53 protein-coding genes and 2 pseudogenes (1 of these 55 cut by a window edge) are annotated in these 55603 nt (G+C 73.2%); 25 read left to right on the top strand and 30 right to left on the bottom strand.

Annotated features, from left to right (window positions below; genetic code table 11):
- The 4 genes from AB0399_RS17970 to AB0399_RS17985 form a co-directional block, all read left to right on the top strand.
- The coding region (locus tag AB0399_RS17970) for a hypothetical protein (RefSeq protein WP_366411951.1) at nucleotides 1-1587 on the top strand (1587 nt) is incomplete at its 5' end.
- A complete protein-coding gene (locus AB0399_RS17975) occupies nucleotides 1584-2606 on the top strand; it encodes a LacI family DNA-binding transcriptional regulator (protein ID WP_366411952.1) in 1023 nt (340 codons plus the stop codon). The genes AB0399_RS17970 and AB0399_RS17975, both read left to right, overlap by 4 nt.
- Nucleotides 2607-2612: 6 nt before the next feature.
- Nucleotides 2613-3539, top strand: a complete 927-nt coding sequence (locus tag AB0399_RS17980) for an ROK family protein (protein ID WP_366411953.1) — start codon at nucleotides 2613-2615, stop codon at nucleotides 3537-3539.
- Between the two features lie 47 nt (nucleotides 3540-3586).
- Entirely contained in the window at nucleotides 3587-4099 is a 513-nt protein-coding gene (locus tag AB0399_RS17985; RefSeq protein WP_366411954.1) for an AAA family ATPase, read from the top strand.
- Nucleotides 4100-4147: 48 nt separating this feature from the next.
- On the opposite strand, the pseudogene AB0399_RS17990 reads toward AB0399_RS17985, so the two are convergent.
- The 3 genes and pseudogenes from AB0399_RS17990 to AB0399_RS18000 all read right to left on the bottom strand — a co-directional run.
- A pseudogene (locus AB0399_RS17990) lies at nucleotides 4148-4393 on the bottom strand (2'-5' RNA ligase family protein); the annotation flags it as partial.
- Nucleotides 4394-4612: 219 nt separating this feature from the next.
- Nucleotides 4613-5236, bottom strand: a complete 624-nt coding sequence (locus AB0399_RS17995; protein ID WP_366412011.1) for a YdcF family protein — start codon at nucleotides 5234-5236, stop codon at nucleotides 4613-4615.
- A 53-nt stretch (nucleotides 5237-5289) separates the two neighbouring features.
- Nucleotides 5290-6081: a GntR family transcriptional regulator gene (locus tag AB0399_RS18000; protein WP_329361367.1), complete on the bottom strand. Its 792-nt coding sequence runs from the start codon at nucleotides 6079-6081 to the stop codon at nucleotides 5290-5292.
- A gap of 289 nt (nucleotides 6082-6370) precedes the next feature.
- Here AB0399_RS18000 and tgmA point away from each other — a divergent pair, with 289 nt between their 5' ends.
- The 7 genes from tgmA to AB0399_RS18035 all read left to right on the top strand — a co-directional run bounded on the left by tgmA (nucleotide 6371) and on the right by AB0399_RS18035 (nucleotide 11449).
- Nucleotides 6371-6625, top strand: a complete 255-nt coding sequence (gene tgmA, locus AB0399_RS18005; RefSeq protein ID WP_328473419.1) for a putative ATP-grasp-modified RiPP — start codon at nucleotides 6371-6373, stop codon at nucleotides 6623-6625.
- Nucleotides 6626-6629: 4 nt separating this feature from the next.
- Nucleotides 6630-7598: an ATP-grasp ribosomal peptide maturase gene (gene tgmB, locus AB0399_RS18010; RefSeq protein ID WP_366411955.1), complete on the top strand. Its 969-nt coding sequence runs from the start codon at nucleotides 6630-6632 to the stop codon at nucleotides 7596-7598.
- On the top strand, nucleotides 7595-8758 hold the full coding sequence (gene tgmC, locus AB0399_RS18015; protein ID WP_329361363.1) for an ATP-grasp peptide maturase system methyltransferase: 1164 nt from the start codon (nucleotides 7595-7597) through the stop codon (nucleotides 8756-8758). The genes tgmB and tgmC overlap by 4 nt, the downstream gene beginning before the upstream one ends.
- Nucleotides 8759-8827: 69 nt before the next feature.
- Entirely contained in the window at nucleotides 8828-9145 is a 318-nt protein-coding gene (locus tag AB0399_RS18020; protein WP_366411956.1) for a DUF6087 family protein, read from the top strand.
- A 78-nt stretch (nucleotides 9146-9223) separates the two neighbouring features.
- Entirely contained in the window at nucleotides 9224-9571 is a 348-nt protein-coding gene (locus AB0399_RS18025; protein ID WP_366411957.1) for a hypothetical protein, read from the top strand.
- Nucleotides 9572-9588: 17 nt separating this feature from the next.
- Nucleotides 9589-10056 carry a MarR family transcriptional regulator gene (locus AB0399_RS18030; RefSeq protein WP_366411958.1) on the top strand — a complete coding sequence of 156 codons (468 nt, stop codon included), beginning with the start codon at nucleotides 9589-9591 and terminating at the stop codon, nucleotides 10054-10056.
- Nucleotides 10022-11449, top strand: coding sequence for an MFS transporter (locus tag AB0399_RS18035; RefSeq protein ID WP_366411959.1), 1428 nt, complete (start codon nucleotides 10022-10024; stop codon nucleotides 11447-11449). Before AB0399_RS18030 ends, AB0399_RS18035 begins: the two co-directional genes overlap by 35 nt.
- A gap of 129 nt (nucleotides 11450-11578) precedes the next feature.
- On the opposite strand, the gene AB0399_RS18040 is transcribed toward AB0399_RS18035, so the two are convergent.
- Nucleotides 11579-12487, bottom strand: coding sequence for an inositol monophosphatase family protein (locus AB0399_RS18040; protein ID WP_366411960.1), 909 nt, complete (start codon nucleotides 12485-12487; stop codon nucleotides 11579-11581).
- Nucleotides 12488-12776: 289 nt separating this feature from the next.
- On the opposite strand from AB0399_RS18040, the gene AB0399_RS18045 reads away from it, so the two are divergent.
- Nucleotides 12777-13322, top strand: coding sequence for a GNAT family N-acetyltransferase (locus tag AB0399_RS18045; RefSeq protein ID WP_366411961.1), 546 nt, complete (start codon nucleotides 12777-12779; stop codon nucleotides 13320-13322).
- Nucleotides 13323-13401: 79 nt separating this feature from the next.
- Here the strand turns inward: AB0399_RS18045 and AB0399_RS18050 are convergent, their stop codons facing one another.
- Nucleotides 13402-13752, bottom strand: a complete 351-nt coding sequence (locus AB0399_RS18050; RefSeq protein WP_328473434.1) for a DoxX family protein — start codon at nucleotides 13750-13752, stop codon at nucleotides 13402-13404.
- 245 nt (nucleotides 13753-13997) lie between these two features.
- Between AB0399_RS18050 and AB0399_RS18055 the strand changes: the two genes are divergently transcribed.
- The 3 genes from AB0399_RS18055 to AB0399_RS18065 all read left to right on the top strand — a co-directional run bounded on the left by AB0399_RS18055 (nucleotide 13998) and on the right by AB0399_RS18065 (nucleotide 19132).
- Nucleotides 13998-14981, top strand: a complete 984-nt coding sequence (locus AB0399_RS18055; protein WP_366411962.1) for a LysR family transcriptional regulator — start codon at nucleotides 13998-14000, stop codon at nucleotides 14979-14981.
- Between the two features lie 186 nt (nucleotides 14982-15167).
- Nucleotides 15168-16571 (top strand): glucose-6-phosphate dehydrogenase, encoded by a 1404-nt coding sequence (locus AB0399_RS18060; RefSeq protein WP_366411963.1) that lies wholly within the window; start codon nucleotides 15168-15170, stop codon nucleotides 16569-16571.
- Nucleotides 16572-16669: 98 nt separating this feature from the next.
- Entirely contained in the window at nucleotides 16670-19132 is a 2463-nt protein-coding gene (locus tag AB0399_RS18065) for a PQQ-binding-like beta-propeller repeat protein (RefSeq protein ID WP_366411964.1), read from the top strand.
- Between the two features lie 78 nt (nucleotides 19133-19210).
- Here the strand turns inward: AB0399_RS18065 and AB0399_RS18070 are convergent, their stop codons facing one another.
- The 20 genes and pseudogenes from AB0399_RS18070 to AB0399_RS18165 form a co-directional block, all read right to left on the bottom strand.
- Nucleotides 19211-20920 (bottom strand): glycoside hydrolase family 9 protein, encoded by a 1710-nt coding sequence (locus AB0399_RS18070; RefSeq protein ID WP_366411965.1) that lies wholly within the window; start codon nucleotides 20918-20920, stop codon nucleotides 19211-19213.
- A 78-nt stretch (nucleotides 20921-20998) separates the two neighbouring features.
- Nucleotides 20999-21544 carry a hypothetical protein gene (locus tag AB0399_RS18075; protein WP_366411966.1) on the bottom strand — a complete coding sequence of 182 codons (546 nt, stop codon included), beginning with the start codon at nucleotides 21542-21544 and terminating at the stop codon, nucleotides 20999-21001.
- 464 nt (nucleotides 21545-22008) lie between these two features.
- Nucleotides 22009-23469, bottom strand: a complete 1461-nt coding sequence (locus AB0399_RS18080; protein ID WP_366411967.1) for an aldehyde dehydrogenase family protein — start codon at nucleotides 23467-23469, stop codon at nucleotides 22009-22011.
- 233 nt (nucleotides 23470-23702) lie between these two features.
- The gene (locus AB0399_RS18085; RefSeq protein WP_366411968.1) at nucleotides 23703-24596 is read right to left on the bottom strand and encodes a BadF/BadG/BcrA/BcrD ATPase family protein; all 894 of its coding nucleotides are present in this window, start codon (nucleotides 24594-24596) and stop codon (nucleotides 23703-23705) included.
- Nucleotides 24593-25612 (bottom strand): hypothetical protein, encoded by a 1020-nt coding sequence (locus AB0399_RS18090; protein ID WP_366411969.1) that lies wholly within the window; start codon nucleotides 25610-25612, stop codon nucleotides 24593-24595. Before AB0399_RS18090 ends, AB0399_RS18085 begins: the two co-directional genes overlap by 4 nt.
- Nucleotides 25609-26727, bottom strand: a complete 1119-nt coding sequence (locus tag AB0399_RS18095) for a Gfo/Idh/MocA family oxidoreductase (RefSeq protein WP_328473452.1) — start codon at nucleotides 26725-26727, stop codon at nucleotides 25609-25611. Before AB0399_RS18095 ends, AB0399_RS18090 begins: the two co-directional genes overlap by 4 nt.
- Complete coding sequence (locus AB0399_RS18100) at nucleotides 26724-27476, bottom strand: TIM barrel protein (RefSeq protein ID WP_329361339.1); 753 nt, start codon at nucleotides 27474-27476, stop codon at nucleotides 26724-26726. The genes AB0399_RS18095 and AB0399_RS18100 overlap by 4 nt, the downstream gene beginning before the upstream one ends.
- Nucleotides 27473-29587, bottom strand: a complete 2115-nt coding sequence (locus AB0399_RS18105) for a primary-amine oxidase (RefSeq protein WP_366411970.1) — start codon at nucleotides 29585-29587, stop codon at nucleotides 27473-27475. Before AB0399_RS18105 ends, AB0399_RS18100 begins: the two co-directional genes overlap by 4 nt.
- A 41-nt stretch (nucleotides 29588-29628) precedes the next feature.
- Complete coding sequence (locus tag AB0399_RS18110) at nucleotides 29629-30489, bottom strand: GntR family transcriptional regulator (protein ID WP_366411971.1); 861 nt, start codon at nucleotides 30487-30489, stop codon at nucleotides 29629-29631.
- Nucleotides 30486-31541 carry a Gfo/Idh/MocA family oxidoreductase gene (locus AB0399_RS18115; RefSeq protein WP_366411972.1) on the bottom strand — a complete coding sequence of 352 codons (1056 nt, stop codon included), beginning with the start codon at nucleotides 31539-31541 and terminating at the stop codon, nucleotides 30486-30488. The genes AB0399_RS18110 and AB0399_RS18115 overlap by 4 nt, the downstream gene beginning before the upstream one ends.
- Before the next feature lie 150 nt (nucleotides 31542-31691).
- Nucleotides 31692-32663, bottom strand: a complete 972-nt coding sequence (locus tag AB0399_RS18120) for an NAD-dependent epimerase/dehydratase family protein (RefSeq protein ID WP_366411973.1) — start codon at nucleotides 32661-32663, stop codon at nucleotides 31692-31694.
- Entirely contained in the window at nucleotides 32660-33451 is a 792-nt protein-coding gene (locus AB0399_RS18125; RefSeq protein ID WP_366411974.1) for a sugar phosphate isomerase/epimerase, read from the bottom strand. The genes AB0399_RS18120 and AB0399_RS18125 overlap by 4 nt, the downstream gene beginning before the upstream one ends.
- Nucleotides 33452-33494: 43 nt before the next feature.
- The gene (locus tag AB0399_RS18130) at nucleotides 33495-34169 is read right to left on the bottom strand and encodes a ThuA domain-containing protein (RefSeq protein ID WP_366411975.1); all 675 of its coding nucleotides are present in this window, start codon (nucleotides 34167-34169) and stop codon (nucleotides 33495-33497) included.
- 186 nt (nucleotides 34170-34355) lie between these two features.
- On the bottom strand, nucleotides 34356-36032 hold the full coding sequence (locus tag AB0399_RS18135) for an ABC transporter substrate-binding protein (protein ID WP_366411976.1): 1677 nt from the start codon (nucleotides 36030-36032) through the stop codon (nucleotides 34356-34358).
- A 73-nt stretch (nucleotides 36033-36105) separates the two neighbouring features.
- Nucleotides 36106-37356, bottom strand: coding sequence for an ABC transporter ATP-binding protein (locus tag AB0399_RS18140; RefSeq protein ID WP_366411977.1), 1251 nt, complete (start codon nucleotides 37354-37356; stop codon nucleotides 36106-36108).
- The gene (locus AB0399_RS18145; protein WP_329373595.1) at nucleotides 37353-38495 is read right to left on the bottom strand and encodes an ABC transporter ATP-binding protein; all 1143 of its coding nucleotides are present in this window, start codon (nucleotides 38493-38495) and stop codon (nucleotides 37353-37355) included. Before AB0399_RS18145 ends, AB0399_RS18140 begins: the two co-directional genes overlap by 4 nt.
- A gap of 84 nt (nucleotides 38496-38579) precedes the next feature.
- Nucleotides 38580-39500 (bottom strand): annotated as a pseudogene (locus AB0399_RS18150) (ABC transporter permease); the annotation flags it as partial.
- Nucleotides 39501-39502: 2 nt separating this feature from the next.
- Nucleotides 39503-40477, bottom strand: coding sequence for an ABC transporter permease (locus AB0399_RS18155; RefSeq protein WP_329361323.1), 975 nt, complete (start codon nucleotides 40475-40477; stop codon nucleotides 39503-39505).
- A 3-nt stretch (nucleotides 40478-40480) separates the two neighbouring features.
- The gene (locus AB0399_RS18160; protein ID WP_366411978.1) at nucleotides 40481-41242 is read right to left on the bottom strand and encodes a ThuA domain-containing protein; all 762 of its coding nucleotides are present in this window, start codon (nucleotides 41240-41242) and stop codon (nucleotides 40481-40483) included.
- A gap of 13 nt (nucleotides 41243-41255) precedes the next feature.
- Nucleotides 41256-42359: a Gfo/Idh/MocA family oxidoreductase gene (locus AB0399_RS18165; RefSeq protein ID WP_366411979.1), complete on the bottom strand. Its 1104-nt coding sequence runs from the start codon at nucleotides 42357-42359 to the stop codon at nucleotides 41256-41258.
- A 257-nt stretch (nucleotides 42360-42616) separates the two neighbouring features.
- Here AB0399_RS18165 and AB0399_RS18170 point away from each other — a divergent pair, with 257 nt between their 5' ends.
- Nucleotides 42617-43561: a zinc-binding dehydrogenase gene (locus AB0399_RS18170; protein ID WP_366411980.1), complete on the top strand. Its 945-nt coding sequence runs from the start codon at nucleotides 42617-42619 to the stop codon at nucleotides 43559-43561.
- 117 nt (nucleotides 43562-43678) lie between these two features.
- On the opposite strand, the gene AB0399_RS18175 is transcribed toward AB0399_RS18170, so the two are convergent.
- Nucleotides 43679-44434 carry a GntR family transcriptional regulator gene (locus AB0399_RS18175; protein WP_328473481.1) on the bottom strand — a complete coding sequence of 252 codons (756 nt, stop codon included), beginning with the start codon at nucleotides 44432-44434 and terminating at the stop codon, nucleotides 43679-43681.
- A gap of 158 nt (nucleotides 44435-44592) precedes the next feature.
- Entirely contained in the window at nucleotides 44593-45351 is a 759-nt protein-coding gene (locus tag AB0399_RS18180) for an alpha/beta fold hydrolase (protein ID WP_366411981.1), read from the bottom strand.
- A 174-nt stretch (nucleotides 45352-45525) separates the two neighbouring features.
- Between AB0399_RS18180 and AB0399_RS18185 the strand changes: the two genes are divergently transcribed.
- From AB0399_RS18185 to AB0399_RS18210, 6 genes are all read left to right on the top strand, one after another.
- A complete protein-coding gene (locus AB0399_RS18185) occupies nucleotides 45526-45741 on the top strand; it encodes a hypothetical protein (RefSeq protein ID WP_366411982.1) in 216 nt (71 codons plus the stop codon).
- Nucleotides 45742-45823: 82 nt separating this feature from the next.
- Nucleotides 45824-46075 (top strand): hypothetical protein, encoded by a 252-nt coding sequence (locus AB0399_RS18190; RefSeq protein ID WP_329361313.1) that lies wholly within the window; start codon nucleotides 45824-45826, stop codon nucleotides 46073-46075.
- Between the two features lie 199 nt (nucleotides 46076-46274).
- Nucleotides 46275-46730 (top strand): cold shock domain-containing protein, encoded by a 456-nt coding sequence (locus AB0399_RS18195; RefSeq protein ID WP_366411983.1) that lies wholly within the window; start codon nucleotides 46275-46277, stop codon nucleotides 46728-46730.
- A gap of 243 nt (nucleotides 46731-46973) precedes the next feature.
- Nucleotides 46974-47726: a GNAT family N-acetyltransferase gene (locus AB0399_RS18200; protein WP_366411984.1), complete on the top strand. Its 753-nt coding sequence runs from the start codon at nucleotides 46974-46976 to the stop codon at nucleotides 47724-47726.
- A 205-nt stretch (nucleotides 47727-47931) separates the two neighbouring features.
- On the top strand, nucleotides 47932-50142 hold the full coding sequence (locus AB0399_RS18205; protein ID WP_366411985.1) for a helix-turn-helix transcriptional regulator: 2211 nt from the start codon (nucleotides 47932-47934) through the stop codon (nucleotides 50140-50142).
- Nucleotides 50143-50145: 3 nt separating this feature from the next.
- Complete coding sequence (locus AB0399_RS18210) at nucleotides 50146-50703, top strand: helix-turn-helix transcriptional regulator (RefSeq protein WP_366411986.1); 558 nt, start codon at nucleotides 50146-50148, stop codon at nucleotides 50701-50703.
- A gap of 127 nt (nucleotides 50704-50830) precedes the next feature.
- On the opposite strand, the gene AB0399_RS18215 is transcribed toward AB0399_RS18210, so the two are convergent.
- Nucleotides 50831-51730: a LysR family transcriptional regulator gene (locus AB0399_RS18215; protein WP_366411987.1), complete on the bottom strand. Its 900-nt coding sequence runs from the start codon at nucleotides 51728-51730 to the stop codon at nucleotides 50831-50833.
- A 229-nt stretch (nucleotides 51731-51959) separates the two neighbouring features.
- On the opposite strand from AB0399_RS18215, the gene AB0399_RS18220 reads away from it, so the two are divergent.
- Both AB0399_RS18220 and AB0399_RS18225 read left to right on the top strand, forming a co-directional pair.
- On the top strand, nucleotides 51960-52853 hold the full coding sequence (locus AB0399_RS18220; RefSeq protein WP_366411988.1) for a 2-dehydropantoate 2-reductase: 894 nt from the start codon (nucleotides 51960-51962) through the stop codon (nucleotides 52851-52853).
- A complete protein-coding gene (locus AB0399_RS18225) occupies nucleotides 52853-53428 on the top strand; it encodes a DUF6817 domain-containing protein (protein WP_366411989.1) in 576 nt (191 codons plus the stop codon). Before AB0399_RS18220 ends, AB0399_RS18225 begins: the two co-directional genes overlap by 1 nt.
- 314 nt (nucleotides 53429-53742) lie before the next feature.
- Here the strand turns inward: AB0399_RS18225 and AB0399_RS18230 are convergent, their stop codons facing one another.
- Nucleotides 53743-54360 (bottom strand): TetR/AcrR family transcriptional regulator, encoded by a 618-nt coding sequence (locus tag AB0399_RS18230; RefSeq protein WP_366411990.1) that lies wholly within the window; start codon nucleotides 54358-54360, stop codon nucleotides 53743-53745.
- Between the two features lie 99 nt (nucleotides 54361-54459).
- Between AB0399_RS18230 and AB0399_RS18235 the strand changes: the two genes are divergently transcribed.
- Nucleotides 54460-55374, top strand: coding sequence for an NmrA/HSCARG family protein (locus AB0399_RS18235; protein ID WP_366411991.1), 915 nt, complete (start codon nucleotides 54460-54462; stop codon nucleotides 55372-55374).
- A 125-nt stretch (nucleotides 55375-55499) separates the two neighbouring features.
- Here the strand turns inward: AB0399_RS18235 and AB0399_RS18240 are convergent, their stop codons facing one another.
- On the bottom strand, nucleotides 55500-55603 hold the 3' end of the coding sequence (locus tag AB0399_RS18240) for a hypothetical protein (RefSeq protein ID WP_366411992.1). Its footprint extends 157 nt past the window's final position; the window shows 104 of its 261 coding nt (coding positions 158-261); its start codon lies off the right edge, out of view; it ends in the stop codon at nucleotides 55500-55502.

Genomic DNA, 55603 nt, shown 5'->3' on the forward strand with positions numbered 1-55603 from the left:
GCGGTCTTGAGCGCGGTGACCGTCTCGGTGCCGTGCCCGACCTCGCCGACCCGCGCGCAGAACTCGTCGGCCTGCCGCACGGGCGGCGGGAGCGGCGGCGCGCTCCGCGTCCTGGTCGGTCCCGGCGCCGCGTCGGCGCCCGGCGTGGACGCGGTGTGGTGGGCCGACGTCCCCAAGCGGTACGCCGAAGCGGCCGTCGGGCGCGGCGCCGGCCGCAACCTCGGCGCACCGGCCGGCCAACTCCCGAGCCTGCGGCGGCTGTTCTACATCGACTGGCCGCTCCAGGACCGGCACCGCGACGCGACGGCCGACCGGATCGACCGCTGGTTCGACGTTACCGATACCTCAACGCCGGCCTCGATCAGCGGGCACGCGCTGCGGGCCTCCTGCCGCCGTCTCGCCCGGCAGCCCTTCCGCACCCTGCCGACCTTCAACTCCACGCCGTGGGGCGGGCATTGGGGTCAGGAGGAGCTGGGCCACAACCGCGGCGCCGCCAACACCGCACTCGGCTACGAACTCATCGCGCCGGAGAGTGGTGTGCTGCTCGGCGACGACGGTTCCGGCGCGGGCGACAGCTCCGGCCCCGGCACTGACTCCGGCACGAGTTCCGGCCCCGGCGCCGGCACCGGCACCAGCTCCGGCCCCGGCACCGGCACCGGCCCCGGCACTGACTCCGGCACCAGCTCCGGCACCGGCCGCAGCGTGGAGGTGCCCTTCCAACTCGTCGTCGCCCTCGCCCCCGTGGACATGCTCGGCGCCGACGTGCACGAGACCTTCGGCACCTCCTTCCCGATCCGCTTCGACTACCTGGACACCGTCGGCGGCGGCAACCTCTCGGTGCACTGCCACCCGCGCACCGACGAGATGCGGACCGTCTTCGGCTGGCCCTACACCCAGCACGAGAGCTACTACCTGATGCGGACCAGCGCGCACAGCAAGGTCTTCCTCGGGCTGCGCCAGGACGCCGACGTCGACGCCTTCCACGCCCGCGCGCACGCCGCCGACGCGCACGGCGAGGAGTTCGACATCGAGAGCTACGTCCAGACCTTCCCCGCCGAGGACGGCCAGCTCTACCTCGTGCCGGCCGGCACCCCGCACGGCAGCGGCGAGGGCAACGTCGTCCTCGAAGTCAGCGCCACGCCGTACCTGTACTCCCTGCGCTTCTACGACTGGCTGCGCAGGGACGCCGCCGACCGGCAGCGCGCCGTCCACGTCGAGCACGCCTTCCGCAACCTGGACCCGCGCCGTTCCGGCGAGGCCGTGCCCCGCGACCTGGTCCAGCGGCCCCGCACCCTGCACCGGGGTGACGGCTGGCGCGAGGAACTCCTCGGCGCGCTGCCCGACATGTTCTTCGAGGTGCGCCGGCTCGTGATCGACCCGGAAGGCACCGCGGAGCAGGACACCGCCGGGCGCTTCCACGTGCTGACCGTCGTCGACGGGCAGGGCGTGCTCGTGACGACCGCCGCGGGGGACCGGCACTTCGTACACTATGCGGAGACTCTCGCGGTTCCGGCCTCCGTCACCGCATACCGTGTGCAGAACCAGGGGCCGGACCTGGCTCGCCTGGTCAAGGCGCAGGTGGCATGAGTACCGAACCCGATCCCGTGACGTCCCTGACCATGCGGGACGTCGCCGAACGGCTCGGCGTCAGCACGATGACGGTCTCCCGCGCCCTGCGCGGGCAGCGCGGCATCGGCGAGGCCACCCGCCAGCGGGTGCTCGCCGAGGTGGCCGCGCTCGGCTACCGCCCGAACAAGCTCGCCAGGGGGCTGCGCTCCGGCGGCCCGAACGAGCTGATCGGCCTGGTGGTCACCAACCTCGCCAACCCCTTCTACTCCCAACTCGCCGTCGGCGTCGAGGAGGTGTGCGTCCGCTACGGGGCGCGCGTCATGCTCGGCAGCACCAGCGAGGACCCTGACGTCGAACGCGACGTCGTCACCGACCTGCTGGACCGGGGGGTGGACGGCCTGGTGGTCGTGCCCGCCAGCCACGACCACAGCCACCTCGGCGGCGAGCGGCTCCGCGACACCCCCGTGGTGCTCGCGGCCAGCCCGCCGATGGACGTCGACGTGGACTGCGTGCTCGTCGACGACTTCGGCGGCACTCGCGCCGCGTGCCGCCGGCTGATCGAGCGCGGCCACCGGCGGATCGGCTTCCTCGGCCTGCCCCCCTCGCTGTGGACCGGCTCGGAGCGTTTCCGCGGCTACGCCCTTGCGCTGGAGGAGGCCGGCATCGCGGTGGACGAGCGCTACGTCAGCCGGCACCGCGGCGACAGCGCGCTCGCCCAGGAGGCGGCCCGCGCCATGCTCGCCCTGCCCGATCCGCCGACCGCGCTGCTCACGGCGAACAACCGGAACACCGTCGGCGCGCTGCTGGCCCTGCGCGACCGGCCCGCCGACCAGGAGCCGGTGGCCCTCGCCGGCTTCGACGACATCGAACTCGCCGACCTGCTGCACCTGCCGCTGACCGTGGTGTCCTACGATCCGGCCGAGGTCGGCAGGGCGGCCGCGACGCTGCTCTTCGAACGCCAGCGCAGCACCGTGCCCCTGCACCCGCGGCGGGTGACCATCTCGACCACGCTCATCGACCACCCGGTACCCCGGTAGGCCGCCGTGACCTCCACCCAGGCGCCCGGCGCCATACCCGTGCTCGAAGTCGGCGGATCGCACGTCACGGCCGCCGCCGTCGACCCCGACCGGGCCGGTGTCCTCGACGGCACCCGGCAGCGCCTGGCGCTGCGGCCCGACACCGGCGCGGAGGACTTCCTCGCCGCGCTCGCCGACGCGGCCAACCGCGTACTGGCCGCGCCCGCCCTGCGCGGCCGGACGGTCGGCGGCACGTGGGGTGTCGCCGTGCCCGGCCCGTTCGACTACGCCACGGGGACCGCCCGCTACCGGGACGTCGGGAAGTTCGCCGCCCTGGACGGCCTGCCCGTCGCGGACCGCCTCGCCCCGCGGCTGGGGTGCGGGCCGGCGCGGCTGCGCTTCCTCAACGACGCCCACGCGTTCGGCCTCGGCGCGTGGCGCGGCACCGGCGGCCGGGGGCGTCGGCTGGTCGCCATCACCCTCGGCACCGGTGTCGGCTCGGCGTTCCTCGACCGCGGCACCCCGGTGGTGGCGGGGCCCAGCGTCCCGCCCGAAGGCCGCGCCGACCTGCTGGCCATCGGCGGCCGGCCGCTGGAGGACGCCGTCTCGACCCGGGCGCTCGCCGCCCGCTACACCGCGCTCACCGGCGCGCCGGTGGACGGGCTGCGCGGGCTGTCCGCCCGGGCCGCGGACGGCGAGGCGGTCGCCCAGGTCGTCATCGACGACGCCTTGCACGCCCTGGGCGGCGCCCTGGCACCCTGGCTGGCGGCCTTCGAGGCGGACACGCTGGTGGTCGGCGGCTCCGCCACCGCGGCGTGGGACCGGCTCGGCCCGCCCTTCACCGCCGGCCTGACGGCCCGCCACCCCGCCCTGGCCGCACTGCGGTTGGCGGTGCGCCGGGACGGGGAGGACCTGGCGCTGCTCGGCGCGGCGGAACACGCGGTGCGGGCGTGAGCGGGCAGGCGCGTCGGCGGGCCGGTCGGACGTGCGAGGGTGGCGGCATGTTGATCGCGATGGCGGGGCTGCCCGGTGCGGGGAAGAGCACGGTCGCGCGGGCGTTGGGACGGGAACTGGCCGCTCCGGTCGTGTCGGTCGACCCGATCGAAGCGGCGATGTGGCGTGCGGGGGTCTCCCGCGGCCAGCCCACCGGCCTGGCGGCGTACGTCGTGGCCGAAACCGTGGCCGGCGATGCGCTGGCCCTGGGCCAGACGGTGATCGTGGACGCGGTCAACGCGGTGGACGCGGCGCGGGGGCAGTGGCGGTCCCTGGCCGAGCGGCACGGCGTGCGGGCGGCGTTCGTCGAGGTGGTCTGCTCGGACCGGGCGGTGCATCGCCGGCGCCTGGAAGCCCGATCCCGCGGAATCGAGGGTTTCGCCGAGCCGACATGGGAGGCGGTGGAGCGGCTGCGGGAGGAGTACGCCCCGTGGACCGACCACCGCTTGGTGCTGGACGCGATGACGGCCCTGCCGTCCAACCTCGCGACGGCCCTGGCGTTCCTGGCCGCGGCCACCTGATCCGCCGGCTACGGCGCCGCGCACCTGACGTACGGGGGCTGGTGGTCGGACTGGGGCAAGGAGCGCTTCCGGGGCGACGATCGGCGCGGTGAGCGTGACGTCGAGCGGCTGTAGGGCCGCCAGCCGACGGCGCGCGGCCGTGAGGATGGCGTCCACGGCGCTCTCGGGGACCTCGCCGACGAAGCCGATGTCCTGCAGGGTGAGGTGCAGCCAGCGGTCGGGGACGAGGTCGAGTCCGTCCAACCGGGCGAGGACCGACCGGTATTCGGCGGCCGACCGCTTGACGTCGGCCATGCCGCTGAAGGTGGGGTGCGAGGTGTGGAAAACCCGGCCGTGGCGCCAACCGGGCCGTCACCAGCAGTGGTTGGTCAGTGCTCGGTGTCCGTGGCCATGGTGACGAATCCTGTCAGGCGCCTTCCGTGCCTGACGACAGCGCGAGTCTGCGCGGGGGCTGATCCAGACACCGGTCCGCCACGCTGTACTCCGACGGACTCAACCGGCTGTGCGATCAACTCACACGCGCCGCGGCTCGGTTCGCGACTCGTCACGAACCAGGCGGCCGGTGAAGCCGCGGTCGCACAACCGTCCGTAGGCAGCGTGGATTTCGGCCGGGACATGTTGGTCGATGATGAGTCCTCGCTCGGGGTAGATGATGATCCGCTGTGTAGCGCCGACCATCATGGCGACGACCAGGTCTTCGTCGCCGATGGCGGAGACGTAGTCGTCGTAGGTCATGGGCGCCGATGCGCAGACGGCGTCCACGGACGGCCAGAGCTTCCGCAGCGTCGCGTAGGCCCGTCGTTCCTCGTACGGCTTGCTGACCAGGAGGAGTGACGTCACCTCGACGCCGGTGGATTCCAGGAGCGCCCGGGATTTCGTGATGTTCTCCCCGGTGTTCCTCGCCTCCGACTCCAGCAGGACCGCTGATTCCGGTACGCCCAGTTCGAGTGCCCGCCTGCGGTAGTGCACAGCCTCGCCAAGTGGCATGCGAGCAGCGGACGTTGGACTGGTGGCTCCGGTCATCACCACGAGAGGTGCCATGCCGCGCGAGTAGAGATCCGCCGTGGTGTCCGCCACGGTGAGGTCGTGACTGCCCAGTGCGATGGCGACCGAGCAGGGGCGCGGCTCGTGGTGCATCCGCAGGTAGTCCCACAGCAGCAGGGCATCCGCGTGCGCGGTCGGCGAGAGGGTCACGCACGCTCCCCGTCCTGCGCCGAGTCCGGCACATCGAATTCGTACTCCCACGCGAACCGAGATGCGGCGTGGAGCCCGAGCGCGAACTCCACAACCGTGCCGTCGGCGGTGTAGGTAGTCCTGTGCAGTTCCACGACGGGCTCACTCGCGGGAAGTTTCAGCAGCTCTGCTTCCTCGGCCGTCGGCATGCGAGCGAAGAGTTGCTCCCGCATGTGGTCGATCTCGTACCCCGCGTCGTAGAGGACACGGAACCCACCGCCACGGCCGGCCGGCCCGGGACTGGGATCGACAATGCGCGTGCCCTCGACATGCTCGGGGCGGTAATAGCTGGTCAGAGTGTGCGTCGGCTGGTGGCCCTCCTTGACGAGCCGGGCGCGGGCGTACACGTCCGCTCCGTCCGAGAGCCCCAGCGCGCTGGTGACCAGGTGGCTTCCCTTCACCAGGCCCACGGTCTGCGTTTGCTCGCCGCGGTTGTACGGACGGCCCGATGCGACTCGGTCGGCAATGAACGCAACCTCGTCCCCGTCCCGCCACTTCGCCTTGTCATATCGCGCGATGCCGAGCCGCTTGAGTGGTGTCCGGTGCCGCACCACCGTGCCATGGCCGCGCGACGACGTGACCAGTCCCTCCGCTTCCAGCGCCTTGTACGCCATGTGGACGGTGGACTTGGAGCCCTCACCTGCCTCCACCAGCGCGCGGATATGCGGCAACGGCTGGCCCGGTCCGTACTTGCCGTTCCGGATCTGCTCCGCGAGACGATCCGCGAGTTCCCGCCACTTCGACGCCATCGTGCCTCCTCTCAAGGGGTCCAGTGAAACACAGTCCCAGGACTGTCAACAGTCCTGGGACTGTAGCGCCATTCTCTTCTCAAGCGTTTGCAGTCCCAGGACTGATGACGGGCTCACGGAGGTCGCCCTCACCCCCGCCCACTCCCTCACCCCCTCCTCGCCCCCCGCGTCATTCCACCGCCCCCTGAACAACCCGGGGACGGTGCCGCCCTCCACAACACACCCCACGGACAAGGACCGAAACATCAGCCATTCCGTTACCCGCCCGCCCACAAGAGGAGAGCACCCTGTGAAGACCATCGCCGAACAGCCCACCGCGCCCTGGGGCTCCCGCCGCCTCGCGCCGTACCCCACCACCATCCGCCGCCCGCACTCCACGGTCGCTCTCGACCCCGCCACGCAACTCGGCGTGTTCCGCGACCGGACCGGCCAGGTCGTCGAGATGGGCGCGCACGGCACCAGCAAGGGCACCGAGACCTCGACAATCACGAACTCGGACTCGAAGAACGATCAGGGCCACGACCAGGACTCGCAGCAGGACTGACGACGTGACCGAGGACCGGCCGGTGTTGGTGGTCACCGAGGCGGACGACCTGACCGCCGACATGGTGATCACCGAACTCAATCGGCGGAACGTACCCGTGGTCAGGTTCAACCCCGCCGACATCGGCGCCGACCTGACGGTCTCGGCTCGGTTCAGCACCCGCCCGGCCGCCATGACCGGGCGGGTGCGCACCCCGTCGAGGAGCGCTGATCTGACCCGTGTCCGTGCGGTGTACTGGCGCCGCCCCCAGTGGCCCGCCTTCGCCCACCTGCAACCGGACGACGCCCGCTTCGCGGCCACCCAGGTCCGCTTCGGACTCGGCGGCATCCTCTACGCCATGGACCGCCCGCTGTGGGTGAACCACCCCCTTCAGGTCGCCGCCGCCGACTACAAGCCCGCCCAGCTCGCCCTCGCACAAAGCCTCGCACTATCCGTCCCGCCCACACTCATCACCAACGACCCGGACGAGGCACGCGAGTTCATCACCAGCACCCCAGGCGACGTGCTGTTCAAAACGCTGCGCTGGACCCCGTACACGCGGGACGGCGTACCGGTCACCGGTTGGGCCGAACCCGTGTCCGCCGGCGAGATCGACGAGAGCATTCGCGTCGCCCCGCACCTGTTCCAGGCCCGCGTGGACAAGATGGCCGACATCCGCGTCCTGGTCGTCGGCCGGCGGACCTTCGCCGTGCGGATCAACTCCACCCTCCTGGACTGGCGCAGGGACTACAGCGCCCTCACCTACACCGTCGAGCACATCCCCGACCGGGTGACCACAGCCCTGCACACCTATCTAGAAGTCCAGGGTCTGGTGTCGGGGAGCTTCGACCTCGCAGTGGACCGGGCGGGCGACTACTGGTGGCTGGAGCTGAACCCGAACGGCCAGTGGGGGTGGTTGGAGACAGAGACCGGCTTGCCGATGTCCGCGGCCTTCGCCGACCTGCTCACCGAAGCCCGAGGAGAACGCCGATGACCGACTCGACACGCCAACGCCGCCGCCTGGCCGAGCGGCTCGCGGCCGACGGGGTACTCGTATCACCCTTACTGCGGGCGGCCGTTGAGGCCGTACCGCGCGAACTGTTCCTCCACCCCGGCGTGTTCCTCGACGAAGGCCCCGTGTGGAGGCCCGTCACGGCCTCCGGTGCCGCCCCGGCCGCATGGCTGGAGTGCGCGTACCGCTACGACACCCTCACCACCCAACTCGACGGCCACCTCACCGCCGACCAGATCATCGAACCCGTGGCGGGGGTGCCCACCTCCTCCTCCACCGCCCCGGCCACCGTGATCCGCATGATGGAGAGCCTGGACCTGCAACCGGGCCACCGGGTACTGGAGATCGGCACCGGCACCGGCTATTCAGCCGCCCTGATGTGCCACTACCTCGGTGCGGGCAACGTCACCACCGTCGAAGTCGACCCGCGGGTAGCGCAGCGCGCGGACACCGCCCTGGAAACGCTCGGCTACTCCGCCTGGACCGTCACCGGCGACGGCCTCCTCGGCCACCCCCGCAACGCCCCCTACGACCGTGTCATCGCCACCTGCGCCGTCCGCCGCATCCCGCACACCTGGGTCCGCCAGACCAAGCCCGGCGGCACCATCCTCGCCACCATCGGTTCCTGGCCGTACGGAACCGGCCTGGCCAAGGTCACCGTCGACGACGACGGCAACGCCGAAGGCCGCATCATCGCCCGTTCCTCCTTCATGCAGGCCCGCGCCCAAACCGTGGTGCCGATCGCCGGCGACCTGTCCGCCCGGACGGCCTACGTCGACAGCGAGCGGAAGACGACGGTGCCGCCGACCCTGCTCGACGACTGGATGCCCGCGTATGTCGCCCAACTCGCCGCCCCCGGTGCCCAACTCGTCCGCGCTGCTCGCAGTGACGGGACCAAGCTGCTGTACCTCTTCGACCCGGAGCGCGAGTGCTTCGCCGAGTTCACCGCCGACGGCAACAACTGGACGGCCCGGCAGGGCGGCCCTTTGCCCCTCTGGGACACGATCGAACAGGCGCTCCTCGCCTGGCAGGCCGCAGGCCACCCCGAGATCGACTCGGTTCGCCTCCGCGTCACGCAGGCGGCGCACCGCTACTGGATCGACGGAGCCCCGGACCTGCGCTGGGAGCACCGCCTCGACTGAGACGAGAAGGGCCTTCTACGGAGGCACTACCCCCGTGCGTGAGTAGCCGTCGCATCGTGGAGAAGCGGAATGGACGACGAACCGCTGACCGAGTGGGCGGAACGCCGTGACGCCAAGATCGGACGGCTCCGCGCGCTCCCGCTGCTCCCCGGCGACGGCCCACGAGCAGGGCACGTGAACCCCGAGGCCCCTCGCCTGATCCAGCGGTGGAACGGCCACGCCTGGGAGCCCCACGCCTTCGCGGCCAACCTCGCGGAAGCGAGGCGCATCCTCCATCCCGCGGCCCACGAACCACCCGCCCGAGCCCCGGTGCCGGCACCGAACCCCCTCCGCGCCGGCACCGGAAAGCACCGCAAGCCCCAGACGCCGGGGCCCAACGAGCGCTGACTCCCGCCCGCCGGAGCCGCGTGTCGAGCAGCGGTGGCGGAGGCCTTGTCCCAGGCGTGCCGGGGGAGCAGCGGGGTCGTGCCGAGCACGTCGTACAGCGCGGTGAAGGTGCTCGGCATCCCGCGACTGGTCCTGGCCCGGGGGCGGATCGTGGCCGTGGTGGGGGAACGGGGTGGGGGAGAACGGGGTGGGGAAGTCCGCCCGCCCGCGGCGCCGGCCGACGCGGTCGAGGCGGGGATCGGCCTCGTGCCGGAGGACCGCAAGGTGGAGTCGCTGCTGCCGGCCCACTCGGTGTGGTGGAGCGCCAGGTTGACCACCCCGCTCCGGGTCGGCACCCGGGGCGTGCTGCGGCCCCCGGGCGGACAAGGAGCACGCGGCCCACCGCGTCCAGCCCTGCTCGCTCGGGGTTTTGGCTATGTGGGATAGCTATGTAAAATAGGGGTATGGAGGATCGCGAGGTGTTGCGGCTGCGCGCGCAGTTCAAGCAGCTTCAGCGGCGGTTGCGGCGCGAGGCGGGGCCGACGCATGGGGTGTCGAGGACGGCCCGGCAGGTGCTCGCGGCGGCTGAGCGGCTGGGGGGTGCGCAGCCGCGCGGGCTCGCGGAGGAGTTGCAGATGACCAGTTCGAACGTGGCGGCGGCGCTGCGCGAGTTGGAGGGCGCGGGGTTCGTGCGGCGCAGCCGGGACGAGGAGGACGCGCGGCGCGTGCTGGTGGCGGTCACCCCCGCCGGGAGCGCGGCCGTCGCGGACGCGCGCAGCCAGCGCGACACGTGGCTGGGGCGGGCGGTCGAGGCGCTGCTGGACCCGGAGGAGCAGCGCGTGCTGGTTGCCGCGGGCGAACTGCTGGAGCGGCTCGCCGAGTTCGAGCTGCCCGAAGGTGCGACGCCGGGCCGGGCGGCGGGCCCGACATGACGGGCGCGACCGGCCCGCCGCCGTCCCAGCCCCAGCCCCAGCCCCCGTCGCCGGGACCCGAGCCGAGTGGCCCCGTACAGCCGCCGCACGCGTCACCGGCGACGGGCCTGACCACGGCGACCGCGGCGACCTCGGCGACGACGGCAAGGGCGCGGCGCGGGCACACCGGCTGCCGCGCGCCTTCAGCTCGCTGTCGATCCGCAACTACCGCCTCTACTTCTGGGGCTACGCGGTGTCGATCGCGGGCACCTGGATGCAGACGCTGGCGCTCGCGTTCCTGGTACTGCGGCTGACCGGCAGCGGTGCCGACCTCGGGATCGCCACCGCCGTCCGCTACCTGCCGCTGGCGCTGCTCGGCCCGTTCGGCGGCCTGATCGCCGACCGCTACGACCGGCGCCGCCTGCTGTACGTCACGCAGTCCGCGTCCGCCGCGGTCGCGCTGGCCTTCGCGCTCATGACGGCACTGGGCGCCGCGAGCTTCACCGGGGTCGTCGCGCTGTCGCTGGCGCTCGGCGTGCTCACCGTGGTCGACAACCCGGCCCGGCAGAGCCTGATCGGCGACCTGGTGCCGCGCGAGCGGCTCGCGAACGCGGTCACCCTCAACTCCGTGTCGGTCAACCTCGCCCGCGTGCTGGGCGCGGCGGCCGGCGGCGCCCTCGTCGCCGGGGTCGGCCTGACCACCTGCTTCGTGCTCAACGCCGCGTCGTTCGCGGGCGTGCTGGTCAGCCTCGTCCTCATGCGGCCCGCCGAGATGAACCCCGTCGACCGCCCGCCCCGCGAGAAAGGCCAGGTCAGGGCCGGCCTGCGCTACGCCTTCCGCACCCCGGCGCTGCTGCTGCCGCTGGTGATGATCACGGTCACCGGCGCGCTCGCCTACGAGTTCCCGGTCACTCTCCCGCTGGTGGCGCGCGGCGCCCTGCACGGCGGCGCGGGCACCTACGGCGCGATGGCAGCCGTCATGGGGGTGGGCGCGGTGATCGGCGGCCTCGTGACCGCCAGCCGCGGCAACCCCCGGCGCAGCAGCACCCTCGCGTTCGCCGCCGCCGGCTGGGGCGTCGCCATCACCGCGGCCGCGGTCGCCCCGACACTGCCCTGGGAACTGCTCGCGCTGCTCTTCGTCGGCTACGGCAGCATCAGCTTCAACTCGCTGTCCAAGACCGCGCTCCAGCTCGCCGCGGCACCCGCGATGCGCGGCCGCGTGATGGCGCTGTGGGCGCTGGCCTGGGGCGGCACCACCGTGATCGGCGGGCCGCTGGTCGGCTGGGTCGCCCAGGACTTCGGCAGCCGCTGGTCGCTCGTGATCGGCGGCGTGCCCACCATCGTGCTGGGCATCCTGATGCTCCCGGCGCTGCGCCGCATGGACCACTCGGCCGGGCAGGGGGCCTCCGCGTAACCGATGACGTCGGGACGGCGGTCACGCGGAGCGGGGGCGGTGACGCGGAAGTGCCGAGCGCGGGCGGTGACCCGAAAGCCCAAGCCCCGCGTGCGTGCGGTGACCCGGTGACCCGGTGACTCCGCTCGCTCAGGCCGCCCCGCCCTCCTCCGCCAGCAACTCCCACAGCGCGTCGTACACCCCCGGCGCCGCCACGACGACGCCCGTGCCCGACAGGTCGGGTGGCAGCGGGAACGGCTCGGGCAGCAGGTTCCCGCGCCGCGCCCCCGCCTCCGTGGCGACCAGCCCGGCCGCGGCCACGTCCCAGGGCGCCAGGCTCTCGGTGTGCGCGTCGAGCATGCCCGTCGCGACCAGCGAGATGTCCAGCGCGGGCGAACCCGCGCGCCGCACGTCACGGCAGTTCAGCAGCAGCCGCCGCACCCGCTCCAGCACCGCGTCCAACTCCTCGCGCCGGTGCGGGAATCCCGTGCCCACAAGGGCGTCGCCCAGCACCGACGTGTCCGCGACCGCCAGCCGCGACCCGTTGCAGCGCGCCCCGCCGCCCTTCACCGCGGTGAACGTCTGCCCCAGGAAGGGCGCGTGCACCGCGCCCGCCCGCACCACACCGTCGACCGCGAAGGCCACCGACACCGAGACGTACGGGTAGTCGTGCGCGAAGTTCGCCGAACCGTCCATCGGGTCCACCACCCACACCGGACCGTCGAACATGCCCTCCCGCCACCCGTCCCAGGTCTCCTCGCTGACCATCCGGTGCGCGGGGAAGCGCGCCGCGAGCACGTCCCTGATCAGCGCGTCCGCCCGCAAGTCCGCGTCGGTGACGACTCCGTGGCCGTCCTTCGGGCGTCCCCGCGCCGCCTGCGTCCCGCGCAGCCGCCGCAGCAGCCCGCCCGCCGCCCGCGCGGCCCGCTCGGCCACCACGGCGGCCGTCGCGTCGTCCGCCCCGGCCGCCGGGTCCGCGGAGCCCGCCGCGTCCGCCGATCCCGCTCCACCCGCGCTGCCCGCTCCACCCGTTCTGCCCGCGCTGCCCGTCCCGGCCATCCCGACCTTCCCCCTCGTCCCGTCCCGCCCGGCCGGCCCCGTGCGGAGCCGCGGACCGGACCGTGCCACCACGTCCTCATTGTCAACGACTCGACCGCATCGTGAGATGCCGCCTGCTGTGTATGCTGCGGGCGCGGCGGGCCCGGACGCGGGAAAGTACAACCGGGAGCCGTACGGCCCGCACCCGCGTACGAATCCGGCGGGGGTGGCCCGCGACCACCGCGTCCGGCTCCGCAGACACCCCGAGGGCGGACGCCGCCCGACCGGACACCGCAGAAGGAGCAACTACGTGGCGATCGACCGGGCCCGCGCCGGGCGCCTGGCCCCGCTGCCGTTCGCGACCGGCCGCCTCGACCTGCTGCCGTTGGAGCCCAGGCACGCCGGGGAGATGGCGGGCGTGCTCGCCGACCCCGCCCTGCACCACTACATCGGCGGCGAGCCGGCCACCCCCGAGGCGCTGCGGTCGCGGTACGAGCGGCTGGCCGCGGGTTCGCCCGACCCCGCCGTGGACTGGCTGAACTGGGTGATCCGGCTGCGCGCGGACGGCTGCCTGGTGGGCACCGTCCAGGCGACGGTCGGCATCGAGGACGGCGGGCAGGTCGCCGAGATCGCGTGGGTGGTCGGCACGCCGTGGCAGGGCCGCGGCATCGCCACGGAGGCCGCGCGCGGGCTGGTGGACTGGCTCGCCGGGCAGCGCGTGCCGACCGTGATCGCCCACATCCACCCGGACCACGCCGCCTCGGCCGCCGTCGCCACCGCAGCCGGGCTCGCACCCACCGACCAGTGGCACGACGGCGAGGTGCGCTGGCACGGGACGACGGCCGCCGACAGCTAGGACAGGCGTACGCCGGAGGGCGCGCGTGCCGTGCAGGGCGCGCGCACCACCCGGCGTCGCTCCGGGGCGGGCGCCGCGCTCAGCGTGCGACGGCCAGCGCGAGCGAGGCGACGGCCAGCGCCAAGTAGGCGGCGGGGAAGGCGATGTTGGCGAAGACGCGGGTCTTGATGTGCACTGCCATCGCGCCGACGAAGTACAGCACGAGTCCGATCGCGGCGGCGATGCCGATGGGCAGCACGCCCAGCAGTCCGAGCAGCAGCCCGACCGCGCCGGCGCCCTTGAGCGTGCCGAGCGGGCGGGCCCAGGACGCGGGCACGCCCACCCGCGCGGAGTTGGCGAGGACGAAGTCCGCCTTCGCGAGGTCGGCGACGGCCATGCCGCCGTTGATCGCGATCGTGACGGCGGTGATGGTCGCGTAGGCGAGGTACACGTACGTCTCCTGTTCGGTGGGTCCGGTACGGGGGTCCCGTCCGGTGCGGCGATAGGGCGCGGGGCAGTGGGGTGCACGGCGGCGGACGGCCACCGGGCGCGACCGACCACACGGGCACGCGGGGGTCGCGGGGAGCGCCGTCGGCGGCGGGCTCCGCTCCTGCGCCGGAGCCCCGTCCACCCGCACGACCCACCCTGGTCGGACCCCCGGTTGCCGTCCAATACCTGCATCCATAACCTGGCGGAATGGATGTGGACACGCGGTTGCTGCGCTATTTCGCAGCCGTGGCGGCCGAGGGGACGCTGACCCGCGCCGCGGAGCGGCTGTACGTGTCGCAGCCGGCGCTGACGAAGCAGATCAAGCAGCTGGAGAACCAGCTCGGGATGCGGCTGTTCACCCGCTCCCGGTCCGGTATGGCGCTGACCGAGGCGGGCCGCGCGCTCGCCGAGCGGGTGCCCGCGCTGCTGGCCGACTGGGACCGCGTGCTGCGCCAGACGCAGGCCGCGGAGGGACGTGCGGCGCGCGTGCTGCGGGTCGGCTTCCTGGCCAGCGCGGCCAACGAGGCGACGCCGTCCATCGTCGCGGAGTTCGCCCGCCGCCGGCCCGGCTGGCGCGCCGACCTGCGGCAGGCGTCCTGGTCGAACCCGACCGCCGGGCTGGCCGCGGGCGAGGTGGACGTCGGGCTGCTGCGGATGCCCTTCCCGGAGCAGGACTCCTACCGGTGGGAGGTGCTGTTCACCGAACCGCGGTGCGTCGCGCTGCCGTCCGCCCACCCGCTGGCCTCGCGCGCCTCCATCGCCTTCCGCGAGTTGTGGGACGAGCCGTACGTGGCGGCGAAGGCCGAGACCGGCCAGTGGCAGGAGTACTGGACGGCGGCCGGTGAACGCGACGGCCGCCCGGTCCGGATCGGCGCCGTCACCGACCAGCCCGACGAGTGGCTCAGCGCGATCGCCAACGGCGACGGCATCGCGCTCGCCCCCGAGTCCGCGGCCCGCTTCTACGCCCGGCCCGGCGTCACCTACCGCCCGGTCACCGGCGTGAGTCCCAGCCGGGTCTGCGTGGCCTGGGCGCCCGCCGACGACGGCGATCCCGTCATCCAGGACTTCGTCCGCTGCTGCCTCGACGCGATACCCGACGCACCCGAAGAGCCGGACCCCGGTCCCTCCCCGGACCCCGGTCCCTCCCCGGACCCCGGTCCCTCCCCGGACCCCGGTCCTGACCGTCACTGAACGCCGGAACGCCGGAACGCCGGAACGCCGGAACCCCGCACGCCGTCCCCGTACCGGCCGCCCCGCTCCCCGATCCCCGGCGAGCCTTCCTGGTGATCCGCCCGGCCAGGGCGCACCCTGGAAAAAGGGCGCGCGTGTGCCCGGCCCGGCGCGCGCCAGGCTCCGCAGCACCGGGAGGACCGCGACATGACCCCCACCGAGCAGCCGAGAGCCGCGGACACCCTGGTCGTGTTCGGCATCACCGGCGACCTCGCCCGCAAGATGACGCTGCGCGCCCTGTACCGGCTCGAAAAGCGCGGCCTGCTCAGCTGCCGCGTCATCGGCGTGGCCAGCAGCGAGATGACCACGGCCGACTTCGTCGCGCAGGCCCGGGACCGTATCGCCGCCACGGGGCAGCAGATCGACGACGGCGTCTTCCGGCGGTTCGCCGAGCGCGTCACCTACCTGCACGGCGACGTCACCGACGCCGCGCTCTACACCCGGCTCGGCGCGGAGATCGGCCCCGGCCACTCCGCCCTGTACTACCTCGAAATGCCGCCCCAGCTCTTCGGCCCCATCGTCGAACAGCTCAGCGTCGCCGACCTGTTGTCCGACGCACGGGTCGCCGTCGAGAAGCCGTTCGGCCACGACCTCGCCTCCGCGCGCGCCCTCAACACCCGCCTGCGCGCCGTCCTGCGCGAGGACCAGCTCCTGCGGGTGGACCACTTCCTCGGCAAGGAACCGGTCATCGAGCTGGAGTACCTGCGCTTCGCCAACCCCGCGCTGGCCGGCCTGTGGGACCGCGACAGCATCTGCGCCGTGCAGATCACCATGGCCGAGGACTTCGGCATCGAGGACCGCGGCGCGTTCTACGACCCCGTCGGAGCGCTGCGCGACGTGGTCCAGAACCACCTGCTCCAGGTGCTCGCCGCCGTCGCCATGGACCCGCCCGCCGACGCGGGCGCCGACAGCCTCAGGGACCGCAAGGCCGAGGTGCTCAAGGCCGTACGCGCCGCCGACCCCCGCCACAGCGTCCGCGGCCAGTACGCCGGTTACCGCGACACTCCCGGCGTGGCCGCCGACTCCGACACCGAGACGTACATCGCGCTGCGGCTGGAGGTCGACAACTGGAAGTGGATCGACGTCCCGTTCTTCCTGCGTGCCGGGAAGAACCTGCCGGTGCGCAACACCGAGGTGCGCCTCGTCCTGCGCCGCGCCCCGCGGCTGGCGTTCCTGCCCACCCCCCACCAGGCCGAGCAGAACCAGATCGTGCTGCGGATCGACCCGGACCCGGGCGTGCGCCTGCAACTCGTCGCCCAGGGCGAGCAGACCTGGCGCCCGCTGACCTTGGACGCGTCCTTCATGCGCGAACTCGGCGAGCCCTTCGAACCCTACGAACGCCTGCTGCACGGCGCCCTCATCGGCGACCACAGCCTGTTCACCCGGGAGGACGGCGTCGAGGAGGCGTGGCGGATCGTCCAGCCCCTCCTCGACGACCCCGCCCCGCTGCACCCCTACGAACCCGGCACCTGGGGACCCACCGAGGCCGACGCGCTCGTCCACGGCCGCCCGCCGTGGCACGAGCCCTGGACCGCCGGCTTCGACTCCTGACCCCACCCCGCGGGCCCGGTCGGCGCAGGACGCCGATCTGACATGATGCGCTGTCAAGTACCCGGGGGCAGCTGTCGTGTCGCAAGGAGGAGCGGGCCGTGTTCGACGTCCTGGAACCAGAGGACCCGCACCAGGTCGGGCGGTACCGGATCGTGGCGCGGATCGGCGCGGGCGGCATGGGGCAGGTGTACCTGGGGCGTTCGCCCGGCGGGCGCCCGGTCGCGGTGAAGGTGGTCCGGCCGGAACTGGCCAGGGACGGTGACTTCCGCCGCCGCTTCGCCCGCGAGGTGACGGCCGCCCGGCGCGTGAACGGGGCCTTCACCGCGGGCGTCGTCGACGCCGACCCCGACGGGGCGCCCGCGTGGCTGGCGACCGTCTACGTCTCCGGGGTGTCGCTGGGCGAGGCGGTGGCCGAGCACGGTCCCTGGCCCGCCGAGCCGGTCCTGGCGCTCGGCGCGGGTCTCGCCGAGGCGCTGGAGGCCATCCACGCGGCGGGTGTCGTCCACCGCGACCTGAAACCGTCCAACGTGCTGCTGGCGCCCGACGGGCCCCGGGTGATCGACTTCGGCATCTCGTCGGCGAGCGAGGCCAGCGCGCTGACCCACACCGGCATGACGATCGGCACACCCGGCTTCATGTCCCCCGAACAGCTCACCGGGACGCCGGTCGGCCCGGCCGGCGACGTCTTCGCGCTCGGCGCGGTCCTGGCGTACACCGCCGCCGGCATCGGCCCGTTCGGCACCGGCACCCCGCACGCCCTGCACTTCCGCGCGGTGTACGAGGAGCCCGACCTCTCCGCCCTGCCGGCCGACGTGCGCGACCTGGTGGCGGCCTGCCTGGCGAAGCGGCCCGAAGACCGGCCGGAGGTGGGGGAGTTGCTCCGCCTGATGGGCACGCGAGAGGACCGGGCGGCGTCCGACGCGACGCTGCTGCTGACCGAGGGCTGGATGCCGGACGCGGTCAACCGCTTCGTCCGAGAGCGGAGCGCGGCCGCGCTGCCCCGCAACCAGGGCGCCGAACCGGCCGCGGTTCCCGAGCCGGCGTCGCCGTCGACCGGGGACGCGCCCGCGGCGCACAACGAGGCCCCGGCCGCGGGGACGACCCCGACGCCAAGCCCCACCCCGACCGTTGCGGACGCCGCCTCCGCGCCACCGCGGGGTCCGGCCGTACCTCCCGCGGCGCCCGACATACCCCACGCGCCGACTCTGCACGCTGCCGCCGGGCCGCCGGCCGCCCCCGTTCCTGCCCCCGCCCCGGTTCCTGCCCCCGCCCCCGGCCTGCACGAGGCGCTCACCCAGCCCGGCGACCGGGCTGCCCCGGGCCGCGTCCCGCCGCAAGCTCCGGACGACGAGGCACCTGAACCGGCACCTGAACCGGCACCCGAGCCGGCGCCACCGGTGATTCCGTACCCCGGCGCCGTTCCCGGCCCCCTCTCGCGGCGCAGCGCCCTGCTCGCCCTGACCGGCGTCGCGGTCGCCGCCGGAGCGGGCATCGCCCTGTGGAAGGCCAACGACGACGGTTCCGGCTCGGCCGGCTCGCCCTCCGCCGGAGGGACCCCCACCACCGGGCCGACCCCCTCCACACCGAAGCGCACGTTCCGACCCGGCCAGAAGCGCTGGCAGTTCCCCGCGCGCGACCAGGTGGAGACGACGCCGACCGTCGTCGGCGGGGTCGTCTACTTCGGCAGCAACGACCACGACTTCTACGCCCTCGACGCCGCGACGGGCAGGCAGCGCTGGACCTTCGCCGGCGACGGCCTGATGCGGTCGACGGCGGCCGTCGCCAACGGCCTGCTCTACGCCGGCAGCGACGACGGCAACCTGTACGCGCTGGACGTCACGACGGGCCGGAAGCGCTGGGTCTTCCGTACCGGCAACCTCATCGACTCGTCGCCCGTGGTGGTCGACGGGGTGCTCTACTTCGGCAGCGCCGACGCGAACCTGTACGCGCTGGACGCCGTCACCGGGAGCAAGCGCTGGAGCCACCACTTCCCGCACGACGGCCTGATCACCCAGTCGCCCGCCGTGGCCGGCGGCCTGGTCTACATCAGCACGCTGGACCACTACCTCTACGCCCTGGACGCGGCCACCGGCAAGGTGCGCTGGTCCTTCCGGACCGGCCACGTCGTCGGCTCGTCGGCCACGGTCGCCGGCGGCACGGTCTACTTCGGCAGCCTCGACAACCACCTGTACGCGCTCGACGCCGTCAAGGGGAGCAAGCGCTGGTCCTTCGAGGTGATGGGGGTGAACTCCACGCCCACGGTCGCCGGCGACGCGGTCTACTTCGGCGCCGACGACCAGCGCCTGTACGCGCTCGACGCGAGGACGGGCGCCAAACGCTGGGCCTTCCGCACCGGCGACCTCGTCGACTCCCAACCGGCCGTGGCGGACGGTGTGGTGTACACCGGCAGCGCCGACAGCCACCTCTACGCGGTGGACGCCGCGACGGGCAAGCAGCGCTGGGCCTTCCCCACGAACGGCCCCGCCTGGTCCCCGACCGTGGCGGACGGCGTCGTCTACGTCGGCAGCAAGAGCGGTCTCCTCTACGCCGTGCAGACCTGAACGCGGCCCCTGCGGGGTCGTTCCCCCCGCCCGCCGCCCGCCGCCCGCCGCCCGCCGCCCGCCGTCTGGCGCCCGGGGTCAGCGGGCGGCTGCCACGGCCAGGAGGAACCAGCCCGTGTGCGGAATCCACTGCTCGGCCCACCGCCACGACTCCTCCTCCGGGGCGTTCGCGGGGAGGAAGGCGATGTCGTCCTCGTCGCTCCAGCCGGAGGTGATGCCGTTGACGATGCCGCCGGGCAGGTTGGGGAAGTCCGAGGCGTAGTCCACGTTGCCGCGGCCACGGCCCTGAAGCATGCACGCCTGGAAGGGATTTCGGCCGGTGATCCACGCCAACTGGTCGTCGGCGAAGTCCAGCAGCCGCTCCCGGTCGGCCGCGGACACGCCCTCGGCGCCGGCGCAGAAGGACGCCGCCGCGGCGAGCGAGGCGATGGTGGCGTTCTCGCCCTGCCACCAGTAGCCGGTCTCGTTGGCGTGCGGGAAGAAGAACGCGTCACGGTCGGTGCCGCCCGCCGGGCGCACCCGCTGCCGCGGATAGCCGAACGGGTTCGGCACCGCGGAGGTCCGGGCGAGCGTGTCGAGCATCGCCCGCACCGCCAGCGAACGGGCCTCGCCGGCCTCGGGGGAGTCGGGGAGGACGGCCGCGAAACGGAGCAGGGCGAGGACGGGCAGGCCGGCCTCCACCGCGTGGAAGAAGGGCCGCCCCTCCGCGTCGGCGGTGAACCAGCCGGGCCCGCCGCCGTCCGGCTGTACGTACCGGCGCACCAGCAGCCGCGCCCGGCGCCGGGCCGCCGCGACCACCGGGGCGCCGGCCGCGACCAGTTCGCAGGCCGCCAGCAGCGCCGCGTAGTCGTCGACCACCGTCTCGGTGCCGTCGTCGAGGTACTCCAGGTTGTGCGCTTCGAGGTGCGCGAAGCCGCCCAGCGCCGCGTCCAGGTACTGCGCGCCGGTGAAGTCGCCGTGGTCGTCGAGGGTGGAGGCGCGGGCCAGCGCGGCGATCGCGAGGCCGCCGCCCTGCCGGTACGCGGCCTGGTAGCCGTCGGTACGGACGCACTCCGCCAGCGGCGCCGTCACGAACCGCTCGTCCAGCCGCTTGGTGAGCGCGTCGAAGACGCCGGTGTAGAAGTAGCCCTCGGGGGCGCGGAAGCGGACCAGGAAGTCGGCGCCCCACAGGGCCTCGTCGCGCAGCCGGGCGCCGAGCGAGCGGACCAGCTCGGGATGCCGCTCGGCGAGCACGTCCCCGGCCGCCGCCAACGCCCAGGCGCACAGCGGGATCTGCTGCGGGCTCATGGTGCGGGTGTAGGTGAGGTGGCTGAGGAACTTGCTCGGGTCGCCGCTCGCGTCCAGCCAGCCGCCGCTCGCGTCCACCTCGCGCCCGCTGTCGTCGGCCCACAGCCGCGCGTGCCGGTCCTTGCGGTCGATCTCGCCGCTGGAGCGCATCGCCCGGAAGTACGCGAGCACGTCGGACATCGTCTGCCGCTGGAGCCGGTCCGGGGCGATCTCGAACGGCTCCGAGACCGTCTCGCGCCCGCCGCCGTCCACGATCCGCACGGTGTACGTGCCGGCGGGCAGGTCCCGGGGGAGCGGGACGCGGGCGAAGGGCCCCGCCCGCCAGCCCGGGACGGCACCGACCGGGCCCGCGGTGAGCGGGCGGGGGCCGCCGGGGCCCAGGAGTTCGGCCACGCGCGGCGCGCGGCCGTCGGGCAGCACGGCGACCACGGCCTTGGCGGCGGCGAGGCCGTGGCCCAGGTGCGCGGTCAGGATCGTCGCGGAGTCATCGGTCGAACGCACCCTCGGGTACCGCCCCTTCCCTCGTGCCGCCCGGACGTTCCGGGCGGCGGTGGTTGTCACTCGTACGCAGTTGCGCCGTCAGGCGACCATCGCCGCCATCGCGACGATCATCGCGGCGCTGCCCGCCTCGTGCAGCAGCGCCGCGGCCGGCCCGCGCCCGGCCGGCCCGCGCGCGGGTGCCGGGCCCGCGCCGGAGCCCGCCAGCGCGGCGACGTGGACGCCCGTCCGCGCCACCAGCCAGCAGGCGACGACGAACACGAAGAACCGCACGTCGTACGCCCCCTCGCCGCCGGGCATCCGCATTCCGGGGCGGTGGCCCGCCGCCCCGGTGAGCCCGGCGGACCCGGGCCGGGCGACCGCCGCGGTCAGCAGCGCCATCGTGGCCAGGTCCACGACGGCCGCGGTCCGGCCGCGGCACGGGCCGGCCAGCGCCGTCCACACCCCGGCCCCCGCGACGGCGCAGGCCCCCGCCACCAGCGGCGTGCCGCACACCCCGCAGGCCATCAGCGCCATCACCACCGCGACGACCGCGGCCGGCCCCCAGGCCCGGGCTCGGGCGGCGAGCCGCTCGGCCAGGCACATCCCGGCTCCCACGAGCCCGACGGCCATCGCCACTTCACTCATCGTGCCTTCCGCTGGGTGGGAGGGACCGGCGACGCGGACGGCGGACCGCCCGCGCACGCGGAACGCCGGAAGCGTCGACGTCGTGACTGTTGACGTCGCGGCGGCCCGGAACTCACCGGTGCCCGACCGACGGCGGGCCCACGCCTGACCTACGGCGGGCCTCCGGGTGGGCCCGTGCCCGTGGTGGTGCGAAGGGCCGGCCCCGGACGACGCGTCGGCCGGGCCCGGCACTAGGCCGTGGTGTGGAAAGCCCTCCCCCCTGCCTGCGGCGGGTGAGGTGCCCTCGTCCCGTGGTGCCTGGCACCCACGCTCGCTTCGTTGTCGGGCTGGTCCGAGGAGGCCCATTACGAGGACGGCCCTCCGCCGTGCGATCCGGGGGCACCTCCCGCGCCGAAGGCAGGGGGGAGCACCAGACGCCACGGGCCCCGCCCTTCGGGCGGACGGCGCTCCTTCCACAACAGGGCCTAGTACGGGTAGTGGACCGGTTCGCTCGCGACCGTGCGCCAGCGGCGCTCGGTGAACTCCTCCAGGTTCGCGTCGCCGCCGGCCCGGCCGCCCAGTCCGGAGTGGCCGATCCCGCCGAAGGGGGCGAGCGGTTCGTCCTGGGGCGTCGCGTCGTTGACGTGGACCATCGCGGAGTTCAGGCGGCGGGCGACCTCGGTGGCCCGGTGGATGTCGGAGCCGACGACCGAGGAGACCAGGCCGTAGCGGGTGTCGTTGGCGAGTTCGACCGCCTGCTCGGCGCCGTCGACGACCGCGACCGGCGCGATGGGCGCGAAGATCTCCTCGGTCCACAGCGCGGAGGCCGGATCGACGTCCACCACGACGGTCGGGCGGAAGAACCGGCCCTCGTTCGTGCCGCCGGTCAGCACCCGGGCACCGCCGGCCACCGCCTCGTCGAGCAGCCGCCTGGCGCGCGCCAGTTGGACGTCGTTGATGATCGGACCCAGACCGGTCCGGTCCCGGAAGGTGTCGCCCACGGTGACGGCCGCGGCGCGCTCCGACAGGTTGCGCAGGTAGGCGTCGGCGACCGCGCGATCGACGATGTGCCGCCCCGCGCTGATGCAGGTCTGCCCCTGGTAGTGGAAGCTCGACCACGCCCCGATCATCGCGGCCTGATCGACGTCGGCGTCGGCCAGGACGACGAGGGCGTTGTTGCCGCCGAGTTCCAGCGAGGTCTTCTTGAGCAGGGACCCGGCGGTGCTCGCGATCTGCCGGCCGACCGTCGTCGAACCGGTGAAGTGCACCATCGCCACGTCCGGGTGCTCGACCAGCCTCCGCCCGACCTCCTCGCCGCCGGGCAGCACCTGGAAGACGCCGGCCGGCGCCCCCGCCTGCTCGAACAACTCCGCTATCGCCAGGCCGCCGGACAGCGGCGTCTCCGGCGAGGGCTTGAGCAGCACGGTGTTGCCGAGCGCGAGCGCGGGTGCGATGACCCGCATCCCCAGCACCAGCGGGAAGTTCCACGGCGTGATCGCGGCGACCAGGCCGACCGGCACGCGCTCGCCCACCGAGAAACGGCCCGGGTGCCCGGTCTGCAACACCTCGCCGACCGGCCGGGAGGCCAGCGCCGCCGCCTCGGTCAGCTCGCCGACCGCGGAGGCGATCTCGTAGTCGGCCTTGCCGGCGATGCTGCCGGTCTCCCGCACGATCAACTCGCGGAAGCCGTCGGCGTGTTCGAGAGCCGTTGCGACGCCGCGGAGGATCGCCGCACGCTCGGTGTACGGGAGCGCCGCCCATGCGCGTTGCGCGGTCACCGATGACGCCACGGCGGCGTCGACGTCGGAGGTGCCGGCGTCGCCGGCGACCCCGAGCAGCTCACCGGAGGACTTGTCACGGACCTGGAGGGTGCCTCCGGCGGCGGGCGGGTGGAATCGTCCGTCCGTGTAAATGGCTTTCGACCATGGGGGGTTGTGCGTTGCCATGTTCAGCTCCATTCAGGATTCCTAGGTGCTCCGGGGGGCGGGTGCCGTGACTCCCTGGGGTGCCCTGACCCTCCGGGGCGCCCCCTTCTGTCGGTTCCGGGACCTTGCGCCCGGCGGGTGGCTCGTCGCGCGGCTCTCCCCCTGCCTTCGCCGGGAGGTGCCCCAGCGCCCTGGTGAGTGCGGCTTCCTCCGCGAGCGGTCCTGGAACCGACAGCACGGGCATGCACCTTGGGTCAGGGGGCCGTCAGCCGGGACTTGGCCAGCGCCACCGCACCGGCGACCGGGGGGACTTCCAGCAGACGTAGCGTCAGATCGGGTTGGGCCGCGGCGAGGTGGGAGCGCAGGCCGTCGGCGAGGAGGGGCTGGGCGAGGACCACGCCGCCGGCGGCCACGACGGTGCGGCCGGTGGCGCCGCGCGCACGCAAGCGGTAGACGAGCGCGGCCAGTTCGGCCGCGGCCGCGTCCACCACCTCGGCGGCGAGCGAGGAACCCGCGGCGGCCGCGGCGAAGACCGCGGGCGCCGCCGGGCCCCAAGTGGCAGGCGTGGGGGAGTCGTTGACCGCGCGGGCGAGCCCGGGGGCGTCGGCCACACCGTAGTGGGCGAGGAGCGCGGAGAGCAGTCCGTCGTCGGGCAGGCCCATGTCGTGTGCGGCCAGCGCCGCCTTCGCCGCCTCCCGTACGATCGCCGGCGCGCTGCCCTCGTCGCCGAGCACCCAGCCCCAGCCGCCGGCGAACAGCACGGTGCCGTCGGCGCCGGTGCCCACCGCGATGGAGCCGGTGCCGGCGATGACGCCGATCCCCTGCGCCAGACCGGCGGCCGGCACCAGCAGCGCGGCGTCGTTGACGACGCTCGCGGGCACCGCGAGCGCTTCGAGGGCCGCGCCGAGGTGCGCGCAGTGCTCCTGCGTGTCGCAGCCCTGCGCGCCGACGCCGAGGGCGGCGACCTCGTCGCCCGCGGGCAGTACGGTGCGCACCCGGTCCAGCAGCCAGCGCGCGGCGTGCCGGACCGGGGCGGCCTCCCACCCCGTGGAGGGCAGTTCCACGTCGGCGCGGACCGTGCCGTCCGGAGCCGCGACCCGGATCGCGACCTTGGTGCCGCCGATGTCGGCGCCGACCAGGACCCTCATACCGTCGGCCCCCCGGTCACCTTGATGTCGGCGTTGTGGAACACGAACTCCTCGATGTCCACGGCGCGGACCTCGGCGACGGCCTCGACGAGGATCTGCGCGACCAGGATCTCCAGCACCGCGCGCTGCGCCGCCGGCAGCCGCGGCACCCGCACCGGGTGCAGCATCGGCCGCTTCTCGGGCGGCGCCGAGGTGACCAGCACCACCGGGTGCCCCGCGGCCGCGAGGGTGTCGGCCACGGTGTGCTCGCGCTCGTCGCCGAAGACCACGTGCACCCCGCCGCCGGCCGACTCCATCGCGCCGTGCAGGTACTGGCGGGTGCTCATCCCGGTCGACGGGATGCGGACGACCTCGCGGAAGAGCAGCGCGGACGCCTCGGCGGAGCCCACCGCGGGGCCGGCGCCGACGAAGTCCGCGGAGGTGGCGGTCGCGAAGAGCGGGGCCAGCGCCCGCACCTGCTCGCGCAGTTCCTTCTCCGTCGCGGCGAACAGCGCGCCGAGCCGGGCCCAGCCCTCGTCCGGCGCGCCGCCGTCCCACGCGTCGGCGAGCATGCCGAGCGCGGCGACGGTCGCGGTGTAGCCGATGGTGGAGGCGTAGCTGTCGGGCACGCTGCCGATGCCGAGCACGCCGGTGGCGATGTCCGCGATCGGCGAGGGGGTCATGTTGACCACGGCGTGCCGCAACGACGGGTCGACGGATTCGAGCACGGCGAGCGTCTCGGAACTGCGGCCGCTCTGCGAGACGCCGAACACCGGGTGCCGGCTGGCGGGGAACGGCAGCGGGTGGTCGCCGGCGCCCAGCCGCCAGGAGTGCACGCCCCGGCTGCGCAGCGACCACACCGGGGCGCAGGCGGCCGCCAGGCTGGCGCCGATCCCGACGAACACCGGTCCCGGGCCGGTGAGCAGCCCGGCCGTGGCGAGCGAGGCCACCGACGGGGCCAGCCGGGCGATCGCGGCTTCCAGCTCCTCGGCCTGGGTCGCGCGGGCCGTGGCGTAGGGGAGGTATCCCTCGCTCATGTCTGCTCCGTTCCGTCGTAGGTCCGTGTGGTGGGGTCCCACTGCGGTGGGATCGGGGGCACCTCGGGTGCGCTGCTCGCCACCCGGACGGGTGCGCCGAGGTCGACGGACTCCTCGACCGCGAGCATCACGTCGAGCACGTGGTACGCCAACTCGCCGCTGGCGCGCGGGCGGGTGCCGGACCGCAGGGCGCGGGCCAGTTCGAGGACGCCGACGCCCCGGCCGCTCGGGACGCCGACGGCGGGAACCGTGGTCCACGGCGCGCCGGGCGTGGTGTCGGTCAGCAGCCGGGTGTCGCCGTCGAAGCCGCTCACCGGCACCTCCATGACACCGTCGGAGCCGGTGATCTCGAAGAGCTGGCGGCGCAGCGGCGAGTCGAAGCTGTAGACGGAGGTGCCGACCGCCCCGGAGGCGAAGGTGGTCACCACGCTCACGTGGGTGGGCACCTCCACCGGGAACGCGGTGCCGGCGTCCGGCCCCGCGCCGATGATCCGCTGCGGGCGCGGGCTCTGGCCGCTCGCGCTCACCGACACGACCGGGCCCAGCAGTTGGACCAGGGCGGTCACGTAGTAGGGGCCGATGTCGAAGAGGGGGCCCGCGCCCTTGGCGAAGAGGAACTGCGGCCGCGGGTGCCACAGATCGGGCCCGGGGCCCTGCATCAGGGTGAGCACCGTCCTGGGCGTGCCGATCGCGCCCTCGGCCAGCAGCCGGTGGGAGGTCTGCACGCCGGGGCCGAGCACGGTGTCGGGGGCGTTGCCGACCACGACGCCCGCGGCGGCCGCGGCGTCCAGGACGGCGCGGGCGCTCGCCCGGTCCAGGGCCAGCGGCTTCTCGCCCCACACGTGCTTGCCGGCCGCGATCGCGGCCAGCGCGACCTCGGCGTGGGCGGCGGGGACGGTCAGGTTGACCACCAGGTCCACGTCGTCGCGGCGCAGGACCTCGTCGGTGGTGCCCCAGGCCGGCACGCCGTACGCCTCGGCCTGCGCGCGGGCGCGGGCGGGCACCAGGTCGGCCACGGCGGTGACGGCGAGGTCGGGGTAGCCGGTGAAGGCGTCGAGGTACTGGGCGGAGATGTCGCCGGCGCCGACCACCGCGACCCGCACGGGCGCGCTCATGCGGCACCCCCGGCCAGGAAGTACGCGGCGTTGCGTTCGACGAGCGGCCAGACGTCGCTGTGGTGGGCGACCACCTCGACGACGGGCAGCTCCACGTGCGCCGCGGTCAGCGCCAGCACCTCGTCCATCCGGCCGGCCGTGTCGACGCCCAGCACCGGGCGGTCGTTGCCGGGCTCCCGCTCGTGCACCACGTGCAGATGGCGCACCCGGTCGCCCAGGCGCGGCAGCAGCTCGAACACGTCGGCGCCGCCCACCCCTGCCCAGTAGACGTCGACCTCCAGCACCACCGCGGGATCGAGCAGCCCGGTGAGCACGTCGTAGGCGGGCACCCCGTCGATACGCTGGGCGAACTCGAAGTCGTGGTTGTGGTAGCCGATCCGGATGCCGCGCGCGGCGGCGCTCTCGGCCGCGGCGTTGAGCGCGTCGGCGAGGCGTTCCACCCCCGCCCGGTCGGCGATGCTGCCCGGGTCGACGTACGGCGTGATGACGCAGCCGATGCCGAGCGCCTGCGCGGCGTCCAGGATGTCCGCCACGTCGTGCCGGAGCACCGACGCGTGGGCGGTCGCGGCGCTCAGCCCGGCGTCCCGCAGCGCGGCGCCGAGCCGCTCGGTGTCGCCGAGGATGTCGTACGGCTCCGCGTGGGTGAAACCGAAGCCCGCCAGTCGCGCGAGGGTACGGTCGAGGTCCGCGGGTCCGATGTCGTCACGCACGCTGTAGAGCTGGATTCCCAGCGGCTGCGCGGTCGTCATGCGCCGGCCTTTCCGTGGTCGTGGTCATGGTCGTGCTCGTGGTCGTCGTGGTGGGTTCCGCGGTCGTGGTGCGGGTCGTGCCGCTCGCCCGGACCGCCTTCCCCGGGCGGGTGGTGGCCGCCGGCGTGGCAGTGCGCGGCGGTGGGGGCGGGGATGTCCAGCGTCGGGTTGCGGTCGAAGAAGCCGTACGGCTTGAGCGCGAACCCGGCGGAGTCGACGGGCATCACCGGCCAGTCCTCGGGTCGCGGGAAGTGGGTCAGGCCGAAGGTGTGCCACAGCACGATGTCGGTGTCGTCCACCGACCGGTCGGCGGCGGTCCACGCGGGCAGCCCGCCACCGCCCTGGTGCATGTTGACCAGGTCGCCCGCCGGGTACCGCTCGTCCGGCGCGTACGGCGTCACCCACAGGTGCCGGGTGGCGTACGTGGCCCGCCGGTGGATGTCGGAGTCGGCGTCGGCGAGCAGCACCGGCCGTCCCTCCGGGTGGAGTTGGTAGCCCACCGGGTTGCCCAGCCGGTTGGTGACCGAGGGGTTGGTGACCACCCAGGACCGGTTGCGGGTGTTGTCGGCCAGGCGCTGCGCGCCGGACTCTGTGCGCAGCCGGGTGACGGTCTGGGTGAAGCCGGTGCCGGTGGGGTTGCCCGGCCCGCGCGGCACCGCGGCGGACTCCACCTCGTCCACGGCGTTGCCGGTGCCGTCCACCGCCATGTCCAGCCGGGCGCTGAACAGGTGCTGGTGGTACGGCGCGCCGAGGCCGGGGGCGAGTTCGGAGGCGTAGGCGTAGCCGGGGCCGGGATAGCCGGAAGTGAAGACGACACCGGTCGCCTTGACCTCCAGCTCGATGGCGCCGTCGAGCGAGAAGTACCAGTAGAAGCCGTAGTCGTAGTTGCCGACGGTGACGAAGAAGGAGATCACCAGGCGCCGGCCGCGCCGGGACTGGGTGGAGCCGTTCCAGTTGTCGGAGTGCTTCCACAGGATGCCGGTGTCCTCCTCGTGGATGCAGATCGCCTGCGGGACGACGTGGACGCCGCCCTCGCTGTCGGCGAGCACCGCGTCGAGGTAGGTGATGTCGCCGACGCAGTCGCAGCCCAGTTCCAGGGAGTTGGCGAACCCGCCGAGCAGGTACTCGCCGCAGTCGAAGAAGTTCTGGAACCAGCGCTGCGGGCTCGGGTCGCCGTAGGGGACGACCATCTCGGCCAGGGAGGCGCGGTAGAGCACGGGACGGCGGCGGCCGGCGTCGTCGATGCCGATGTTGTGCAGCACCAGGCCCTCGCGCTGGTCGAAGCCGACCTGGAGGGACCAGCCGAGCCAGTCGATGACGCCGTTCTCGTCGATGGTGAAGCTCGGGCCCTCGGGCTGGGTGATCTCGATCGGCTTCAGCCCGGCGCGCGGCGGCTGCCCGACCCACCGCGGGTCGTGGTAGTTGCCGTCCTCCTGCGGTACCGGCAGGTGCGCGACGTCCAGCACGTCGAGGACCTCGCGGGTGACCACGTCCACGACGACGGTGACGCCGTCGACCGGGTGCGCCCAGCCGAGGTCGTCCGGCGTCTTCTGCACGAAGGTGAAGCAGCGCTGGAGGCGGCGGCCCTCCTCACCCGCGCCGGGCACGCCCGCGGACAGCGGGTTGACCCGCAGTCGCGTCACGTCGGTCAGGCCGCGCCTGCGCATCGCCGCGAGCCAGCGCTCGTCGCGGTGCACGATCTCCTCCACGAGCGGGAACTCGGCGAGCACCACCGGGACATGGCCGTCGGTGGCGGTGTCCAGCACGCGAGCCGACACGATCCGGTCCTCGCCGGGGCAGGCGACGACGTCGTGCGACAGGCCGGTGCGCAGGTCGATCAGCATGGCGCGGAAGCGGCGCGGGGCGATCGCGCCGGCGAGCAGCTCGCGCTTGTCCTGCTCGGCGAGGCCGAAGTAGGACACGTGGGTGTCGGGGCCGATCAGGCCCTCGCGCCGGAGCAGCGCGGTGCAGGCGGTGATCTCGTCGGGGCGCGGCGAGGCGAGGGCGACGGCCAGGGCGGGCGCGTCGTAGGCGTCGGCGCGGCCGGTGGCGCCGGCGGCGGCACTGCCGTCGTCGCCGCCGTGCGCGGGCGGTGGTGTTGCTGTGGTCACGGGGGCTCCGCTTCTGCGAAGGGGGTTCGGGGGGCGCCGGGTCATTGGCCGGCGTTCCGCATGAAGGAGGTGCGCAGGCGGTAGCGGTCGCCGGCGTAGCGGATCGACGAGGACAGCAGCGGCCGCTGGGCGCGGTCGCGGACGATCTGCCGCATGTCGAGGACGGGGGTGCCCGCCGCGATGGCGAGGTGGCCGGCGAGCGCGGCGTCGGCGGGCCGGGCCTCGATGGTGGTGTCGGCCTGGGCGAGCTCGAAGCCCGCGTCGGCGATCGTGTCGTAGAGGGACCGGACGGTGAAGTCGACCGTGTCGAAGCCCGCGGCGACGTCGGTGGGGACCAGCGAGTGGTCGACCGCGATGGGTACGCCGTCGAGCATGCGGACCCGCTCCAGCCGGTACAGCGGGGTGCCGGGGGCGATCTGGAACGCCTCCGCCTCGTCGAAGCTGGCCGGACCGGTCTCTCGGCGCAGCACCTGCGAGGTGGCCAGCAGGCCCATCCGGCGGGCGGTCTCGGAGAACGACTCCAGGGTGTTGGGCCACTCCTTGCGCTCCGCCGCGGAGACGTACCAGCCGCGGCCCTGCGCGGCGCGCAGCACTCCCTCCTCCACCAGCGCGGTGAGCGCCTTGCGCAGCGTGACCCGCGAGATGCCGAGCATCCGGCACAACTCGCGTTCCGGGGGCAGCCGGGAGCCGGGCTTGACCTCGCCGACGGCGATCCGGTTCTCCAGCGCCTCCTTCGCCTGCATCCACAGCGGCTCCGGGTAGCCGCCGGTCAGCGCGGCCGGCACCGCAGGCAGCTCCGGTACCGCCGGCGCCGGTGTTCGCGGTGCCGGTGCCTGGCCCGCCGGTGTCCGCGGTGCCGCCGCGGGGTCCGGCCGGCGCGCGCTCATGTGATCCGTGCTCATGCCGGCGCCTGGACCTTCGGCTCCTGGACCTTCTCCCACGTGCCCGAGCGCATCGAGGCGTAGCAGGCGTCCAGCACGTGGTTGACGACGACGCCGTCCTCGAAGGTCTCGCGGGGCACCTCGCCGCGGGCGAAGCAGTCCACGAAGTGCCGCATCTGCTGGCTGAACCCGTAGGCGCGGGCCTCCTCCGGCACCGGGTAGACCCAGCCGGTGTCGGCGTCGGCCTTCTCCACCAGGTAGCCGGCCGGGCGCTCGATGAAGCCCCACACCGGTGTCGCGGAGGTGTCGGTGACCAGGCGGCCGGCGCTGCCGACGAGTTCGTGCCGCAGTTGCATGCCGCCCTTCTCGATCCACGACGACTCCACGGTGGCCAGCTGGCCGCCCGCGAACTTCAGCAGCGCGATCGCGGTGTCCTCGCCGGTGGTCCGGTCCGCGTGGGCGAGGGTGGCGCCCCACGCGAAGACCTCGGTGATCGGGTTGTCCTTGCCGAAGAAGTGCCGGGCGGACTCCACCGTGTGGCACCCCATGTCGAGCAGGGCGCCGCCGCCGGCGGTCTGCGCGTCCCAGAAGTGCGGGGCGTGCGGCCCGGAGTGGGCCTCGCGGGCCCGCATGGTGAGCAGATCGCCGATCGCGCCGGCCGCGACCATGTCGTGCGCCTTGGCGATGTTGGGCGAGAAGACCGAGCTCTCGGCGTAGCCGTGCCAGACGCCCGCCTCGCGGACCACGTCCAGGATCTGTGCCGCCTCCGCGCCGGTGCGGGCCAGCGGCTTGGTGCACACCACGCCCTTGCCGGCGGCGGCGACGGTCCGTACCGCGTCCAGATGCGCCTCGTTGGGCACCGCGACGACCACCAGGTCGACGGCCGGATCGGCGCACAGGGCGGCCATGTCGTCGTAAGCGCGGGCCGCCGGGGCCCACTTGGCGGCCAGCGCGGTGGCGCGCGCGAGGTCGCGCGAACAGGCTGCCACCAGCGTCGCGTTCCTCACGTCCTGGAGCGCGTCCGCGTATGTGTCGCCGATGAATCCCGAACCTATGAGACCGACGCCGATCACGCGTTCCTCTTCCCTCGTCCTGCGGTGGCCGGCCGCGGGCGGTGCCCGCAGCCGGACTCTCACGTTAGTTCTTTGGTCTGCTTATGGTATGTCAGGGGTCCACTAAATATAGACCACGCAATACCACTGGGGGAAAGCGGGCGGTCCCCATCAGCCCTCCAGCAGCACGTCGAAGGCCCGGGACAGCTCCTCGTCGACCGACTTCAGCTCCGGGTGGGCGTCGTAGTGCGCCAGCACCTCCCGGGCGCCCTGCGAGAACGACACCTCGGGTGCGAACCCCGGTACCAGCGCGCGCAGTTTGGAGGTGTCGAAGAGCATCGAGTGCCGGAAGTCGTGCTCCAGCACCTCGCCCCAGCCCGGCACCCGCTCGGCGATCGACTCGCTGGCCCGGTGCCGCAGCAGGGGGTCGCGCACCCCGGCCGCCGTGGCCAGGGCGAGATGGATCTGGTCCCAGGTGAGGATGTCGCCGCTGACCACGTTGACGCTCTCGCCGACCGCGTGGTCCAGGCCGAGCAGCGCCACGAAGGCCCGCGCGAAGTCCCGGGCGTGGGTGAGGGACCACAGCGACGTGCCGTCGCCGTGCACCACCACCGGCCGCCCCGCGCGCATCCGCTCGATCGCCGTCCACCCGGCGAGCACCGGGACCACCGTGCGGTCGTAGGTGTGGAAGGGCCGCACGATCGTCAGCGGGAAGCCGGTGTCGCGGTAGGCGTCCTCCAGCAGCAGCTCGCAGGCGATCTTGTCCCGCGCGTAGCCGAAGACCGGCTGGCGGCGCGGGCTGGACTCGGTGATCGGCAGGTGCGGCACCGGCCGGCCGAAGACCGAGCAGGTGCTGATGAAGACGTACTGCCCGGTCCGGCCGGTGAACAGCTCCGGATGCGCCCGCACGTCGTCGGGCGTGAAGCCGACCCAGTTGACGACCGCGTCGAACTCCTCGTCGCGCAGCACCGCCTTCAGCGCCGCCGGGTCGCGGACGTCCGCCCGCAACTGCCGTACGCCGTCGGCGACCGCCCGCACCGGCTCCGAGCGCGTCACGATCGTCACGTCCACGCCCTGGGCCGCGGCCCGCGCGGCCGCCGCCGAACCGATCATCCCGGCACCGCCGAGGAACAGCACCCTCATGCCTGCTCCTCGGTCGGCGCCGGGACGACCGCGCCACGGGACAGCCCGTGGCCGACCAGATGGGCGTAGGAACGGCGCAGCGCCTCGAACGTGTCGATGTGCAGCCGCTCCAGCTCGACGATGTGCCAGCGCGGACCCGACGGCGTCGTCAGGGTGCGGGTCCAGTCGATCCGGCCCTCCCCGATCGGCACCATCACGTCGTCCTCGTAGGAGAGCGCCGGGCCGTCCTTGACGTGCACGAAGCGCGCCCGCTCGCCGAGCCCGGCCAGCACCTGCGCCGGGTCGGCGCCGCCCATCACCGTCCAGTAGGCGTCGAGTTCGACCAGCACCCGGTCGTCGAGCAGCTCCAGCAGCAGGTCGTACGCCGACCGGCCGCCGAACTCCTGGCTGAACTCGGCGAAGTGGTTGTGGTAGGCGATCCGCATGCCGCGGCCGGCCGCGCGCTCGGCGGCCTCGTTGACCCGCGCCACGCCGCGCCGGATCGCGTCGGGGGAGTCGAACTCCTCGCGCTCCATGCTCCACACCAGGACCTCGGCGCCGAGCTCCTGGTTCTGGTCCAGCAGCCGCTCGGCCTCCGCCCCGGCCGGGAACGGGGTGTGCGCGCTGGTGAGGGTGAGCCCGGCCGCCGCGACGGCGTCCCTGACCCGGGCCGGCCCGAAGTGCTCCACCAGCCCGTAGGTCTCGATGCCCAGGTAGCCCAGCTCCGCCAGCCGGGCCAGGGTGCCCTCCAGGTCGGCGCGTGCCTGGTCCAGCACCGTGTACATCATGACGCCGATACCGGCTGCCATGTCTCCTCCTCCGGCCGGCCGCGCGGGGCCGGCGCTCGTCGTCTCAGTCACGGCCGGCCGCCCACAGCAGCGCCTGCCGGACCAGGGCGCGCACCGGCGGCTCGCCCCAGGAACGCATGTCGTGGCCGAGCGCGAGGTAGACCACCCGGCCGGCCCCGACCTCGCGGGCGTACAGCACCGGGATGACCGCGCCGTCCGCCCGGTGCCGCTGCGCGAGCACCGTCACGTCCTCGTCGGCGAGCTCGAACTCGTAGTACTCGTCGAAGAGTTCGAAGTCGGTGACGCCCGCGGTGATCGGGTGCTCCGCGACGATCTCGATGGTGTGCCGGCCCTCGTGGTGGCCCGGCCCGTGCGAGAGGTAGCGGTTGCCGAGCAGCTCGAACATCGGGCGGTCGGCCGGGTCCAGGCCGTCGCCCTGCCAGCCGAGGATGTTGGCGCCGTGCACCCCGACCAGCCCCTTGCCGGCTCGCACCGCGTCGGCCAGCGCCTGCTGCTGGCCGGTCGCGAAGTGCCCGCCCGCGGTGTAGAAGAGGTAGACGTCCGCCTCGGCCGTCTCCGGCCGCGGATCGGTGAACCGGCTGGTGCCCATGGCCTTGCGGGTGGCGAACCCGGCCTCGACACCGAGCTGCTGGAAGACTCCGGCGGCACTGAGCAGGTCGTGGTGGGTGTCGTCGCCGTTCACGACGACCATGGCTCTCGGCGTCGTCAGGTGGGACATGGCTCTCCTCGCGGGGGTGCGGCAGAAAACGGGATCGGGGTGCCCGGCGCCAGCGCACGGGGCGGGTGGATCGGACCGGGCGCGCGGTGCGGGCCGGGTGGGCGGTGCGGACCGGGCGCGCGGTGCGGGTGCGCGGCCCGCGGTGCGGGTGCGCGGCCCGCGGTGCGGTGCGCGGGCCGCGGCGGATCAGACCGGCTTCAGCCGCAGCGCGACCACCGGGTTGGGCACCGGGCTGAAGTAGGGGTCCTGCGGCGTGGGGAAGCCGGTCGCCTTCGCGGTGCTCCAGTTGCCGTAGCTGCCCCAGTAGAACATCGGTATCCACGGCAGGTTCTCCACGAAGATCTTCTCGATCCCGTCCAGGATCTGCTGCCGCTGGGCGTCCGTGGTCGCCTTCGGGTACTCCTTGAACAGCTCCGCCGCCTCCGCGTTCCGGAACCGCTCGATGTTCTGGTACGTCGGCGTCGCCTTGCCGAGCGGGAAGTACAGATTCGGGTTGATGGTGTCGTAGTAGTAGGAGAACGCCCGCGGCGCGGAGTTCACCGGGTAGCCCATCGTGGAGTCGAAGTCACCCTTGGCGGTGCGGGTGTTGATGTCGTTCACCGTGGTGGTGTCGATGGTGAGCTTGATGCCGATGTCCTTGAGCTGGGAGATCAGCACCTGCACCCGGGAGGCGATGTCGGTGTACGCCGACGGGAAGGTGATCGAGAACTCCAGCCGCTTCCCGCCCTTGCGGTAGTAGCCGTCGCCGCCCTTGGTGTAGCCGGCGTCGGTCAGCGTCTGGTGCGCCTTGCCCACGTCCTGGGTGAAGTCGAGGCCCTTGTACTGCGGCGCGATCGACGAGGTGTACGCGGGCATCGGCAGCCCGGTGACGCTGGTGGCCGGCGGCGAGGCGGTGGCCGCGCCGACCTGCTTGCGGTTCACCCCGAGGCTGATCGCCTTGCGCACCGCGATGTCGCTCAGCGGCCAGCGCTCCAGGTTGGGGATCAGGCCGTCGGTCCCGGCCAGCGGCGCCCAGTAGTTGTTGTGCTTGCTGCGGCTGAGGTACGTCCGGTCGGCGTTGGCGATGTACGTGCCGCCCCAGTCCGCCAGACCCTGGACGAGCGCGTTCGTCATGCTCTCGTTGTCCTTGTACGCGACGAACCGCAGCGACTTGATCTGCGCCTTCGGCTGCCAGTAATCCTCGTTGCGCACCAGCGTGAAGCTCTGCGGGGAGAACTGGTCGAGCTTGTACGGGCCGGTGCCGACCGGGTTCTTGTCGGTGTACGTGACCGGGTTCTTCACCGTCGACCAGATGTGCTTGCTGACGATCGGGACCGACACCACTTCGGTGAAGAACTGCTCGGAAGGCACGTCGAAGGTGAAGACGATCTGCGCGGGGCTCGGCGAGGTGACCGTGCTGAACTTGACGCCACCCAGGTTGAGCGCCCCGTTCTGCTTCAGCAGGGTGTAGGTGAAGATCACGTCGTCGGCGGAGAACGCCGTGCCGTCCGTCCACTTCACACCGGTCTGCAACTCCAGCGTCAGCGTCTTGTTGCTGTTCGACCAGCGCCAGGACTTCGCCAGCCAGGGCAGGTCATGGCCGATGTTGACGGTGTTGATCTGGACGAGCGGCTCGTAGATGAAGCCGCCGGACCCGGGGCTGGTGTAGGTCAGTCCCTGGGCGGTGTTCTCCAGGAACGGGTTGAAGACCTGCGTGAGGTTGTCGGCTTGGGCGGCCACGGTGAGCGTGTCGCTGCCGCCCGAGCTGCCGCCGCCGGACGGCTGGCAGGCGGACAGCGCGAGGGTGCCGGCGCCTGCCAGCGCACCTGCGAGGACGCCGCGTCTGGTCATGCCGGACGCGAGGGGCGACTGTGAAGTGGTCACGTGCGTCTGCTCCTTGGAAGTAGGGACAGCGGATGAGCTACGTGCGGGCCGGCGGGGTGCGGCCCTGGGGAGATCAGGAGGCGGGTGCGTCCGGAGTGTCGGATGCGTCCGGCGAATCGGGCGTGGCGGCGGTCGCCGGCGCCGGTGCGGTGGCGGGGGTGGGCGCGGTGGCGGTGGCGGTCGCGGTGGCGACCTCGGCCACGGGTGCGGTGAGGTTCGCGACGGCCTCCGCGTTGTCCGCGCGCCTGGCGCGGGCCTCGGGGTCGTCGGCGTACAGCCAGCACCGGGCGGTGTGGCCGGGGGAGAGCTCGAACGGCTCCGGCACCTGGCCGGCGCACCGCTCCATCGCGTACGGGCAGCGCGGGTGGAACCGGCAGCCGGACGGCGGGTTGATGAGGCTGGGCGGCTGCCCGATGTCCCGGACCCGGTCCGCCCCGACCCGCGACGGGTCCGGCGCGGACGCGATCAGCAACTGCGTGTACGGGTGCGCCGCCTGCTGCGTCACCGCCTCCGACGGGCCGGACTCGACCACCTGGCCGGCGTACATCACCGCGGTGTCGGTGGCGAAGTAGCGGGCGGAGGCGATGTCGTGGGTGACGTAGAGCATCGCCGCGTTGCGTTCCTCGGTGAGGCGGCGCAGCAGGTTGAGGATGCCCAGCCGGATGGAGACGTCGAGGCTGGAGACCGGCTCGTCGGCGAGGAACACCTCGGGGTCGGCCGCCAGCGCGCGGGCGATGGACAGCCGCTGCAACTGCCCGCCGGACAGCTCGTGCGGGTACTTCGCGGTGAACTGCCGCGGCGGCACCAGGTTGATCTGGGTCAGCAGGTCGTCGATGACCGCGGTCCGGTCCTTGCCGTGCTTGCCGGGGTGGTGCAGCGCGACCGCCCGCTTCAGGGTGCCGGCGATCGTCGCGACCGGATTGAACGAGCCGAACGGGTCCTGGAGGATCAGCTGGACCTTGCGCACGTGGTCGCGGAAGGCCCGGCCGCGCAGTGCCCGGACCGGCTCGCCGTGCAGCCGCACCTCCCCGCTGGTGAGCGGGTAGAGCTGGGCGAGCAGCCGGGCGAGGGTGGACTTGCCCGAGCCGGACTCGCCGACCAGCGCGGTGATCCGGCCCGCGTACAGCCGCAAGGACACGTCCTCGACGGCGTGCACCACCTTGCGCTCGGCGCCGCGCACCGGCAGTCCGCCGCGCACCGGGAAGTGCTTCGTCACGTGGACGGCTTCCAGCACGGGCCGCTCGGCGGCGGTGCCGCCGGTGCCGCCGGTGCCGCCGGTGCCGCCGGCGCCGGTGGCCGCCGTGGCCGTGGTCTCAGCGCTCATCGGGTCTCACCTGTCGCCAGTTCGTTCGGGGTCGTCTCGGGGTGCGCGGGCCGCGCCGTGCCGGGGCCGGCGGCACCGGGTTCCGCGCCGGCCTTCGCCCCGGGTGCGGCGTCGGCGTGCAGCAGGCAGGCCGCCAGCCCGGTGCCGCCGCCGGGTCCGCCCACCTGGTACAGCGGCGGCACCTGCGTGGCGCAGGCGTCGAACGCGTGCGGGCAGCGCGGCCGGAAGGCGCACCCGGTCGGCAGCCGGCGCAGGTCGGGCGGGGAGCCGGGGATGCCGGTCAGCTCCCGCTTGGGCCCGCCGAGGGTGGGGAAGGACGCCAGCAGCCCGCGGCTGTAGGGGTGTTGCGGACGGCGGTAGAAGTCGTCGGCCGGCGCCATCTCGACGACCTTGCCGCCGTACATCACCGCGATGGTGTCGGAGAGTTCGATCAGCAGCGACAGGTCGTGGGTGATGAAGACGACCGAGAAGCCGAGCCGGTCCTTGAGCTCCATGATCTTCTCGATGATCTGGCGCTGGATCACCACGTCGAGCGCGGTGGTCGGCTCGTCCATCACGATGATCTCGGGGTCCAGTGCCAGCCCGACGGCGATCATCGCGCGCTGCCGCATCCCGCCGGACAGTTCGTGCGGGTAGGAGTTGGCGCGGTCGGCCGGGATGCCGACGATGCCGAGCAGTTCGATCACCCGGGCGGCGCGCTCGGGCGCGTTCATCTTCGGCCGGTGGGCGACGATGACGTCCTCGATCTGCGCGCCGATCCGCAGCACCGGGTTGAGCGCGTGCATCGCGGACTGGAAGACGATGGACAGCTCCTCCCAGCGGAATCCGCGCAGTTCGGCGTCGTCCATGGCCAGCACGTCGACGGTGTCGCCGTCCGGGCCGGTGTAGTGGACCTCGCCCTGGCTGATCTCGGCCGGCGGCTTGTGCAGCCGGGTGATGGCGTAGGCGAGGGTGGACTTGCCGGAGCCGGACTCGCCCGCGATGCCGAGCACCTCGCCGCGGCGCAGCCGGAACGACACGTCGCTGACCGCCGGGGTGCGGCTGCCGCCCTCGCCGACGTACTCCACCCGCAGGTTGCGCACGTCCAGCACGACGTCGGTGCTGTCCTGGGTGAACGGGGTGGGGGCCGGCCGGCGCACCCGCGGGCCCTGCTGCTTGACGCGGCGGGTCCGCTTCGCCGACACCTGGCCGCGCTGGGCCTTCTTGGTGCCGATGCCGGCCTGCCGCAGCCGGGGGTTGATGAACTCGTCGATGCCGAAGTTGACCAGGGACAGCGCGGTGCCGAGCACCGCGATCGCCAGCCCGGCGGGCACGAACCACCACCAGGCACCGGTCAGCAGCGCGCTGCCGGTCTGCGCCCAGTACAGGATCGTCCCCCACGACCACTGGGTGACGTCGGCCAGGCCCAGGAACGCCAGGCTGGCCTGGGTGAGGATGGCCATCGTCACCGTGCCCAGGAAGGACGCGGCGATCACCGCCACCTGGTTGGGCAGGATGTCCTTGACGATGATCCGCCAGGTGGGCTCGCCGGTGGCGCGTGCGGCCTCCACGAAGTCCCGTTTGCGCAGCGACAGGGTCTGCGCGCGCAGCACCCTGGCGCCCCAGGCCCAGCCGGTCACGGTGATGACCAGGATGATGCCGAGCGAGCCGCTGTGCGGCAGGTACGCGGCCAGGATGATGGTCAGCGGCAGGCTCGGCAGCACCAGGAACACGTTGGCCAGCAGCGACAGCACCTCGTCGCCGAGGCCGCCGACGTAGCCGGCGGTCACGCCGACCGCCACCGACAGCACGGTGGTGAGCACGGCGGCGCCGATGCCGACCAGCATCGAGGCGCGGGCGCCGTAGAGCATCTGCGACAGGACGTCCTGGCCGTTCTGCGTGGTGCCCAGCCAGTGCGAGCCGGACGGCCCGGCGAGGGTGGTGTCGCTCACCGACGACGGGTCGTACGGCGAGATCCACGGCGCGACCACGGCCAGCACCACGAAGATCAGCACGATCACCAGACCGGTCAGGGTCAGCGGTGAGCGCAGCAGGCGCAGCCAGAGACGGTCGGGACCGGCGGAGGACTCGGCCGCGGGGCCGGCGCCGGCGGTGTCGGGGACAGCGGCGTCGGACTCGGCCAGGGCAGCGGGTTGCAGGGCCATGATCAGCTCTCCCTTGTCCTCGGGTCGAGGAAGACGTACGCGATGTCCGCGACGAGGTTGGCGACGAGTACCAGCACGGTGATCAGCAGGAAGATCGCCGACATCAGCGGGTAGTCGGCCGCCTGGGCGGCCTTGAAGAGCACCGATCCGATGCCGGGGTAGTTGAAGACGACCTCGGTGACGATGGAGCCGCCGATGACGAAGCCCAGGGACATCGCGAAGCCCGACAGCGACGGCAGCATCGCGTTGCGCGCCGCGTAGGTGTACATCACCCGCCGCTTCGACAGGCCCTTGGCCTCGGCGAGCCGGACGTAGTCCTCGCTGAGCGTGGTGACCATCATGTTGCGCATGCCGATCAGCCAGCCGCCGATCGACGCCACGGTGATGGTCACGGCCGGCAGCACCGCGTAGTTGATCGCGCTGCCGATGAAGCCGCTGTTCAGTCCGATGTGCTGGTCGAGCGCGTAACCGCCGGACAGCGGGAACCACTTGAAGGTGATCGCGAAGAGATAGACCATGATGATCGCGAACCAGAAGTACGGGATCGACGACAGGAACGTCGTGATCGGCACCAGCGAGTCCAGCCAGCTGCCCCGCTTCCAGCCGGCCAGCATGCCCAGCGCGGTGCCGATGACGAAGCCGAGCACCGTGCAGATCGTCACCAGGATCAGCGTCCAGTACATGCTCTGCCCGAGCACCGTGCTGACCTTCGACGGGTAGTAGGCGTAGGAGGTGCCGAAGTCACCGGTGAAGACGCTGTGCCAGTAACTGACGTACTGCTGCCAGAGGTTCTGGTCGGACTGGCCGAACAGCACCCGCAGCGCGTGCACCGCGGAGGGGCTGAGCTTGCCGTGGAACTGCTGGATCAGGTTGTCGGCCGGGTTGCCCGGCATGATCCGCGGGATGAGGAAGTTGAGGCTGATCGCCGCCCAGGCGGTGAGCAGGTAGAAGGCGATCTTCCGTAGCAGCGTGCGCACCGGTCACTCGCCTTCACGATCGGGTCGACAGGCCCAGCGGGCGGCGCGCCGCACCAGCTCGCGCATCGCGGGCTCGCCCCAGATCCGCATGTCGTGGCCGAGTTGGAGGTAGCAGACCCGGCCCTGGCCGTACTGCCGGGTGTGCAGCAGGGGTTCGGTGCCGGTGGCGGTCTCCCGCCAGGCGACCACCTGAGCGTCGTCCGCCGTCGCCAGTTCGTAGTGCTCGTGGGTCACCTCGAACGGCGGTATGCCCGCGGTCAGTTCGTGGTCCGGGTCGAGCCGCACCTCGAACCGGCTCTCGTGCGGCAGCGGCCCGTGCGAGAGGTAGCGGCCGCCGATCAGCTCGGCGAGCAGCCGGTCGCCCGCGTCCAGCCGGTCCGGCGGCGAGGCGAGGACCGTGGTGGAGTGCAGCGCGACCAGGCCGCAGCCGCCGTGCACCGCCCGCGCCAGCGCCTGGCGCTGCCCGGTGGTGAAACGGCCCAGCGCGGTGTACAGGACGATCACGTCCGCGTCGGCCGCGCCGTCCAGCGGGGCGGTGCCGAGCCCGGTGCGGGTCGCGAAGCCCTCCTCGGTCAGCGTGCTTTGCAGCACGGAGGCCGCGGTGAACAGGTCCTCGTACACGTCGTCGCCGCTGATCACGGCGAGGGCGGACGGCCCTGCGGGGCGGCCGGCCGGGGCCGCGGCACGGGCGCGGTGCCCGGCGGCCCGGGCGGCGGGCCTCGCGGGGTGGCCGGCCCGGACATGGCGGGGCTGGGATATCTGCATGCGCAGGCTCGATTCAGTAGGTGGAGCGCAATTCACCGGTAGGGCTCCAGAAGCCCTCTGCGCGCCCGCTGGTCAGGGCGTTGTCCATCCGGTCCAGCGGCAGCACCACGCGCCGCCTGGACCTGCTGCTCTCATAGGTGGCGAAGATCAACTCGGCGCCGCGCAGCGCGTGTTCGGCGTGCAGCGCCGGCCGGCTGCCGGTCCGCAGCGAGGCGACCAGGTCGCGGATCGCGTCGGCGGTGCCGGCCACGATCGCGGGGTCCACACCGCGGTCCCAGGTACGGGAGTCGGTGTCGAACGGCGACTCGCGCAGCAGGTCGTCCTTGCCGAAGCGCCGCAGCAGGGTGCGGGCGCCGCGGATGTCGGCCCGCCCCCGGGTGCCCTGGACGATCAGTCCGAGGCCGTTCTCCAGGTTGAGCGCGGAGGTGTGCGGTTCGCGGCCGGTGGAGACCACCGCCCGTACCCCGTCCGCCCAGCCCACCTGGGTCAGTGAGGCGGTCTCGGTGAAGACGCCGTACACGTAGCGGTTCACCGAGACGTCGATCTGGCCCAGCACCCACTCCGGGGCGGCGTCCTGCCGGTGGAAGAGGATGAGGTCGAGGATGTGGGTGCCCCAGTCGAAGAGGTTGGGGCAGTACCCCTCGACGGTCACCACGTCGCCGATCTCGCCCTGCGCGATCCACTCCCGGGCCTGCCGCTGCACCGCCTCGAAGCGCCGCTGGAGGTTGAAGGTGAGCTGCACCCCGGCGTCGGCGGCGGCGGTCACCATGGCGACGGCGTCGCCGTAGCTGAGCGCCATGGGCTTCTCGCAGTGGATCGCCCGGGCGCCCGCCGCGATCGCCGCCCGCACCACGTCGAGGTGGAGCGCCGGCGGCGTGCAGACGCTGACCAGGTCCGGCCGGGTGGCCGCGAGCAGCTCGCGGAAGTCGCGGTGGACGGCGGGCACTTCGAGTTCTGCGGCCAGCGCCTCGGCGGACGCGGTGTCCACGTCGGCGAGACCGGTCAGCGCCACCCCGGGGGTGGCGAGATAGCCGAGGGCGTGCACCCTGCCCTGCGAGCCGGCCCCGACGACAACCGCCGACAGGTCCGCACTGGAGACCCGCATGGAGTCGTCCATGCATACCTCACCTTCTCCGGACGCTAGTGATGGTGTGCCAAACGCATACCACTTGGCGACATCTTATTCCGAAGAGCGGCCCTGTCTAGGGGTCGAACAGCAGGTAACGCGGCGGAAACTCGACCCATAATCATGATGTTTGGTCGAAAAACCGGACAAGTGGGATGGTGGATTCGGCCATGATCGCCTTGCATGGGGGCTTACCACTTAGAACCAGATGGCTACACTGACCCGCACCACTCAGACAGGAGACTCGTATGAAGTTCAGTCAACTGATCGGCCCCCGCACCTCCGAGGTCGTCACCGCCGACGACCCGGCCCCCGGCGACGGTCAGGTGCTGGTGGACGTACTGGCCTGCGGAGTGTGCACCTCGGACATCGGACCGTGGCTCACCCACGACCCGGCCGCGCCGCCGGTGCGGCTCGGCCACGAGATGGTCGGCAGGGTCGTCGCCACGGGACGCGACGCCGCCCGCTGGCAGCCCGGCGACCTGGTGACCGGGCTGGGCGGCGACGGATTCGCGACCCGCGCGGTGCTGGACGCGAACGCGGTCCTGCCGGTGCCGGCGGGCATCGAACCGGCGCACGCCATCGGCGAACCCGTCGCGACCCTCGAAGAGGCCCTGTCCCGCACCCCGATCGCCCCCGGCGCGCGCGTCGCCGTGGTCGGCCTCGGCTTCATGGGGCTCGGCCTCGTCCAGCTCGCCAAACGGCACGCCCCCGGCCTGCTCGTCGGCGTGGACCCCGACCCGGCCCGCCGCCGGCGCGCGCTCGCCCTCGGCGCCGACCTGGTCTTCGCCCCCGACGAACTGCCGGCGGAATACCGCACCGATACCAGCCGTGCCACCGACGCGCGGCCGGACATCGTCCTGGAGGCGACCGGGGCCACCGGCGGGCTGAAGACCGCGGGCAGCCTGGTCCGCCCGTTCGGCACCCTGTGCGTCGTCGGCTACCACCACACCGGCGACGCGAAGATGGACATGGACCTCTGGTACAAGGCCGTCACCGTCGTCAACGGCTTCTGCCCCGACCGCACCCGCCTGCTCGCCGCGATGCGCCAGGCCCTCGACCTGGTCGCCGAGCGCCGCTTCAGCTACGAACCGCTGATCACCCACCGGTTCGGGCTCGACGACGTGGACGAGGCGTTCCGGATGATGGAGGAGGCCGGGCCCGACTTCGTCAAGGGCGTCGTGCTGTTCTGACCCGGGCGGCCGTGGCCGGGCCGCGCCGGCGGCCGCGCGGACGACGTACGTGTGACGACCGCGCGCACGACGTACGCGGCCACGTCCTCGTGGCCGAGGCGCGCGCGGCGGGCGCCGTTACGACCGGGCGAACGACGTGCGCAGCCGGTAGCGGTCGCCCGCGTACTGGATCGTGGAGACGAACAGCGGCTCCTGCTGCGCGCTCAGCGCCAGTTGCCGCATCACGAGCACCGGGTCGCCGGGCGCCAGATCGAGGTGCTCGGCCGCCCGCTCGTCGGCCTTCGTCGCCTCGATCGTGCTGTCCGCCCGCACCGGCTCCACCCCGGCCGCCGACAGCGTCGAGTACAGCGACCGGTCCTGGAAGTCGACCTCCTCGATGTCCGGCACCAGCGCCCGCCGCAGCCGGGTCAGGTCCAGCGCTATCGGCACGCCCTCCAGGAACCGCACCCGCTCCAGCCGGAACAGCGGAGTGCCCGGGGCGATGCCCAACTGCTCCGCCTCGTCGATGCTGGCCGGACTGGTCTCGGCGCGCAGCACCTTCGAGTGCGGGGTGAGGCCCATCCGGGTCGCCGTCTCGCTGAACGACTCCAGGCTGTTGGGCCACTCCTTCTTCTGCGCGTTCCGGGCGACGTACCAGCCGCGCCCGTGCGACGGGTTCAGCACACCGGCCTCGACCAGGCTGCCCAGCGCCTTGCGCAACGTCACCCGGCTGATACCCAACTGGCGGCACAGCTCGCGCTCGGGCGGCAGCCGGCCGCCGGGTTGCAGCACCCCGCGGTCGATCTCGCCGCGGATCACGTTGACCGCCTGAATCCACAACGGCTCGGGATAGCCGGGCAGTACGGCGCCGGAGACCTCAGGCGAGTCAGTCATACGGTGAAGCCCCCATGGTGATCTGCTCCGGTGAACAAGCGCGGATCACCTTAGCTTCACCGGCCACTCTCTGGCCAGAAGCCACCACGCGGGGTGGCGAAGCCGGTCCGGCACCCTTCGGCGGTCGGCGCCGTCCGGATCGCCGCCCCGCGCCGCGGCTACGACAAGGTCGCGGACGTCCCGGTGAGGTGCCCGCGCAGCAGGCCGAGGATCGGCTCGATGTGCCGGGTCAGGAAGAAGTGCCCGCCCGGGTACACCTCGAACTCGAACCCGCCGGTGGTGTGCCGCGCCCACTGGCGCGCCTCGTCGAGCGTGACCTTGGGGTCCTGGTCACCGGTGAGCACCGTGATGGGGCAGTTGACGCTCGCCGCCGTATCGCAGGTGTAGCACTCGACGGCCTGGTAGTCGGCCCGCAGCGCCGGCAGCGCGGCCCGCATCAGCTCCTCGTCGTCGAGCAGGACGGACAGGGTGCCGCTGGTCGCGTGCAGCTCGGCGATCAGCCCGGCGTCGTCGAGCAGGTGCAGCGCCTCGTCCCGGTGCGTGCACGGCCCGCGGCGCCCGGACAGGACGATCCGCGCCACCGGCCGGCCCTCGGCCTCCAGCCGGCGGGCGGTCTCGAAGGCGAGGACGGCGCCGAGGCTGTGCCCGAACAAGGTCAGCGGGAGCCCGTCGTCCGCACGCAGGATCTCGGCCATCCGGTCGGCGAGCACGGACATGTCGGTGATCGGCGGCTCGGTACGGCGGTCCTGGCGGCCCGGGTACTGCACCGCGACCACGTCCACCTCGCGGCCGAGCGCCGTCGCCACCGGGTGGAAGAAGGGCGCCGATCCGCCGGCGTGCGGAAGGCAGACGAGGCGCGCGGTCGGGTTCTGTGCGGGGACATAGCGGCGGCACCATTGACTTTCCACGGAAGACATGCTGCTCCAACGTCGAGTTCGGCTTCCGCCGAACATAACAAGACGGTCCTCGGTCGCACACTGGGCAGTTGACTGGACATTGCCGCGGCGGCGGACCCGGCCGCGTGCCGGGATCTCCCCGCGCGGCGCGCAGCACCGGCTCGGCCGGCCTCGCCCAGCAACCCCACGGCGCGGATGGCCGTGGTCCCACCGGAGGCGGAGACCTGGGACCCGCGTACCTGGCGTACGGCGATGGCCGTGGAGGTCGAGGACGTCGACGCCGTGCACGCCGCGGCGCTCCGGCGTGGTCTCACCGTGGTCTACCCCCTCACCACCGGAACCTGGGGCATCCGGTGCTTCTTCGTCCGAGCAGCGGACGGAGCCGTCATCAACGTCCACGGCCACGCGTGAGCCGGAGCCGGAGCGTGGGCCGGAGCCCCAGCTGGACCCGGCGGCCTCATGCGCGGGTGCGGACGTACGTACGCTCGGTGGCATGTTGCGATGCGGCGTGTGCGGGGCGGGGGAACTGGGGCCGCTCGGTGAGTTGATGACGGACAACAGGGTCGGCGACCAGCGCCACCCCACCTTGCGGTTCCGGCGGCCCGGGGTGCTCAGGCGGCGCCCGGAGTACACGGCGCGCCGGGGCCGGGCCTGCCTGTCCTGCGGTGCCCTGACCGCCTTCCTCGATCCGGAGGACCTCAGGAGCTACCGGGCGGAGGCGGATCGGCTCATCGAGCCGGAGTGACCGGAGGGATCGGAGCGACCGAGGTGACCGGAGTGACCAGGATGACCGGAGGGGCCGGGGTGGCCGCGGCCCGCTCGTCGGATTTCCGCTGCCCGCCGCCGTGTTGAGCCGCGTCGGTGAAGTGGCGGACGTGCGGTCGGGAACTCGCCTAGTGTGTCGGGCGGGACACCGGTGGAATCTCGGTCATGGGGGGCAGAGGATGGCTGTCGGTCGGGTGATCCGGTTCGACGGGACGCGCGGGTACGGCTTCATCGCCCCGGACCGCGGTGGCGACGACGTCTTCCTGCATGTGAACGACCTGCTGATTCCGGAGTCGTCCGTGCACTCGGGGCTCGCCGTGGAGTTCGAGGTCGAGGACGGCGAGCGCGGGCCGAAGGCTTCCGAGGTGCGGCTCGCGCGGGAGGCGGGGAGCCCGCCGGTGCGGGCACTCGTGCCGGGGCAGCGGACGTCGCCCGCGCAGGTGACCGCCTCGCCGGCCGAGGACGGCGAGGACGGCGAGGAGAAGACCTGCGACGTGCTGGGCGCGACCGAGTACGGCGCTGAGCTGACCGAGCTTCTGCTGGGCTGCGTACCGGAGTTGACAGGACGTCAGATTGTCGCGGTGCGGGAGAGCCTGGTGCGGTTCGGCAAGCGGCAGGGCTGGGTCGAGGGCTGACCGTACGACTGCCCGACCTTCCGCCGACCGGCCGCTCGAACGGCTGACTTTCCGTCGACCGCTCGACCCGGTGGCCGGCATGTTCGTCCCGCTCTGGCGGTCGCCCCACCGACTGCCGGCGCAGCTCCAGCGCGTGCTGGAACCCGAAACCGGTGACGGGGGCCGACCCGGCGACGGGGACGGACCCGGCGCGAGCAGCGTGGCCAGGGTCGTGCGCGCGGTGCTCGCGCCCCGGCTCCGCCGGTGGACCAGGTGGCCGGCCGGCACCCGGCGGCGGATCTCGACCGAGGCGGAAAACGGGATGCGGTCGGTCCTGGCGGGCGCGGACACTGGACCATGTTGATGGATCACTGGCCCCTGCTGGGCCTGCGTCTGACCACTCCCCGGCTGGAATTGCGGCTGCCCTCCGAGGAAGAGCTCGGTGAACTGGCCGACCTGGCGGCCGGGGGCATCCACGAGCCTGACAGGATGCCGTTCATCGTGCCCTGGACGGATCTGCCGCCTGCCGAGAGGGCGCGTTCGGTAGTGCAGCACCACTGGCTGCGGCGGGGGAACTGGACCGGGGACAACTGGGATCTGAACCTCTCCGTCTTCAAAGACGGCCGCGTCGTCGGCCTTCAGGCCATCGCCGCCCGTGACTTCGCCGCGCTGAGGCAGGTCAGCACCGCCTCCTGGCTGGGCATCCGCCATCAGCGGCAGGGAATCGGCACCGAGATGCGTGCCGCCGCGCTGCATCTGGCATTCGTCGGGCTGGGTGCTGCCGACGCGCTGTCGGGGGCTTTCGAGGACAACGCCTCCTCGTTCGCCGTGTCCGGGAAGCTGGGATACGAACCCGACGGCGTTGAACAGCTGGCGGTTCGAGGTCGCCGCGTGACGATGCGCCGCCTGCGGCTGAGCCGGGCCAGGTGGGAGACGCACCAGCGTGTCTCTGTCACCGTCGCCGGTCTCCGGCCCTGCTTGCCGCTCTTCGGCCTGCCGGACAAGGCAACGGCCTGAGCGCTGGACCTGGGGTTCGTGGCAGGCGGAGCGGGCCGGCGAGTCGAGATGCCGAGCGCCCCACCCACGGCACGCCCCTTTTCACCGCCGCACGGACCCATGGGGGCGCCCTGGCTCGCTCGGGGGTGGATCTTCGGCGGCCGCTGAGCGATTCGGACGCGATCCGGTGTGCGGTGTGGCTAGGGTGGGCGCGGAGGTGAGTCCTGTGCCCACGGAGAACGAGCTGTTCAGCGCGGTCGACGCGCTGCTGGAGCGTGTCCCCTCGGACGATCTGCCGCCGCCCGCCGAGCGGAAGCGGCTGCGGGAGGCGGCCGGGCTGAGCCAGGCACAGATCGCCGGGGCGGTGGACACCCGGCGTGAAGCGGTGGGCCGTTGGGAGGCCGGGCTGAGCGAGCCCCGGCCGCCGCAACGTGCCGCGTACGCCCGGCTGCTGGAGGGCCTCGCGGCTCGTTTTCCCGCACCCGCGCCATCGGGCGACGCGGCGGCGTCCGCAGGCGCGGAGGTCGCGGCCCCGCCGCCCACCCCACCGCCCGCGCCGGCACCAGCCCCGGCCCCCGCCCCACCCGGCCCCGCCCCCGCCCCCGCGCCGCGTACTCCCATGGCGCGGTCGGCGCCCGCGCGGCGCCCCGCGCCGAAGCGGCCACCCACCACCCCCGCGGCAGCCCCGGCCCGGGCCGCCGCCGACCCCCGCTTCGCGCACGGCCCGCTCGGCGTCCTGGACGGCGACGGCCAGTTGTACTGCGCCGGCGGCCTGGTGCTGCAGTGCCCTGCGGGCACGCTGCCCGAACTGGTCGAGTGGACCCTCGCGGAGGCCAGGCTCGGCGCGGCCCGACTCCACCACTCGGGCAAGGACTCCGACCCGCTGGTCGTGCTCACCACCGAGGCGGCCGGTCGACTGGGCCTGCCCGAGCGGCTGGAGGACCGGCGCTCGATGCGGCTGCCGGAGGACCACCAGGTCGTACGGCAGATCGGCAAGGCGAAGTGGCGGCTCACCCAGCGCGGCTTCGGGCCGTGGGCACGCGTCTACCGGCCGGCCGTGGGCGGACAACGGCAGTGCGTGCAGTTCGCGGTGCTGCCGTGGGGCGCGCTCGACGCGCGTGCCTGGGGCGAGGCCGACCAGTTGCCGCCGGCGGAACTCGCCCGGGCGCTCTCGGCGTACGCGGCCCGCGTGCTGACCCCGCGCGGGTCCACCGCGGTCGCCGGCCTCGAACTGATGGCGGCGCTGCGGCCGCCGACGCGGGCGGTCCGCGACGACGCGACCGGCACATGGGTGTCGGGTCCGGTACCGGGCTCGCTGACCGTGGCGGTGGACCCGGCGCCGCCGGAGGCCCCGGACGAACACCCGGTCGTCGCGGCGCTCCACCCCCGTACCCACGAGCGCACCCCGGCCGAGGTCCTCGACGAGGAGGCGTACGACTGGGTCCGCGCCACCGAACTGCTCACCGACGCCGAGTGCGCGCGGCAGTTCGCGGTCGGCATCGACGTGAACACCGCGTTCCTCGCGGCCGCCAACCGCCTGGTCGTGGGCCTGTCCGGACCCGAGTACGTACGCTCGCCGCGGTTCGACAAGACGGTGCCCGGCTGCTGGCTGGTGGACCTGTCCGGGATCGAGCTGGACCCGCGGCTGCCGTCACCGTTCACCCCGCACGGCCGGCGCCCCGAGGGCCCTGCCTGGTACGCCACCCCGACGGTGGCGTACGCGCAGGAGCTGATCGACACGTACCGGCTGCCGGTGCGGCTCGACCCCGTCGAGGCGTGGCTACGGCGCGCGGCGGGCCCGTACCTCGACCCCTGGTACAAGCACCTGGCGGAGGCGTACAAGGCGACGATGGCCGACCTCGGGGTGACCGCCGACCTGGCGCCCGGCGACTTCCTCGCCGCGATGGCGACCCACAAGGCGGGCGACCCGGGGATGGCGGCGGTGCTGTCCGCGATCAAGTCGACGGTCAAGGGCGGCATCGGCAAGCTCCGCGAACGCCCCCAGGGCGCGAAGTACCGGCCCGGCGAGCGCTGGCCGGCGCTGGAACGCCCGAGCTGGCGGCCCGACATCCGGGCCGCGGTCATCTCCGCCGCCCGCGTCAACATGCACCGCAAGCTCGTCAGGACCGCGCTGGCCACGAGCGGTGGCCCGCCGCCGTCGGGGGCGGTGGTGTTCGGCGCGGACGCGGTGCTGCCGATCGCGGTGCTGTCGGACTGCGCCGTCTACCCGTCGGCCGGGCCGTCGCCCCTGGACGTGCTGCCTTACGATCCTGCGGGCAAGCCCGCGCCGGGCACCTTCCGGCTCGGGGTGTCCCCGGGGATGGTCAAGCACGAGGGCACCCAACCGCTTTACTGGGCAGTGGAGTTGCTGGAGCAGCAGCACAACCCCGCCCGGCACGTCAAGGGCGGGGACGCGGTCCTGGACGAGGGGGAGTAGCCGGTGGGCGTCATCCAGGACAGCCTGGACCGGGCGAGCGCGGCCACCGCGACCCGCCCGCTGCCGAAGAGCGCGGGCGCGCGGATGCGGTTCCTGCTCAGGACGGAGAAGGGCTCCACCCGCGCGGTCGCCGCCCGGCTCGGGATCTCCCAGCGCACGGTGGAGCGCTACGTCAAGGGCACGCTGCGCCGGCCGCGCAAGGACCTCGCCGCGCGCCTGGAGCAGGAGGTCCGCAAGGACTGGCAGCCCCGCGTGCGGCAGCGGGCGCGGAAACGGGCCGCCACGTCGGGCGGCATCGTGATCGAGACCCGTGCCCGGTTCGGGTTCACCGCGGCCCCCGGCTCGACCGACGACGGCCGGATGCGCCGCCTCACCCAGCACCTGCCCCCCGCCTACGCGGCCCGCCTGTTCGACGCGCAGTCCGCCGGCGCCACCGAGCAGCAGCTCCAGGCGATCGCCGCCGAGGGTCTCCAGGAGGTCTACTTCAAGGACCGCGGCCGCCGCGCCCACGACCTGGAGGTCGAGTTCACCGACATCGACTACGTCGAACTGGACTTCTGAGCCCCCGTCCGGTCAGGGCGCGGGCGTGGGAGCGTGGTGAGCCGAAGCGCGATGGTTGTCATATGGGCGGGATTGCTGTCACCGGCGAGCTGTGGGTGCATGGAGGGTTGATCTGCCGTTTGCGGCTTCACTTTCCGGCCTGGCGGGCGCAGTGGCGGGCGACGGTGTCGGCGAAGGCGCGGGCCAGGGGGGAGAGGGCCTCCCAGCGGCGGACGGCCCAGCCCGCGGTGAGCGCGGGGAGGGCGGGGATCGGGATCAGCCGCAGGTCGGGGTGGCCGGGGCCGGTCCACTCGGGCAGGGTCGGGACGAGCGCGTGGCCGAGCCCGAGTTCGGCCAGCAGGATCGCGGTGTCCCAGTCGGTGACGCTGGTGTCGAAGATCGGCCGGATGCCCGATTCGGCGAGCCATGAGCCGAGTTGGATACGCGCGGTCGAGTTTTCCGGCAGGCCGATGAGCCGGGCGTCTTGCAGGTCAGCGGGTTCGATGAGGGATTTGGCGGCGAGGGGGTCGCCGGCCGCGACGGCGAGTGACCAGGGCAGGTGGACGACGGGGCGCTGCTCCACGGCGCTGCCTGCCGGCCGCAGGGTGATCCAGGCGAGGTCCACCGCGCCGACGGTGAGCGCGTCGAAGCAGCCGCGGCTGGAGGTCTCGGTCTGGAACTCGAGACTGGCTCGTGGGAAGCGCCGGCGGAAGTCGACCACGGCGGCGGCCATGAAGTGCCGAACGGTCGTGGCGCCGGTGGTGACCCGTACTGATCCGCCCTCTGCGCGGGCGAGTTCCTCGATCCGGCGCACTGCCTGGTCGATGCGCCCCAGGCCCTCGGTCACCGCCGTGTGCAGCAGCCGCCCTGCCGAGGTCGGCGCAATCCCGCGCGGGTGGCGTTCGAGCAGGCTGAGTCCCAGTTCCCGCTCGAGTCGCTTCACGTGCTGGCTGACGGCCGACTGCGTACAGCCCAGGTCACGGGCGGCACCGCTGAGCGAACCGGTTCGGCAGGCGGCGGCAAAGGCACGGAGATCGTCAATTGTCACGGGACCCAAGTTATTGCTTGGGTATGCCCTAGCAAACCCGTGGATTGACTTGGGTCCCGGCAGGTTTGATCATCGTTCCGGGCCCAGGGCGGCAACCCGCCCGCTGTCTCTTCCGCGCTCCGGACGCGGTCCTGCATGCGGGCGGGTGCCGACCCACCACGGCCCGACCGGCTTCCCGGCCCCCGCCGCCCCACCTCTCGACTCATTGACTTCCCGGATAGGAGCACACATGAGCACCAGCAGGACGACCGTGGCGGTTCTCGGCCCAGGCGGCGTCGGCGGGCTGGTCGGCGCGCTGCTCGCGCGTGCCGGACACCGCGTCGTGTGCCTGGCGGGGGAACAGACCGTTGCCGTGCTGCGCCAGGACGGGCTGCGCGTCGACAGCAACCGGTACGGGGAGTTCACCGTGGCGGTGGAGTCCGACACCGAGTTGCGCGAGCCGGTAGACGCCGTCTTCGTGACGGTCAAGCAGACCGCGCTCGCCGAGGCGCTCGACCGCATCCCGGCCGAGGTGCTCGGCACGGCGGCCGTGGTACCGCTGCTCAACGGCATCGACCATCTCGCCGTACTGCGCGAGCGCTTCCCCTCTGCCCGGGTCGTCGCGGGCACCATCCGGGTCGAGGCCACCCGCACGGCGCCTGGCCGCATCGCCCACACCAGCCCTTTCGCCGACCTTGAACTCGCCGCCCCCCTGGAGGACTTGGTGGAGCTGCTGCGACAGGCCGGTCTGGGCGTGACCGTACGCGAGGACGAGAGCGCGATGCTCTGGGACAAGCTGGCCTTCCTCGCTCCGTTCGCCCTGCTGACCACCCGCCACCAGTCCGACGTCGGTGCCGTCCGTGATCGGCACCGGCCCGAGCTGCTCACCGTCCTCGACGAGATCGCGGCCGTAGCCCTCGCCGCCGGCACGCCGGTGAGCGCCGAGGGGCTGCTCTCCTTCTTCGACCGCGTCCCCGCGACGATGAGGTCCTCGATGCAGCGCGACGCCGAGGCCGGCCGTCCGCTCGAACTCGACGCCATCGGCGGTGCCGTCCTGCGCGCCGGAGCCGCTCACGGCATCGCGGTCCCGGCCACCGCCCGACTGGTCGCCGAGGTGGCGCAGTCCGCACAGCGGGTGGCCTGATGAGGCGGCCCGCCCCGGCACGACGGCCCCGGGCCGAGGAGTTCCTGGCCGCCCGCGGCGCCGCCCGGACAGCCCATCCGGGCGGAACGCTCCTGGACCACCTGCACCGCGTCGCCGGCTTGCTCTCCGCCTGGGACGCCGACCCCGACGTCCAGCTCGCGGGGCTGTGCCACGCCACCTACGGAACGGACGGATTCGACGGGTCGCTCCTGGGCATCACCGAGCGCGGGGTGCTCGCCGAACTGATCGGCGATCGTGCGGAGGCCCTGGTGTACCTGTACGCAAGCTGCGACCGGTCGGCCGTCTATCCGCTCCTGGGCACCGGACTTCCGGTGGTCTTCCATGACCGCTTCACGGGCCGGGAACACACTCCGGCCGAGGCGGACCTGCGCGCCATCGTGGAGATCACGGCCGCCAACGAACTCGACGTGCTGGCCCACCACGTCGGGCTGGCCGAACGCCACGGCCCGGCCCTCTACCGCCTGTTCGCCCGCTCACGCGATCTGCTGTCCGCGCCCGCGTGGAACGCCTGCGCCGAACATCTGGCCCGGTACGCCCCCGAGCCGGGGTCGTGATCAGCGGCCTGGACCACCTGGTGCTGACCGTCACCGACGTCGAGCGGACCACCGCCTTCTACCTTCTACCAGCAGGTCCTCGGCATACGGCCCGTCACCTTCGGGGAGGGGCGCCGCGCGCCGAGCTTCGGCGGCAGCAGGATCAACCTCCACCGGGCAGGCCGCGAACGCCTTCCCCACGCCGCCCGACCCACCCCCGGCAGCGCCGACCTCTGCCTGGTCACCGCGACCCCGCAGGAACAAGTGCTGGCCCATCCGGCCGCCTGCGGGGTACCCGTGGAATTCGGCACAGCGCGGCGTCGGTGCGCCGAAGCTCAGGAGTCGTCACCGGAGACGCCGGATGAGCCGGCGTTCCCGGGTGCCTTGGCCGTGCCCTGCTCAGGGCTGAGCCCTTCCACGGCGAGGCGGAAGAGGCGGCCGGCCTGGGCATCGGGGTCCTGGTGGTGCTCGGTGGCCAGGGCGATGCCGACGGACAGGGTCAGCAGGTCGTGGAAGGTGACGTGCGGCGCGACCGCCTTGTCGCGAATGGCCCGCTGGAGCAGGGGAGTTCCGGCCGCTTCGATTCTGCTGCCGCAGCTGCTCGGGGCGGGATTCTCGGTGGGGGGCTCGTAGCTGAGGATATGGGCGAAGCCGCGGGCCGAGACGGCGTAGAGGACGAAGGAGTGGAGCCACTCCAGGAGTGCGGTCCGGCCGTCCTCGGTCGCACTCAGCCGCTGGGCGCGCTCGCACAGCCCCTCGATGCGCTCCTGGAAGACCGCTTCGAGAAGGGCACGGCGGGTGGGGAAGTGACGGCGCACGGTCGCCGAACCGACGCCTGCGGTGCGGGCGATCTGCTCCTGGGATGCCTCGGCGCCGTGCGCGGCGACCTCGGCCTCGGCGACGGCGAGGATGCGCTGGTAGTTGCGTCGGGCGTCCGAGCGCTGTCCGGTCATGATCCCTCATTGCTAAACGGCGGGCCACGCCATATCTTAGCGGTACGCGAAACGGCGGGCCCCGCCGTTTTCTCTCTCCGGTCCGCGAGGAGCACCTCCATGCCCAGCAGCAGCGAAATCGTCCTGGTCACCGGCGCCACCGGCCAGCAAGGCGGGGCCACGGCCCGCGCACTTCTGGCCGCCGACGTGCCGGTACGTGCGCTCGTACGCGATCCGGGGTCGCGGTCCGCCCAGGCGATCGAGGCGCTGGGTGCCGAACTGGTGCGGGCGGATCTTTCCGACCGGGCCTCCCTCGGCCCGGCGGTCGAGGGGGTCCGCGCGGTGTTCTCGGTGCAGATGCCGCCCATGACCGAGACCAGCGTGGACTTCGCGGGCGAACTCGCCCAGGCCACCAACCTGGTGGACGCGGCGAAGGCCGGAGGAGTACGGCAGTTCGTACAGTCCTCGACCAGTGGGGTCGGTGAGCACACCCGGGTCGCCGGCTGGGCCGAGGGCCGCTGGGCGGCGATGGCGGACTACTTCGACACCAAGCAGGCGATCATGGAGGCGGTACGGGGTGCGGGTTTCGCCCGCTGGACGGTGATCAAGCCCGCCTTCTTCATGGAGAACCTGCCCATGCTGGCGCCCAAGGGGCCCCGCGGCGGACTGCTGACGGTACTGAAGCCGGACACCGAACTGGCCCTGGTGGCCGTGCGGGACATCGGCACGGCCGCGGCGCACGCCCTCCGGTACCCCGACCGGTTCCACCAGGTGGAGCTGGAACTGGCCGGTGACCTGCGCACGATGGAGCAGATCGCGCAGACCTTGTCCGCGGCCTGGGGCGTGCCCGTGACCGCGCCTTCCATGACCGTGGAAGAGGCCCTCGACGCGGGCATGCCGAAGTGGGGTGCCGGACACGAGTGGAACAACGCGGTCCTGCAGCCCGCCCGGCCCGCATTCGCCCAGGAGTTGGGCATCCCGCTCACCACCTTCGCCGAGTGGGCGGAGGAGCAGTTGACACCCGTGGCCGGCTAGGGACCTGCCGGTCGTCACCCCGGAGACGGTGACGACCGACCACGGATGCGTCCACCGCAACCGCCACCAGGTCGAAGCCCGCGGTGACGGCAAGCCTGCCTCTGTGGCAGACAACGTGCCTCGGCTCAGTCCGTGAGGGACGTCCACTGCCGTACGGTCCCCTGGTGGGAACCGGTCGCCGTGCTCGCGGCCACGGCCTCGGCGTCCGCGTGGGAACACGGCGCCCGGT

Origin of the sequence: Streptomyces sp. NPDC088194, assembly GCF_040702025.1 — a bacterium.
In the GTDB taxonomy this organism is placed as follows: Bacteria; Actinomycetota; Actinomycetes; order Streptomycetales; family Streptomycetaceae; genus Actinacidiphila.

What these genes read in the sequence shown, in the direction of transcription:
- AB0399_RS17975 (WP_366411952.1), top strand. Translation starts at nt 1,584, where the DNA reads ATGAGTACCGAACCCGATCCCGTGACGTCCCTGACCATGCGGGACGTC.
- AB0399_RS17985 (WP_366411954.1), top strand. Translation starts at nt 3,587, where the DNA reads ATGTTGATCGCGATGGCGGGGCTGCCCGGTGCGGGGAAGAGCACGGTC.
- AB0399_RS17995 (WP_366412011.1), bottom strand. Translation starts at nt 5,236, where the DNA reads ATGCACCACGAGCCGCGCCCCTGCTCGGTCGCCATCGCACTGGGCAGT.
- AB0399_RS18000 (WP_329361367.1), bottom strand. Translation starts at nt 6,081, where the DNA reads ATGGCGTCGAAGTGGCGGGAACTCGCGGATCGTCTCGCGGAGCAGATC.
- tgmC (WP_329361363.1), top strand. Translation starts at nt 7,595, where the DNA reads ATGACCGACTCGACACGCCAACGCCGCCGCCTGGCCGAGCGGCTCGCG.
- AB0399_RS18020 (WP_366411956.1), top strand. Translation starts at nt 8,828, where the DNA reads ATGGACGACGAACCGCTGACCGAGTGGGCGGAACGCCGTGACGCCAAG.
- AB0399_RS18030 (WP_366411958.1), top strand. Translation starts at nt 9,589, where the DNA reads ATGGAGGATCGCGAGGTGTTGCGGCTGCGCGCGCAGTTCAAGCAGCTT.
- AB0399_RS18040 (WP_366411960.1), bottom strand. Translation starts at nt 12,487, where the DNA reads ATGGCCGGGACGGGCAGCGCGGGCAGAACGGGTGGAGCGGGCAGCGCG.
- AB0399_RS18055 (WP_366411962.1), top strand. Translation starts at nt 13,998, where the DNA reads ATGGATGTGGACACGCGGTTGCTGCGCTATTTCGCAGCCGTGGCGGCC.
- AB0399_RS18060 (WP_366411963.1), top strand. Translation starts at nt 15,168, where the DNA reads ATGACCCCCACCGAGCAGCCGAGAGCCGCGGACACCCTGGTCGTGTTC.
- AB0399_RS18075 (WP_366411966.1), bottom strand. Translation starts at nt 21,544, where the DNA reads ATGAGTGAAGTGGCGATGGCCGTCGGGCTCGTGGGAGCCGGGATGTGC.
- AB0399_RS18080 (WP_366411967.1), bottom strand. Translation starts at nt 23,469, where the DNA reads ATGGCAACGCACAACCCCCCATGGTCGAAAGCCATTTACACGGACGGA.
- AB0399_RS18085 (WP_366411968.1), bottom strand. Translation starts at nt 24,596, where the DNA reads ATGAGGGTCCTGGTCGGCGCCGACATCGGCGGCACCAAGGTCGCGATC.
- AB0399_RS18090 (WP_366411969.1), bottom strand. Translation starts at nt 25,612, where the DNA reads ATGAGCGAGGGATACCTCCCCTACGCCACGGCCCGCGCGACCCAGGCC.
- AB0399_RS18095 (WP_328473452.1), bottom strand. Translation starts at nt 26,727, where the DNA reads ATGAGCGCGCCCGTGCGGGTCGCGGTGGTCGGCGCCGGCGACATCTCC.
- AB0399_RS18100 (WP_329361339.1), bottom strand. Translation starts at nt 27,476, where the DNA reads ATGACGACCGCGCAGCCGCTGGGAATCCAGCTCTACAGCGTGCGTGAC.
- AB0399_RS18110 (WP_366411971.1), bottom strand. Translation starts at nt 30,489, where the DNA reads ATGAGCACGGATCACATGAGCGCGCGCCGGCCGGACCCCGCGGCGGCA.
- AB0399_RS18120 (WP_366411973.1), bottom strand. Translation starts at nt 32,663, where the DNA reads ATGAGGGTGCTGTTCCTCGGCGGTGCCGGGATGATCGGTTCGGCGGCG.
- AB0399_RS18125 (WP_366411974.1), bottom strand. Translation starts at nt 33,451, where the DNA reads ATGGCAGCCGGTATCGGCGTCATGATGTACACGGTGCTGGACCAGGCA.
- AB0399_RS18130 (WP_366411975.1), bottom strand. Translation starts at nt 34,169, where the DNA reads ATGTCCCACCTGACGACGCCGAGAGCCATGGTCGTCGTGAACGGCGAC.
- AB0399_RS18140 (WP_366411977.1), bottom strand. Translation starts at nt 37,356, where the DNA reads ATGAGCGCTGAGACCACGGCCACGGCGGCCACCGGCGCCGGCGGCACC.
- AB0399_RS18160 (WP_366411978.1), bottom strand. Translation starts at nt 41,242, where the DNA reads ATGCAGATATCCCAGCCCCGCCATGTCCGGGCCGGCCACCCCGCGAGG.
- AB0399_RS18165 (WP_366411979.1), bottom strand. Translation starts at nt 42,359, where the DNA reads ATGGACGACTCCATGCGGGTCTCCAGTGCGGACCTGTCGGCGGTTGTC.
- AB0399_RS18170 (WP_366411980.1), top strand. Translation starts at nt 42,617, where the DNA reads ATGAAGTTCAGTCAACTGATCGGCCCCCGCACCTCCGAGGTCGTCACC.
- AB0399_RS18175 (WP_328473481.1), bottom strand. Translation starts at nt 44,434, where the DNA reads ATGACTGACTCGCCTGAGGTCTCCGGCGCCGTACTGCCCGGCTATCCC.
- AB0399_RS18180 (WP_366411981.1), bottom strand. Translation starts at nt 45,351, where the DNA reads ATGTCTTCCGTGGAAAGTCAATGGTGCCGCCGCTATGTCCCCGCACAG.
- AB0399_RS18185 (WP_366411982.1), top strand. Translation starts at nt 45,526, where the DNA reads ATGGCCGTGGTCCCACCGGAGGCGGAGACCTGGGACCCGCGTACCTGG.
- AB0399_RS18190 (WP_329361313.1), top strand. Translation starts at nt 45,824, where the DNA reads ATGTTGCGATGCGGCGTGTGCGGGGCGGGGGAACTGGGGCCGCTCGGT.
- AB0399_RS18195 (WP_366411983.1), top strand. Translation starts at nt 46,275, where the DNA reads ATGGCTGTCGGTCGGGTGATCCGGTTCGACGGGACGCGCGGGTACGGC.
- AB0399_RS18220 (WP_366411988.1), top strand. Translation starts at nt 51,960, where the DNA reads ATGAGCACCAGCAGGACGACCGTGGCGGTTCTCGGCCCAGGCGGCGTC.
- AB0399_RS18225 (WP_366411989.1), top strand. Translation starts at nt 52,853, where the DNA reads ATGAGGCGGCCCGCCCCGGCACGACGGCCCCGGGCCGAGGAGTTCCTG.
- AB0399_RS18230 (WP_366411990.1), bottom strand. Translation starts at nt 54,360, where the DNA reads ATGACCGGACAGCGCTCGGACGCCCGACGCAACTACCAGCGCATCCTC.
- AB0399_RS18235 (WP_366411991.1), top strand. Translation starts at nt 54,460, where the DNA reads ATGCCCAGCAGCAGCGAAATCGTCCTGGTCACCGGCGCCACCGGCCAG.